This window comes from Candidatus Thermoplasmatota archaeon (genome assembly GCA_038884455.1).
GTDB lineage: Archaea > Thermoplasmatota > E2 > DHVEG-1 > DHVEG-1 > JAWABU01.
In genome coordinates this window covers 1-48,057 of record JAWABU010000009.1, presented here as the reverse complement: position 1 = coordinate 48,057, position 48,057 = coordinate 1, and the positions used below count along the sequence as shown (strand labels likewise).

The 48,057-nt window shown below is 38.1% G+C and carries 64 protein-coding genes and 2 tRNA genes; 18 read left to right on the top strand and 48 right to left on the bottom strand.

The features are described from left to right. From QXL17_02960 to QXL17_02905, 12 genes are all read right to left on the bottom strand, one after another. On the bottom strand, positions 1 to 389 hold a 389-nt coding region (locus QXL17_02960; protein MEM4258096.1), incomplete at its 3' end, for a hypothetical protein. Between the two features lie 240 nt (positions 390 to 629). Continuing rightward, positions 630 to 776: a hypothetical protein gene (locus QXL17_02955; GenBank protein MEM4258095.1), complete on the bottom strand. Its 147-nt coding sequence runs from the start codon at positions 774 to 776 to the stop codon at positions 630 to 632. A 794-nt stretch (positions 777 to 1,570) separates the two neighbouring features. Continuing rightward, entirely contained in the window at positions 1,571 to 1,804 is a 234-nt protein-coding gene (locus QXL17_02950; protein MEM4258094.1) for a hypothetical protein, read from the bottom strand. A 30-nt stretch (positions 1,805 to 1,834) separates the two neighbouring features. Then, positions 1,835 to 2,119 carry a hypothetical protein gene (locus QXL17_02945; protein MEM4258093.1) on the bottom strand — a complete coding sequence of 95 codons (285 nt, stop codon included), beginning with the start codon at positions 2,117 to 2,119 and terminating at the stop codon, positions 1,835 to 1,837. A 453-nt stretch (positions 2,120 to 2,572) separates the two neighbouring features. Continuing rightward, complete coding sequence (locus QXL17_02940; GenBank protein MEM4258092.1) at positions 2,573 to 2,851, bottom strand: hypothetical protein; 279 nt, start codon at positions 2,849 to 2,851, stop codon at positions 2,573 to 2,575. Between the two features lie 2 nt (positions 2,852 to 2,853). Further along, the gene (locus tag QXL17_02935; protein MEM4258091.1) at positions 2,854 to 3,180 is read right to left on the bottom strand and encodes a hypothetical protein; all 327 of its coding nucleotides are present in this window, start codon (positions 3,178 to 3,180) and stop codon (positions 2,854 to 2,856) included. Between the two features lie 603 nt (positions 3,181 to 3,783). Then, on the bottom strand, positions 3,784 to 4,020 hold the full coding sequence (locus QXL17_02930) for a hypothetical protein (GenBank protein MEM4258090.1): 237 nt from the start codon (positions 4,018 to 4,020) through the stop codon (positions 3,784 to 3,786). 19 nt (positions 4,021 to 4,039) lie between these two features. Next, a tRNA-Ile gene (locus QXL17_02925) sits at positions 4,040 to 4,116 on the bottom strand. 5 nt (positions 4,117 to 4,121) lie between these two features. Beyond that, the gene (locus QXL17_02920) at positions 4,122 to 4,520 is read right to left on the bottom strand and encodes a deaminase (GenBank protein ID MEM4258089.1); all 399 of its coding nucleotides are present in this window, start codon (positions 4,518 to 4,520) and stop codon (positions 4,122 to 4,124) included. Positions 4,521 to 5,057: 537 nt separating this feature from the next. Next, a complete protein-coding gene (locus tag QXL17_02915) occupies positions 5,058 to 6,062 on the bottom strand; it encodes a hypothetical protein (GenBank protein MEM4258088.1) in 1,005 nt (334 codons plus the stop codon). 148 nt (positions 6,063 to 6,210) lie between these two features. After that, positions 6,211 to 8,439, bottom strand: a complete 2,229-nt coding sequence (locus QXL17_02910) for a hypothetical protein (protein MEM4258087.1) — start codon at positions 8,437 to 8,439, stop codon at positions 6,211 to 6,213. A gap of 509 nt (positions 8,440 to 8,948) precedes the next feature. Continuing rightward, the gene (locus QXL17_02905; protein MEM4258086.1) at positions 8,949 to 9,707 is read right to left on the bottom strand and encodes a SprT-like domain-containing protein; all 759 of its coding nucleotides are present in this window, start codon (positions 9,705 to 9,707) and stop codon (positions 8,949 to 8,951) included. Between the two features lie 258 nt (positions 9,708 to 9,965). On the opposite strand from QXL17_02905, the gene QXL17_02900 reads away from it, so the two are divergent. The 11 genes from QXL17_02900 (at position 9,966) to QXL17_02850 (ending at position 16,859) form a co-directional block, all read left to right on the top strand. Next, positions 9,966 to 10,508 carry a hypothetical protein gene (locus QXL17_02900; GenBank protein MEM4258085.1) on the top strand — a complete coding sequence of 181 codons (543 nt, stop codon included), beginning with the start codon at positions 9,966 to 9,968 and terminating at the stop codon, positions 10,506 to 10,508. Between the two features lie 146 nt (positions 10,509 to 10,654). Beyond that, a complete protein-coding gene (locus QXL17_02895) occupies positions 10,655 to 10,954 on the top strand; it encodes a hypothetical protein (GenBank protein MEM4258084.1) in 300 nt (99 codons plus the stop codon). A 130-nt stretch (positions 10,955 to 11,084) separates the two neighbouring features. Beyond that, positions 11,085 to 11,717 (top strand): hypothetical protein, encoded by a 633-nt coding sequence (locus QXL17_02890; protein ID MEM4258083.1) that lies wholly within the window; start codon positions 11,085 to 11,087, stop codon positions 11,715 to 11,717. A gap of 40 nt (positions 11,718 to 11,757) precedes the next feature. Next, the gene (locus tag QXL17_02885) at positions 11,758 to 12,036 is read left to right on the top strand and encodes a hypothetical protein (protein MEM4258082.1); all 279 of its coding nucleotides are present in this window, start codon (positions 11,758 to 11,760) and stop codon (positions 12,034 to 12,036) included. A 190-nt stretch (positions 12,037 to 12,226) separates the two neighbouring features. Then, positions 12,227 to 12,694 (top strand): hypothetical protein, encoded by a 468-nt coding sequence (locus QXL17_02880; protein MEM4258081.1) that lies wholly within the window; start codon positions 12,227 to 12,229, stop codon positions 12,692 to 12,694. 180 nt (positions 12,695 to 12,874) lie between these two features. After that, positions 12,875 to 13,195 (top strand): hypothetical protein, encoded by a 321-nt coding sequence (locus QXL17_02875; protein MEM4258080.1) that lies wholly within the window; start codon positions 12,875 to 12,877, stop codon positions 13,193 to 13,195. Positions 13,196 to 13,736: 541 nt separating this feature from the next. Then, entirely contained in the window at positions 13,737 to 14,183 is a 447-nt protein-coding gene (locus QXL17_02870) for a hypothetical protein (GenBank protein MEM4258079.1), read from the top strand. A 308-nt stretch (positions 14,184 to 14,491) separates the two neighbouring features. Beyond that, complete coding sequence (locus QXL17_02865) at positions 14,492 to 14,626, top strand: hypothetical protein (protein MEM4258078.1); 135 nt, start codon at positions 14,492 to 14,494, stop codon at positions 14,624 to 14,626. 801 nt (positions 14,627 to 15,427) lie between these two features. Beyond that, positions 15,428 to 15,739 carry a hypothetical protein gene (locus QXL17_02860; GenBank protein ID MEM4258077.1) on the top strand — a complete coding sequence of 104 codons (312 nt, stop codon included), beginning with the start codon at positions 15,428 to 15,430 and terminating at the stop codon, positions 15,737 to 15,739. A 579-nt stretch (positions 15,740 to 16,318) separates the two neighbouring features. Next, a complete protein-coding gene (locus QXL17_02855; protein ID MEM4258076.1) occupies positions 16,319 to 16,684 on the top strand; it encodes an AAA family ATPase in 366 nt (121 codons plus the stop codon). 1 nt (position 16,685) lies between these two features. After that, the gene (locus tag QXL17_02850) at positions 16,686 to 16,859 is read left to right on the top strand and encodes a hypothetical protein (protein MEM4258075.1); all 174 of its coding nucleotides are present in this window, start codon (positions 16,686 to 16,688) and stop codon (positions 16,857 to 16,859) included. A gap of 164 nt (positions 16,860 to 17,023) precedes the next feature. Here the strand turns inward: QXL17_02850 and QXL17_02845 are convergent, their stop codons facing one another. Continuing rightward, positions 17,024 to 17,776 carry a hypothetical protein gene (locus QXL17_02845; GenBank protein MEM4258074.1) on the bottom strand — a complete coding sequence of 251 codons (753 nt, stop codon included), beginning with the start codon at positions 17,774 to 17,776 and terminating at the stop codon, positions 17,024 to 17,026. A 642-nt stretch (positions 17,777 to 18,418) separates the two neighbouring features. Here QXL17_02845 and QXL17_02840 point away from each other — a divergent pair. The 5 genes from QXL17_02840 (at position 18,419) to QXL17_02820 (ending at position 22,003) form a co-directional block, all read left to right on the top strand. Beyond that, positions 18,419 to 18,595: a hypothetical protein gene (locus tag QXL17_02840; protein MEM4258073.1), complete on the top strand. Its 177-nt coding sequence runs from the start codon at positions 18,419 to 18,421 to the stop codon at positions 18,593 to 18,595. 63 nt (positions 18,596 to 18,658) lie between these two features. Further along, positions 18,659 to 18,735: transfer RNA gene (locus QXL17_02835), tRNA-Leu, on the top strand. A 678-nt stretch (positions 18,736 to 19,413) separates the two neighbouring features. Beyond that, positions 19,414 to 20,358, top strand: a complete 945-nt coding sequence (locus tag QXL17_02830; protein MEM4258072.1) for a hypothetical protein — start codon at positions 19,414 to 19,416, stop codon at positions 20,356 to 20,358. A 329-nt stretch (positions 20,359 to 20,687) separates the two neighbouring features. Beyond that, positions 20,688 to 21,737: a hypothetical protein gene (locus QXL17_02825; protein MEM4258071.1), complete on the top strand. Its 1,050-nt coding sequence runs from the start codon at positions 20,688 to 20,690 to the stop codon at positions 21,735 to 21,737. Beyond that, positions 21,734 to 22,003, top strand: coding sequence for a hypothetical protein (locus QXL17_02820; GenBank protein ID MEM4258070.1), 270 nt, complete (start codon positions 21,734 to 21,736; stop codon positions 22,001 to 22,003). The genes QXL17_02825 and QXL17_02820 overlap by 4 nt, the downstream gene beginning before the upstream one ends. A 14-nt stretch (positions 22,004 to 22,017) precedes the next feature. On the opposite strand, the gene QXL17_02815 is transcribed toward QXL17_02820, so the two are convergent. Then, complete coding sequence (locus QXL17_02815) at positions 22,018 to 22,278, bottom strand: hypothetical protein (GenBank protein MEM4258069.1); 261 nt, start codon at positions 22,276 to 22,278, stop codon at positions 22,018 to 22,020. Between the two features lie 108 nt (positions 22,279 to 22,386). Between QXL17_02815 and QXL17_02810 the strand changes: the two genes are divergently transcribed. Then, a complete protein-coding gene (locus QXL17_02810; protein ID MEM4258068.1) occupies positions 22,387 to 23,106 on the top strand; it encodes a hypothetical protein in 720 nt (239 codons plus the stop codon). A gap of 186 nt (positions 23,107 to 23,292) precedes the next feature. On the opposite strand, the gene QXL17_02805 is transcribed toward QXL17_02810, so the two are convergent. From QXL17_02805 to QXL17_02665, 29 genes are all read right to left on the bottom strand, one after another. Further along, a complete protein-coding gene (locus QXL17_02805) occupies positions 23,293 to 23,481 on the bottom strand; it encodes a hypothetical protein (GenBank protein MEM4258067.1) in 189 nt (62 codons plus the stop codon). 88 nt (positions 23,482 to 23,569) lie between these two features. Next, positions 23,570 to 23,749 (bottom strand): hypothetical protein, encoded by a 180-nt coding sequence (locus tag QXL17_02800; GenBank protein ID MEM4258066.1) that lies wholly within the window; start codon positions 23,747 to 23,749, stop codon positions 23,570 to 23,572. Positions 23,750 to 23,791: 42 nt separating this feature from the next. Beyond that, on the bottom strand, positions 23,792 to 24,226 hold the full coding sequence (locus tag QXL17_02795) for a hypothetical protein (protein ID MEM4258065.1): 435 nt from the start codon (positions 24,224 to 24,226) through the stop codon (positions 23,792 to 23,794). A gap of 98 nt (positions 24,227 to 24,324) precedes the next feature. Next, on the bottom strand, positions 24,325 to 25,593 hold the full coding sequence (locus tag QXL17_02790) for a hypothetical protein (GenBank protein MEM4258064.1): 1,269 nt from the start codon (positions 25,591 to 25,593) through the stop codon (positions 24,325 to 24,327). Between the two features lie 57 nt (positions 25,594 to 25,650). Next, the gene (locus QXL17_02785) at positions 25,651 to 26,256 is read right to left on the bottom strand and encodes a hypothetical protein (protein ID MEM4258063.1); all 606 of its coding nucleotides are present in this window, start codon (positions 26,254 to 26,256) and stop codon (positions 25,651 to 25,653) included. 21 nt (positions 26,257 to 26,277) lie between these two features. Continuing rightward, positions 26,278 to 27,372 carry a hypothetical protein gene (locus tag QXL17_02780; GenBank protein MEM4258062.1) on the bottom strand — a complete coding sequence of 365 codons (1,095 nt, stop codon included), beginning with the start codon at positions 27,370 to 27,372 and terminating at the stop codon, positions 26,278 to 26,280. After that, positions 27,372 to 27,578 carry a hypothetical protein gene (locus QXL17_02775; protein MEM4258061.1) on the bottom strand — a complete coding sequence of 69 codons (207 nt, stop codon included), beginning with the start codon at positions 27,576 to 27,578 and terminating at the stop codon, positions 27,372 to 27,374. The genes QXL17_02780 and QXL17_02775 overlap by 1 nt, the downstream gene beginning before the upstream one ends. A gap of 39 nt (positions 27,579 to 27,617) precedes the next feature. Continuing rightward, a complete protein-coding gene (locus QXL17_02770; protein MEM4258060.1) occupies positions 27,618 to 28,646 on the bottom strand; it encodes a hypothetical protein in 1,029 nt (342 codons plus the stop codon). Positions 28,647 to 28,687: 41 nt separating this feature from the next. After that, entirely contained in the window at positions 28,688 to 29,314 is a 627-nt protein-coding gene (locus tag QXL17_02765) for a 6-carboxytetrahydropterin synthase (protein ID MEM4258059.1), read from the bottom strand. Positions 29,315 to 29,742: 428 nt separating this feature from the next. Further along, a complete protein-coding gene (locus QXL17_02760; protein MEM4258058.1) occupies positions 29,743 to 30,165 on the bottom strand; it encodes an NUDIX hydrolase in 423 nt (140 codons plus the stop codon). Positions 30,166 to 30,176: 11 nt separating this feature from the next. Continuing rightward, positions 30,177 to 31,298, bottom strand: a complete 1,122-nt coding sequence (gene ald, locus QXL17_02755) for an alanine dehydrogenase (GenBank protein ID MEM4258057.1) — start codon at positions 31,296 to 31,298, stop codon at positions 30,177 to 30,179. A gap of 154 nt (positions 31,299 to 31,452) precedes the next feature. Then, entirely contained in the window at positions 31,453 to 32,337 is an 885-nt protein-coding gene (locus QXL17_02750; GenBank protein ID MEM4258056.1) for a hypothetical protein, read from the bottom strand. Between the two features lie 180 nt (positions 32,338 to 32,517). Further along, a complete protein-coding gene (locus QXL17_02745; GenBank protein MEM4258055.1) occupies positions 32,518 to 33,000 on the bottom strand; it encodes a hypothetical protein in 483 nt (160 codons plus the stop codon). 92 nt (positions 33,001 to 33,092) lie between these two features. Continuing rightward, complete coding sequence (locus QXL17_02740) at positions 33,093 to 33,437, bottom strand: DUF3135 domain-containing protein (GenBank protein MEM4258054.1); 345 nt, start codon at positions 33,435 to 33,437, stop codon at positions 33,093 to 33,095. 289 nt (positions 33,438 to 33,726) lie between these two features. Continuing rightward, on the bottom strand, positions 33,727 to 34,182 hold the full coding sequence (locus QXL17_02735; protein MEM4258053.1) for a phosphoribosyltransferase family protein: 456 nt from the start codon (positions 34,180 to 34,182) through the stop codon (positions 33,727 to 33,729). Further along, complete coding sequence (locus tag QXL17_02730; protein ID MEM4258052.1) at positions 34,183 to 34,794, bottom strand: exonuclease domain-containing protein; 612 nt, start codon at positions 34,792 to 34,794, stop codon at positions 34,183 to 34,185. Further along, positions 34,784 to 34,987 carry a hypothetical protein gene (locus tag QXL17_02725; protein ID MEM4258051.1) on the bottom strand — a complete coding sequence of 68 codons (204 nt, stop codon included), beginning with the start codon at positions 34,985 to 34,987 and terminating at the stop codon, positions 34,784 to 34,786. The genes QXL17_02730 and QXL17_02725 overlap by 11 nt, the downstream gene beginning before the upstream one ends. Further along, on the bottom strand, positions 34,987 to 35,514 hold the full coding sequence (locus tag QXL17_02720; protein MEM4258050.1) for a hypothetical protein: 528 nt from the start codon (positions 35,512 to 35,514) through the stop codon (positions 34,987 to 34,989). Before QXL17_02720 ends, QXL17_02725 begins: the two co-directional genes overlap by 1 nt. Before the next feature lie 546 nt (positions 35,515 to 36,060). Further along, positions 36,061 to 36,744 carry a hypothetical protein gene (locus QXL17_02715; protein MEM4258049.1) on the bottom strand — a complete coding sequence of 228 codons (684 nt, stop codon included), beginning with the start codon at positions 36,742 to 36,744 and terminating at the stop codon, positions 36,061 to 36,063. A 155-nt stretch (positions 36,745 to 36,899) separates the two neighbouring features. Beyond that, on the bottom strand, positions 36,900 to 37,295 hold the full coding sequence (locus tag QXL17_02710; protein MEM4258048.1) for a hypothetical protein: 396 nt from the start codon (positions 37,293 to 37,295) through the stop codon (positions 36,900 to 36,902). Positions 37,296 to 37,441: 146 nt separating this feature from the next. Further along, positions 37,442 to 38,374 (bottom strand): hypothetical protein, encoded by a 933-nt coding sequence (locus QXL17_02705; GenBank protein ID MEM4258047.1) that lies wholly within the window; start codon positions 38,372 to 38,374, stop codon positions 37,442 to 37,444. Between the two features lie 224 nt (positions 38,375 to 38,598). Continuing rightward, a complete protein-coding gene (locus QXL17_02700; GenBank protein MEM4258046.1) occupies positions 38,599 to 39,219 on the bottom strand; it encodes a superoxide dismutase in 621 nt (206 codons plus the stop codon). 271 nt (positions 39,220 to 39,490) lie between these two features. Further along, positions 39,491 to 39,685 carry a hypothetical protein gene (locus QXL17_02695; protein MEM4258045.1) on the bottom strand — a complete coding sequence of 65 codons (195 nt, stop codon included), beginning with the start codon at positions 39,683 to 39,685 and terminating at the stop codon, positions 39,491 to 39,493. A gap of 4 nt (positions 39,686 to 39,689) precedes the next feature. Continuing rightward, positions 39,690 to 40,700 carry a GTP cyclohydrolase, FolE2/MptA family gene (locus QXL17_02690; GenBank protein MEM4258044.1) on the bottom strand — a complete coding sequence of 337 codons (1,011 nt, stop codon included), beginning with the start codon at positions 40,698 to 40,700 and terminating at the stop codon, positions 39,690 to 39,692. Positions 40,701 to 40,751: 51 nt separating this feature from the next. Further along, positions 40,752 to 41,345, bottom strand: coding sequence for an AAA family ATPase (locus tag QXL17_02685; GenBank protein ID MEM4258043.1), 594 nt, complete (start codon positions 41,343 to 41,345; stop codon positions 40,752 to 40,754). A 13-nt stretch (positions 41,346 to 41,358) separates the two neighbouring features. Then, positions 41,359 to 42,012 (bottom strand): hypothetical protein, encoded by a 654-nt coding sequence (locus tag QXL17_02680; GenBank protein MEM4258042.1) that lies wholly within the window; start codon positions 42,010 to 42,012, stop codon positions 41,359 to 41,361. An 87-nt stretch (positions 42,013 to 42,099) separates the two neighbouring features. Further along, a complete protein-coding gene (locus QXL17_02675) occupies positions 42,100 to 42,375 on the bottom strand; it encodes a hypothetical protein (GenBank protein ID MEM4258041.1) in 276 nt (91 codons plus the stop codon). Positions 42,376 to 42,379: 4 nt separating this feature from the next. After that, entirely contained in the window at positions 42,380 to 42,631 is a 252-nt protein-coding gene (locus QXL17_02670) for a hypothetical protein (GenBank protein ID MEM4258040.1), read from the bottom strand. A gap of 56 nt (positions 42,632 to 42,687) precedes the next feature. Next, a complete protein-coding gene (locus tag QXL17_02665) occupies positions 42,688 to 43,266 on the bottom strand; it encodes a hypothetical protein (GenBank protein ID MEM4258039.1) in 579 nt (192 codons plus the stop codon). 96 nt (positions 43,267 to 43,362) lie between these two features. Between QXL17_02665 and QXL17_02660 the strand changes: the two genes are divergently transcribed. After that, complete coding sequence (locus QXL17_02660; protein MEM4258038.1) at positions 43,363 to 43,833, top strand: hypothetical protein; 471 nt, start codon at positions 43,363 to 43,365, stop codon at positions 43,831 to 43,833. A 122-nt stretch (positions 43,834 to 43,955) separates the two neighbouring features. Here QXL17_02660 and QXL17_02655 read toward each other — a convergent pair whose 3' ends face one another. From QXL17_02655 to QXL17_02635, 5 genes are all read right to left on the bottom strand, one after another. Beyond that, positions 43,956 to 44,381 (bottom strand): hypothetical protein, encoded by a 426-nt coding sequence (locus QXL17_02655; GenBank protein MEM4258037.1) that lies wholly within the window; start codon positions 44,379 to 44,381, stop codon positions 43,956 to 43,958. 72 nt (positions 44,382 to 44,453) lie between these two features. After that, positions 44,454 to 45,026, bottom strand: a complete 573-nt coding sequence (locus QXL17_02650) for a hypothetical protein (protein MEM4258036.1) — start codon at positions 45,024 to 45,026, stop codon at positions 44,454 to 44,456. A gap of 328 nt (positions 45,027 to 45,354) precedes the next feature. Continuing rightward, the gene (locus QXL17_02645) at positions 45,355 to 45,741 is read right to left on the bottom strand and encodes a hypothetical protein (protein ID MEM4258035.1); all 387 of its coding nucleotides are present in this window, start codon (positions 45,739 to 45,741) and stop codon (positions 45,355 to 45,357) included. Then, entirely contained in the window at positions 45,742 to 47,736 is a 1,995-nt protein-coding gene (locus QXL17_02640) for a hypothetical protein (protein MEM4258034.1), read from the bottom strand. A 12-nt stretch (positions 47,737 to 47,748) separates the two neighbouring features. Continuing rightward, positions 47,749 to 48,057, bottom strand: a 309-nt coding sequence (locus QXL17_02635; GenBank protein MEM4258033.1) for a hypothetical protein, incomplete at its 5' end; no start/stop codon positions are given.

Genomic DNA, 48,057 nt, shown 5'->3' with positions numbered 1-48,057 from the left:
TCAATATCGAAAGTTTTACCGATACCAGGTGCACCATAAACAATCAGTGAACGAATTGTACCTGCAAGCATACCACCAACCATGCGATTCATAATTGAAAAGCGCTTTTCAATTCGAAGCGAAATTTGCTCGTCAGTGAGAGCTGCCTCTTCTGGCAAGACAGAAACAATAGTTTCCTGCATACCAATAAAAGGCGTGCGATTATTTACCTTCCATTCAGCATACACCTGACGGATCTTTTCAGAATGACCGTTTGGTACTATATCAGCGGCGGCGAGCTGATACATACGAGCTGGTGAAAGTCCAATAACACCAGCAAGCTCAGTCCGCCACTTTTTTTCACCAAACATTTCAGTACCAATTTGGTACAATTCATCTTTCGTTAGCATGCGAATTCTCGGTTGGTTATCAATATGTATAGTCTATTACATTAGGGTGATAAAATCAACATCTCTATATTCGTTTTTTAATCTGATACGACAATAATCGCACTTTGTTTCGCATTTGTTCGCTTTGTACACGTTCCTTTTCACTTGCAGGCTTGTACATCGCTTTGTTAAAAGGTATAACAAAACGTACAATAATCAACGGAAGCCAAAATAAAATTTTGAGGTAAATCACCAGAGACCTTAAACTTCGCGGTCAAAATGATTACGAAACTGACGATCAAACTCCTCATTGCTAAGGGGAAAGTTCTTTTCCTCCTCTACCTGCATCCACTCCTCCTCAATAATTTGCTGTTGTTCCCAACCTGGACCGTTATCGTCTTCATACATGATATTTCTCCTCTTCTGCAGTTAAACGATACCAATAATATTACCCTAATTGATAGAAAAAGTCAATCACGAAGTTGGTAATATAAAACCAACGTCACTACCGCAATCCATATTACAGCAAGTGGAGTATCACTACCACCCCTTAGAATTGCTTGAAGCGGCATTATATAGCCAAATATAACTATAAAAGTTATAAAAACAACAGCGGTTAAAATCAACAATCCTTGCATTATATCACCTCTTTAATCGCTCGAATCATACGATTCAGTATAATCACACTTTTTACACTTCAAGACATGATAAATTCCTTGTTGATGACATTCAGCTTGAGAAAGCTTAGTAAATATCGCAAACTTAAAAAACACTTGTTCTCAACGAAAAATCTCTTTTGATGGTATCTCACCAATCGCAATACCGTTTCCATCCTTGTAGATCAACATATTAAACGAGTACAAAACCCCATACTTTGGATGGTCAGTTATCATCCCTTTGTATAAGGTATACGAGGGAATATACTTTGTGTACTGATGAAAAACTCAGCAACAGAAATTTCCTCCAAGTTTGGAGGGCACTGATTTGAAGATCGATACTTTTTTTCAATCTTTGGATCGTTGCAGAATTTAAGTTTATACAGCATGGTTTCCCCTCAAATGGTAATAAGGTATCAAACATATAATACCCTAACTGAAGAAAATGTCAACAATGGAAGGAACCGGTCCCATTTGATTCTTTGTAAAATATTGTTCAGGGTACCCTTTCAAAAGGGGTGACAATATTAACCGATCCCATTTGATTTACTGGTCAACTTTTTCGAAAGATATTTTTGACATTTCTTTTTGAGAGAAGGAAGCACTAGCAAATTTTTCTGCATGATATTCAGTTGCAAAGAGTAATGCATACTTAACATCATGTGCCCACATTCTTTTGTTTGGGTCCACATTTTCAAGGTAAAACTTATCGTTTCCGTTAACGTATCGAACGATTGCCCACATATCTCCTTCTTTATAATCCTTCCAAACATTTATCATAGATAATTTTTCTTTGGTATTTGCTTATTTTTAAAGACTTCCATTCTTTAATAGCCCATACTCGAATATCGCTTTTTTATCGTCTGTCGTTGTTGATATTTTAACAGTAATTCCCTGATTTTCGATTTGAATTATTGCCTTACGTAAATCACTCCATACATCAACAGCATTACGTTCATATAACTTGGACAATAGATCAGAGACTAAATCAACCTGTTTACTTACGGTATTTACATAATTTTCAACACCAACATCAATCGCGTTTGTAATGATCCATAATGCTGTCTGAGTTATTGCCTTATTGTATTGTTGCATGTTTACGTTCTCTGTGTCTGTACCATTAAGGCACAAGTGTACTATTGTTAGACAACAGCTTCAAGGGTGACAAATGATCAATCGGGCAAATTTTGCGATCCCACCAACGGGCCAGCTTGTGTAATAGTAATTGTAATCAGTAATTGGTTGTAATTACTAGTAAAGGGGATCAGGAACACGATATGACCCTATGTCGCGTGTGAGAGAGCGTCGTATTTTGTACACACCTGCATTTTTACAACTTTATCGAGCTATTGGTCAAACAATACAATCCTACCCACGTTTTTCTTCTATGTGAGTAAAAAAGGGTCAAAATCAACAAGTTTTGGATGAAAATTTTTGTACAATTCAGCACAAGTTTACCGGGACCACCGATCTTGTCGGCCTTTGGCTTTCCTTCATGCCATGATGGAAAGGATACTACATTAGGGTAAAAGGTCAACTATTTTTTTCTCACCTCGAGCGTTCAACCGTTACACAACTTGGCTTCCAGATACATTGATCCCAAGTTGTTTTTTCCCAATTAGGTGGAATCTTTTTGCGGAGATATTCTTCGGGAATTAACCAAGGTGCTCCATAGGGACATGGATATCCCGAAATATCAATTTCATAAGCAACACGATTCTGAATTGAATCGTGTACTTTTGATAAGACTGTAACTTCAATTGGCAAATGGAGATTATGAGACGGATCTGCATATACCAATAATGCTTTTTCGCCTGGTTTAAACATCGTTAGTCCTCCGTGATTAAAACATTAACTTGTGCAACACACGAAAAACAAAAGTACTTATCCTTATCAATTGGAGCAAGGGTTGCTGTACATGTAGGGCAACGTTTTGTTTTATTTCCCAGCTCTCTTAAGAGATGAGCAGCATCCTGTAAGCGTTTGCGATTATATTCCACTTCCTCATCAATCTTTTTGAAGATATCGGATTGACGTCTCTTTTCCATCAAGGAATCAAGTTCCTTGATCTTGTGATCAATTTCAGCTTCTTTTGCCGTTTTTTCTTCTTGTTTTCGAATTCGGAAAGCGTTTAGATCTAAAATTTTTGCATTCATTATATACGCAAATCTCTATTTTGCGACCCACACAGTAAGTTGTTGCTTATTTACAAAGGGCTGTACAACCTTGTTAAAACCATCAAGGCTAAATTTATATTCCACTTCCTCATCATCTCGAAAAATCTAAAAATAATTTACCTTCGTACCATGGTGGGAAGTATAATACATATTATAAGAGAGTCAACAACGAATTCGCTTGTAAGATCCGCCCCCACACATTACGCGATCTTACTCTCTGCTCCAATATAAGCAGCCTTACCACTTAAACGATGCTCTAGTGTGTCACACAAACTCCCGGCCATTTAGTTCCGGTTACTTTAGTGCCTGCACCTTCCCTTTCGGGGTTACGTAAAGGGATTCGAACCCTCAGGCATATTGTTTGTGGTGCATCGTGTGCGTTTTTAAGGTCCTGTCCGCACCCCGACCCTGCTCTTCCCATCAACCGTGCTTCTTGGCAGCCGTCAAGCACCGTGTGCGTTTTTAAGGTCCTGTCCGCACCCCGACCCTGCTCTTCCCATCAACCGTGCTTCTTGGCAGCCGTCAAGCACCGTTACTTCTTTATTTACTTAATATAGACTAGCTCCCCCCAAATGTCAACAGCTATATCTTACTACGTGAAGCTGCATTTACAAGATCAACATATTCCTGGGCTGGCATGGAAATTCGCTTTGCTTCAGGAAAATATTTGTATTCACCAGCCATGACATAGGGTCCATCGAAGTTAAATTCGCTTTCGTAATCGTACCATGATTTTTCATCAAGAGAATCAACAACTTTATTCAATTCAGCATCGTCAACATCATTCTTTGTTGGATGAATAACAAGAACATCTTTCATGCTTCTCTCCTTAAATGTTTGGTGGGCCCGACAGGATTCGAACCTGTGACCAGCCGATTATGAGTCGGCAGCTCTAACCAACTGAGCTACAGGCCCCAAGACTAATCAACAAAAAGTACGGTAAGTTTACCTCCGCTTTCTGTATAAACAACCTCACGAATTCCAGCTTCATGGATCGCGCTAAAACAAATCGGACAAGGCTTTGCAAGTCCGATAATACCATCGCCACGCCAACGACCAACGTAAAGAGTATGGCCTTGTTCGCGACACTTAACAAGCGCTGCAATTTCCGCGTGAAGGTAGACCTTATTTGGTTGCTGAACTTTAACTGCATGCCGGTGCTGTAACGGGTGTGTTTTATGCATGTTTGTTGCTTCAGCAACAATCCGACCCCTACGATCAGTAATCACACAACCCATCTTCGTATCGTGAGTACTTGTCGTAGCAAGATTAAGTACGCGATCAACAATCTTCGGATCAATCTTAGTTTTATAGGTCATTTGTAGGTCATGTATGAGTGGTTTTTGATACTAGCTAGTATCAATTATTTTACCCAAATATCAACTAAAATGCAGGTTGGCATGGGAAATCGTGATAGACTTTAGGTAGTTTCATGGCTTCACTATTTGATGAGCCTCCAGACAATACAATTTCGAAACAAAAGTTTTATAAACAGTATTACCAAAACCGGTATCATCCTTTTCAAGACCAACCCAATCATTGATATACTGGGGATGAATTTGTTGGTTATACGCCGTACGAACCTTTACCTGGTATCCTAGGGCGCGCAACTTTTTTGCACGAGCATTCCGTTTTTTGAGGTTAAGATAAGATTCAAGAATCATGGAAGAAAGATTTTGTTAACAATCGAGCCAAGCATCAAATCGATTCCGCTCTGAGGATATGTTGAGAGCGTATATGTCCATACTGACGGAACGATCTCCAGAGTTTCTACATTGTTTCCTAGGAAAGTTCAGCCCGCCGATAACAAATAGCGCGCAAAAAAATCAAATCGTCTCCAAACGAGTGCTCATACGTTACGACTTCGGAACAGCACGCGACTTGTGACCGCGACCGTCTCTGTAACCAGCGACGTAGCCTTCTTCCCACTGCGTGGTGGGTTCGTCGTCTTCGGTCACAGCAGGCTCTTCCTTGTCACGACCATCGTCGTAGCCGTTCGTGTAGCCTTCGTTGTAGTTGTCGTCCGACGCTTCGAAGTCCTCGTCGCCGAACGGCTGATCGTCGAAATCACGATCGGCATCGTCGTAGTCGGGATCGTAATCGCCAACGACCGAACGGCCGTCCCACACGTTGTTGTCGAGAGCACGCTCGACTTCATCGGGCGAGAGTTCGCCAACCACTTCGTAGCGGCACGCACGACCTTTCGTGTCGTTGTAGTCCGCAGGGATCGACACGACGTCGCGCGGATTCACCTTCAGCACGACGACTTTGTCGCCGCTGAAGTTCTTCAGGTACTCGTGCGAGCAGAAGTGCAAGCCGTACGAGCAGGTCCGCTGCGAATTGTCATCGACCTTGTTGCGAGGCATTTCGACGACCTTGCCGATCGAGTTGTCGGTCTTGCCGTCATGCACCGACTTGTAATCGCTCCGCACACGCTTGTACGCGAGGAAGTGACCGTCGGGAGTGAGCGGCATCTTGCCGTGCTCGAGGAACTTGTACAGCTCGTCCACAGCACGCTTGGACGGGTTCTGCAGCAGGTTCTCGAGGAACTTGACGAGCGGATCGATGTTGAAACCTTCGTACATCATGCCGAGCAGACGGTCGGCAGCGTAGTTGTGCATCGGTTCGCCGCCGTACAGCACGATTCCAGCACCTTCATCGACTTCGATCTTGCCTTCCGAGAACTGACGAATCGCCTGCGGAATGTCCGCAAGCGAGGGGATCGCGTCGAAATCACCAGCCTTCGCCGCTTCCACACACGCCTTGAAGTTCGGGTGTGCGGCAGCGATTGTGTAGGGCTGGTTGTCGACGACAACCGTCAGTACCTCATTCGGCACGTAAATCATATTGCCGTTTGACATGGAAAACTCCTTGTGTGAGGTTCTGTCGGCCATTTCTGACCAACACGTACATCGTACCCTATTTCAATCCGTTTGGCAACAGGTCAGAAAATGGAGAGGGGGACTCGGCAGTCTGGCAGACTTAGCGGTCGAATCCCCCTCCCACCCCCTAACTCTTTTTCCTGCTCTTCTCGACGGTGTTGATGTAGTTGACCACCACCTTCGTGTTATGGCTTCCGATGTTGCTCCAGTTGATGAGATCAAACATCTCATACTGAGTTTTCACCGTCTTCCACTTTGCCATAACGTCATCAACGGTCTTGTTGACGAAGTCCAGCTCGGCTTGCATTTTCATGTGGGTGAGAAATCTCCTCACCACACCATGCTCGTGTTTGCTCGTTGCAAGCTCCAGTACGCCGTCGAGCAGTTTCTTGAAGTCGCAGTCGACAACATCGTCACGCAGCTTCTTCCACGGCACGATGATGTTCTGCGACATGCCACGACCGAGCTTCTCGACGATGTCGGCGAGAGCGATCACGTTCGACATCTCGTGCTGCTTGTTCACCTTCGCAAACTCCGCAGCGATGTGGTCGAACACGTTCGTCCACTCACCTTCGTCCTGTGCGTCGGCGAGCTCTTTCTCCGACATGCCAATCACTTCAACGTTCGCAGGGATCAGTCCAAGCGACGCCGCCGAGCTGAGGATCTCGTCGAAGTACAGCTGCTCCGCACCATTTCGCATGATCGCAAACTTCTTGGTTGGGACGTAGAAGCCGCCGTCCGAAAAATCCACTTCCTTCGTCGTCCAGCAGAGCTTCGAGAACGATCGACGAATCTGGTTCTTCTTGTAGCCGCCGTTCGACGCAAAGCCAGACCACTTGTACAGCATGTTCGCTGCACGCTTCTTGTAGTACGACTTCTTCGTGCGCTGATACGGCAGGGCACTGACCAACAGCGGAGTCGGACTGCCGAGCTGGTCGAGGATCGTGATGATCTCCTGCTTCGCTTCGGCTTCGACTTTGCGGGACAGCGGACGGAAGACGAGAGCGTACTTATCCTGCCAGCTGTTGCCAATCCGATCGTCCAGCCACTGACGGAGAATGTCGTTGCCGCCGTAGAGGTCGTCAATCAACACAGGCAGATTCGGACGGAGGTGAAGACCGAACTGGAACGTCTTTTGCTTGTCGTTGAAGTGCTTTTGCTTCGTACCAGGCTCGAAGACGGCCGAACGTTGCAGAGCTTTGTTCGACTTGGTCTTGTAGTAGAGAACGACTTCGATGTTCTCCAAAGAACCGACGTCCAGTTTTACCTCATCGCTCAGCGACTTGCCATTCCACTTGAACGGTTTGGTATTTTTCAGAGTGCGGAAAACGTCGCGAAGGTGCTCGTTTCCTTTCATCTCCGACTCGAACGCCACATACTTCATCCGAGCTTCCCACAACGTCGTGCAGTTGTCGAATTCCTTCTGCACGGTGGAATGCAGTTCGGCGGTGATCCGATCGAGACGAGCTTTGATGTTGGCAACGGTCTGCTTCGTGTACGACAGAGCCTCACGCGACGCAGCGACCTCCACTTCGCCGATCGGAACGACCAGATCGACGTGCAGGTTCAGCAGTTGCGAAGTGGTGTTCGACAGTCCGTTCTGACGCATCACGTTCGCGTCGATCGGATACGCGACGAAACCTTGCAGCACGTACGGACCAGACATCTGCGTCGTGTACTCGTCGGTCTCGCGCAGTTTCCAGTCGCCGCCGTTGACGGTGTGTTTCACCGAATGCGGTTTCCACTTTTCGCGGCCGAGAATGTTCGGCAGCGGATGGAAGTACATCAGCGCGTGCTTTGCTTCGGTCTCGAACTTCGTGCAGTCTTCACGCTTGACTTGCAGGGAGACGGTCAGGCCGTTCGGCTCAGCGGTTGCCTTCTCGGCGATCTTCGTGATCGCAGGGGTGCCTTGTTCGTTGATGAACGCAGTGTAGTGCCGCACCACACCGTTGTGGCGTGCTTCGACGTTGAACGAAGAGGTGTAGCTGAACGGCGACTTGCTGCCGAGACCGAGCGCACCGATGAAGTCGTTGCTGTCCTGCTTCGTCGACTCGAAGTACGTCGTGTACAGCTGCGTCACGCCGTCGTGGTCGAGGCCAGTGCCGAAGTCCTTCACGTAGAAAGTCGGCTCGAGTGCGGTCGGAAGCTTGATCTCGATCGGCGTATCTTTCTTGCCAGCAGCGACATGCGAGTCGTACGCATTGCAGGCAAGTTCGCGGATGATCGCACGGATCTTGTTGGTGTACAGACCACTCGACAGAATGGCGAACGCCTTGGCGGTGGCCTTGATTTTGAATTGCGTTTCGACCAGATCGCCACCGCGCTCGATCGGCCGGTCTTCATGCTGAAGTTTCACTGTCTGCCTCGTTGTTGAAGGGGGGTTAATCAAACAACAAGAACATTGTCCCTCATCTCGAGGTTTGGGTCAACTAGTTCGGTTTCTCGCCAGAACGCACACGACTGAGCCAGTCGTTGTACACTTGCGCAACAGCGTCCAATTCTTTCGGTGAGACTTCCTTCACTTCTTCCTCTTTGGGCTCTTCTTTGGGAGGATTGACTTCAAAGGCAGTCGCGTGTACGGAAAGGTAGGGCTCACCAGTTGAGAAGTGTTTCCTAGGAAAGTTCAGCCCGCCGATAACAAATAGCACGCAAAAAAATCAAATCGTCTCCAAATTCTGTTAGTCCCTCACCGATAGGCAACATCATAAATGCACCATGCAAATATGATGCTACACGTTCCCAAGAAATTGTATTCTCAGTAGCTATCCGCCACCACGTTGTAAGTGACAATTCTTGCACTGAATCCATATTCATTACCTCTTACAAAGTTTACTAGTACAAGTATAACTTATTTGACCTTAAATGTCAAGCTTCCAACCTCTTGAGCACAGTGTAGTAGTAGGTCTGTGCCATTGCCCGCGAACAGTTCAGCTCAAGAGCAATACCAGCGATCAAACTATTTCGACCGCAAATATCCTTGTTATTTTTGACAAAGAAGTACGCACGCTCAATCTTCGATCCAGCCTTCGGTGGTTTAGCTTGCACCGGTTTCGTGACCGCTAACTTCGCACTTTGATTGGCTTGCTGATACACGAGATTACCCCTATCCCTACCACACGAAGAACACCAGTAAATCGCTCCATTTTGAATTTTTTTGTGGCGTGTTGGACCAAGGCGAAATTCCTTTTTGCAACAAGGGCACTCATACATGAAACTAGATTTCCTTTGTACATTCGAGGTGTCATATGTATGACAACGAGCAGGATTTGCTCCAAGCAAACGCATCACGGCTCTCCACGTTGGACCGTGAATGGACCGCCGCTTTACACGATAACCAAATCCCTGAACATGCAGTTTATGCACTTCATAGTCAATGAGATGCGCGACCTCATGCGGCACAGTATTCTCAATGTAATCTTCTGTATTCTCAGCGATAAACACAGGATGAAAACGAAGGCGCCACTGAGTCGGGTAAGCAAGACCCCCGCACGTACCATGAAGATTGTACTCAACCTTTGGCATTTTGAACGGACACACCGGGTTATAGTGCTTGTTCGCAATCGCGAGACAGTCGTTGATTTTGTTCTCAATCCGCTTGCGGATCTCTGCAGAAACATTGACCATTTCATTGCTCCAACAGTTAATATAGGGTAAGTATATAGCGGAGGGTTAAAAAGTCAACCTGTTTTATATCAGTAAGTACTGATATAGTTTTTCTCAGCACAAGTTTACCGGGACCACCGATCTTGTCGGCCTTTGGCTTTCCTTCATGCCGTACAGGAAGCATATAATAAATTGACCCAAAAGTCAAGGAACATAGCAAGGTTGCCCTTTTAACCCTCTTGCATTACACTTACCTCATAAGTTCAACGAGGAAATCAAATGCATAACCCGATCACTGTACTTGAGAAGTATTGTGTCAATACGCAAGATTACACCCGTGCGGTGCAGGATGTGCGTGTGCTTTGGTCGACCGGCAAGCAGTATCGCGACGCGATTGTTGAGCTGGTAGGTGATGTTTCGGAAGTTGGTTCGTTTGACGATTTAACCGCCAAGTACTTCTACCTGTATCTTGTGCAGAACATTGTTCGCAACGAGCTTGATCCTTCGCTCATCGTAAATGAAGCGTTTCAGTCTGCTCTGAAAATGGTTGATCGCCTTCGCAATGGTGATATGCAGTATGCACTCGGTCTCGAAGATAATGCAATTCTCAATGGAGCTGTTGCGGTTAACGAAAACGGCGAAACGGTTTCGGTTCGTTCTGGTCGTAAGGGCGAGAAAAAAGATCGTGCTATCCAGTTGTATTCTGAGAACAAAGATAAACTCTCTCGCAACGAGATGATTGAGCTCTTCATGAAGGAACTCGATATGTCGAAGGCTGGTGCTACAACTTACGTGTATAACTGCAAGAAAGAAGTCAACTAATATTCAAACTCCCGAAGAATATGACGGCTAAATCTGTGCTTTTTTGCATCAAGTGTCAGTCAATGATGAAGTTGATTGTTGCTCGTTGACTTTTAGCCCCACTAAGCTATAGTTACCCTTTAGATAGGTAATTGGAGACCAAACACATGGTAAAAGAAATATGTGCTTGTGCAGTCTGCGGCAAAATGCTGATTGAAGGAGATCAGTTGGCTGATCTAAAAGTTTATGATTTCGATGGTGAACTAGATCATATTTTGCTTGCGCATCAGGATTGTGCTGCGCAAGCTGGTGGTGATTGGGAATGGGATACACGCGGGATCGAACCTGAAGAGTATGATCAGTTCCGTGATGACGTTGAAGCTGATGCTGACGCACTCCGTAGTGCTGGTTACGGTACGGACGAAGATTACGGATTCTTCGGGGACGACTACGACGATCCCTTTTGAACCTGACAAAGGATAAACATGATAAAAACAACTTATGTGAGTTTCGCAACCGAAAAGGATGCAGTACAGACTGCAAAGAAGGCTCACATGCGAATTCGTGCAAGCGTTTCAAAGGAGATTTGATATAGATATGTATATCGAGGATATCACACGCCTTAACGAAGAGCTAGTGTGCGTTAAGTGGGTTGGACAAAGCATCGACGAAAAAAAAATTCTTGATGCAGTTACTACTACCTTTCCTGGTATGTGGGAATTGGTTGATTTTTCACCTGGAGATGAAGAGGCTGATATTTGTGGTACAGCGTTTGTTAAACAACTTGTAGGAGATCGTAAAATGAATGAAGATATTCGTGAACTCGAAGCAGCTCAGATCAAACTTGCCAATGGGGGGATTGAACCAACGCCTGAAGTACTACCACCGGTTTCTCGTGTGCAGATGACGGATGAAGAAGTTGATGCTCTGATTGAATCTGCTGAGAAGGAGGAAGCTGAACTTTTGGCTGGTGCAGCTAAGGTTCAAGTTGAATCCTTTGAGGATAAGTTGGCTCGTGATGCTGCTAATGACCTTGAAGTTCCAACCAAGACCAAACGAGTGAAGAAGACCGAGGAAAAGAAGGTCAAGAAGATTGACGTTGCCCGTAAGATTTTTGCTTCGAACACGAAGCAGTCGCGCAAGGTTGTGATCGAGAAGATCATGGAGAAGACTGGCCTCAGTAAGGTTGCTGCGGCTACGTATTACCAGATTTGCAAGCGAGAGAGTTAACTTTCTGACCCTGTACTGTCGCAGATATCGATTACTGAAAATGACAATCATTATTCGCACACACGTACGCTCGTACGCAAAGAAACGTCCTGCACAGCAAGGCAAATTCAAAACGTTGCAAGTGTTTGATTTGACTCCACCTCGTGCGGGCTCAGACACAAAGAACATACCTTCCCTTGGTGATGGAATTGGTGTTGCTCTTCGCAAAGAATCACATACAACAGAAAAACAATATGTTATTGCACCTATCTGTAACAAGGGTGCTTACCAAGTGATTACAAATCCTGATGACATGAAAACAATGGGACGAAAGGTTTAATTAACTTTAGTTCTTTGTTGACTTTTAACCCTAATAATATATCCTTTTCTCATCACAACAAGGAAATTTAAAATATCTAAACATGTCTTAAGTCTGTGTTTTTTGGTATTTTTGTCATAAAATTGCTCGTTGACTTTTGACCCCACTGAGCTATGGTTACCCTTTAGATAGGTAATTGGAGACCAAACATATGGTGAGTAAGGCTGTTCATGACGTGAACAATCAGCTCCTGGACGTCAAAACACTAAAGCGTATTCATGCAGTTGCAAAGAAGACTCGGAAGTGGGCTGAAAGTTACTCCTTTAGGAGATTTCCTTCTGATTTAGGTGGTATGTGTGCGATTGCTGCTGCCGAACTTCATACACGTTTGAAGAAAATTGGCATTAACAGTACCATTGCAGTTATGGAGGACTGGTATAGTCATTGCTTTGTTCTGTATGGTGCTTACGTTATTGATGTTACTGCAACTCAATTTGGTATCACAACCCCAGTTCTTGTCGAAGAGCATAAGAAAATGGAGCATAAGAAAATACAACAAATCGAAACTTTTACAGATTACGGATTTCCGTGGAGGGTTTCTCGTAAATTTACGACTGTCGAAGGCCTAAAAAATTACCAAAAAAGAAGCGGTTGGCCACCGGACCAAATTGCGAATTGATACGTTGACTTTTTGACCCTACGGGTATATGCTAATCTTCAATATCGCCTTCCTCTCAGAGGAAAAGAACATACTTTCTGAACGAAATTCAGAAGATTCTTGAGAAAACACTGCCATCAAAGTGGTGTTGACTTTTAACCCTATTAGTCTATACTTGCCTTATCAATAGGAGAAAGCAACATGCAAATTACGCATCAGCAAGCAATTGAATTGATGAAGAACAGCAACACGTTTTTTACTGTGACTTTCGTCAAACGGACAAATGGTGAAGTGCGTAAGATGAACTGCCGCATTAATGTTCACAAATTCGATACTGGTGTTGGGATGAAGTATGATCCCGACAAGAAGAACCTGTTGAGTGTGTGGGAACGTCGCTACGATTCGACTGGTGCTGACAACTACCGCAATGTCAATCTCAACGAGTTGGTGGAACTTGTGATTAACAACAACAAGTATGAGGTAGTTCACAAACAGAAGAAGTCACGCAAGTCACGCAAGTAACGTTGACTTTTTTGACTCTACAGTGGTAAACTAATGTTGGTGATCGTGTGTTTCATGGCAACGGAAAGCAGAGCTGAGCTAGCAGTTCTGCCGTACGAACCAAACATTAAATGGAGAGAGCAGTGACAATCAAGGCTGTTAAAAACCGTAACTACGTCGCAAAGTACGCGCAGACTTCAGGTGCTGGCAAGCACGAGCAGAAGCGTGGCACTACTAATGTTTCGCGCGCCAAGCAAAAGAAGCAGTGGAGGCAGGAAGCACGTGAATTTATCAACTACTGATCGACTACTAATCACACTATCCGCGATAATTATCACGTACACGGTGTACCTTTTGAGTGTTGCTGTTGCGGGGAAACTAGGTTGACTTTAGGATTTAAAGATATGTTAAAAAAGACAGTCGTTGTACTCATATTGATAGCTGGTACTGTCGCCATATACGAGACGCTTGAGCGAGAACTTTGGTTCGGTTTCCAAACTGGTAGACCTCTCTACGCTCTTGAGCGAGTTTTCCTATGATAAACAAGGGTTGACTTTAAATTATGAAGCATATTACTCGAGTTTTGGTTGCAATTGCATTTACGCTTCCACTCTCCTCTGCTTTTGCAAATGAATGTTCACCTGTTGTGAACGCTCTATCGTACCATTTCGATCGTAAAACCGATTACAACGAGCACAACTTCGGTGTTGGTATTGAGTGCAGTATCGACCAAACTGCCTCCTGGCAAGTTGGTTTCTATCATAACTCCGAGTACACTCGCAGTGAGTACGTTTTCTTCTTAGCAAACGATCTTGCTCGTGTTGGTTCTATCAAACTTGGACTTACTGGTGGTTTGGTTCACGGTTATGATTATGCTACAATTCTGCCTGTTGCGGCGGGCGTCGTGCAGATTGGTGTGGTGCGAGTTCTTGTTCTTCCACCTATTGTGATCGATGGCAAGAATATTGGTGTAATTGGTACACAGATCGTGTTACCGTTTAGCCTCTAAGAGATTTCCATCAAAAACATAAGTGTAACTCAGTGTTGATTTTTTAACCTAATTGTAGGAATCTTCATAAGAACAGTCGTTATCAAGGTTAGTGCTGAAAATCGGTCAAAAGCTTGGGATATCTTGTTTGAGCGCCTGACCAAGGTCCGTGATGAGTATGTTAATATCGTGCCTGGTGATCTCGATGTAATAACTTTGTATTAGGATATTACAATGACAATTATCTATATTCTTGCAGGTTGGGTTGTGTTCAGTTTTATCGTAGCTGCAGTATTTGGTCGATTTGTAGCTATCGGTCGAGGTGAGTCATGAAAAACACAAAGGGGTTTTCGTTTGTTGATCTATTAATCATGCTTGTTTTACTTTGGGTGGCGTATACAATCGGTACCGTTGTTGCAACAGAAAAGTGTAGAAATATGCCTGCAAAGGTTCAAACACGATGATACATCTCTTATTTACAGCTGTATTCATGTTCTTTTTTAGTGTAGGGCTTATTGGTGTTCTGACAGCTCCAAGCAATACTTGTTCTGTTAAGCCTAAGGCAGAAAAAGAAGTGCCTATATCACTGCCTGGTCTTGTTCCTGGTAATCCAGGTAAGGCATGTCATACAGATAATCCCAACCCATCGAGGTGTAAATAATGGCAACCGTTGAACAAATTAGTGAGTTTGAAGATATGCTGGATGATTTAAGTGTCCAGCAACTTGTCCTTGTTATTGAGGAACAAAGAATCGTAATTTGATGGAGCAACAAACCTGCGGACACACAATTCGTGGGCTTGGGGTGATTGTTGACTTTTAGGTTCAAATAAAGTATATTACGAATATAGAAAAGAGCACTTAGTGCATGGTGGGAACATAGCGCAGAAAGCCGATAGGTTGTACCTCCAAGGCCGAAGGGTAAACAGAGGGCAGCTGAATGACCCGGAAATCCACGCGACTTCACGGAACCGTGACAGTATCACTGGGCTAAAAACGGTAAGCCTTGACCTTCTGAGAAGCTTCTCTCTTGGAATGGTGACGGATTATTCTGAGAAGACGTGTAGGGGATGGTCCTGTGAAATAGCAGGTAACCAAGTGCACCTACCGAGGCAATTCGGGACTATTATGATCTGCCCAAGAGATTGACCCTCTTGGGCTTTTTTTCAAATCCATCACAAGCCCCCTTTATTATGGGGTACCCGTCAGTTGATTTTTTTCTTTCCTCCCTTGGGTTAAGGTTGGTTCCTTAACGTAAGGAGGATATATGAAGAAAGTAATAACAATTTTATCACTTATTCTATGGATAGCTTCTGAAGGAACGAAGCACCAAACATTTACTGGGTATGCTCAATATTCGAGTGCATCAGCTTGTGCTCTTGCAAAAGAACAAGCTAATTCATGGCTGAACTCAATGGAACGAACTTCATGGGGTTATGAAGTAACTACATCTCGAAGTGACTGCAGTTGTAGCAAGTCAGACGATAAAGTTACCCCAACACCATATGGTTATAATCAGGTTGAAAAGCTTCCATATGTTTGCGCAGTCGATGCAACCGTAACAATGCGCAGGAAGTAACCACATGAAGAATGTGACAATTTTGGTCGTGCTTTTAATTTCTGGTTCTATTTTTGCCGGTGAACGCGAGTGGCGAAGGGAATTCGATGGTGTGAAAACAGAAAAACAATGTAACGAAGTAACGAAGTAAGAGAAAGAGAGATGTGGGATTGTGTGGGAATGTTTAACCGTCAAAACACAGGACCAATGAACCAGTGCCGGTATCAGATAAATTATTTTCATAAAAACTGTATCGATCGGATTGCAACCGAAGAGGAAGAAAGACAAGAAATTGCGCAAAGGGCAAAAGAGGAAAGACAAGAAGCTGCGCGAAGAAATCAAATGTTTACTTCTATTAACGGAAAGCAACCTGATATTGTGCTAACTTGCATCCGGAGATAAGTGGTGGCAATGACTCACAGTACCGTGGTTTCGAATGAGTGTTGATACAAAAGACGGTTTTAGGTATGCAACATATAGCTGTCAAAAAGTTTCAGCAGTCCAGAGAAAATTTTAGGAAAAGTTATCGTGAACATTGGTGTTGACTTTAGACCCTTTTTAATGTATAAATACTCAAATCGAGGGAATTAAAAAGATTAAATGGTACAACTGATCTTAATTCGTGGTTTGCCTGATAGCGGTAAATCAACCATGGTAAGAGAATATGTTAAGCAAGGTTATCTTCACTTCGAAGCTGATATGTATTTTGAACGTGATGGTAAGTATGAATTTAGACCTGCACTTTTGCCGAAAGCTCATGCATGGTGTCTTAGTCAAACTAAACGTGCTCTTGAAGAAGGCAAAGATGTTGTCGTTAGCAATACGTTTTCTCGGAAGTGGGAACTTCAACCGTACTTAGATCTTGGATATCCAACGAAGATTCTTACTGCAACTGGTAACTACAAGAATATTCATGGTGTGCCGGACGAAACGATTAAAAGAATGAAAGATCGATGGGAAGATTAACATGAGTGTACTTGCTCTTCAAGAATGTATTGAGATTGGTGATTTTGTTTGCCTTAAGGGCGACTCTGAATTTTTTAGAGTGATTGGAAAAAGTGACTTTCTCGTTCTCGAAAACGGCAGTTTGGTTTCATTTTCAAACGTTGAAAGGGTAAAACTTGAAAGTGAAATGATTTAAATCTTGATTAATTTATTAATCATACTATCAATTCTGCTGATTGTAGTTCCTCCTACTGAAGAGGGAATTTTAATAACAATCGTTCTTTTTACAATTATATTTATAGCAGCCGGAATTGTTGCACTTTATATCTTTGTAAGATCAAAACTTACTAATTATTAAGCTCATACTAGAGGATCAGTAATAACTAGTTGTAATCCGTATGGTGTTCTACGGAGCATTACGTTTTCTCTATGGATATCAACATAGGCCTTAGTTTTAGCTCTAACCTTTTTAATCAATGATATTGCGTTTTTAAGATACGGATCTTTAATTTGATTTAAATAATCAGCTGTATATTTTCCGTGCACTGCTTTTTCGATAATTTTTGTAATTTCTTCTCTTAATTCGTTTGGGCTTAATTGTTTCGTTGGTTCTGTTCCAAACATTTTTTGAAATAAAACTAATAATTCTTCTCTTGTTGCTTGACTAAATTCTACTAATGGTTCCATTTTAAAGACAATAAGTTTTGATAGAGGGTAACGAGCAAATGTTCGAGCAAATTTTTGAGCTACATCAGGATTTTTTTCATGGACGTTGTTAATAACAACATTATATTCACTTGGATTTATAGGTATTTCTGATATACGGTCAACTCGTGGAAAATAAGGATTTTCTTTTGCATACTTGGATAAAGTTAAAATATACTGTAGATAAGGAATTTTTCCGAGATTTTCTTTATTGCTTGTCATCACTTTGATAACGTTTGGATTATCTTCCAATCGATAAGCGGTACCTTCAATACCAGCTCCAAGTATCTCTATATTTTTACCCTTATATGTTAGTTTTTTGTCTTTTTCGTATGCCATGCCTTTAACAAAAGCACCAATGGGTGTTTCAATATCTTTTGCGGGTGTAATTAATTCCATTAATTTCATAGTCGTTAAATGCGCATTTTTATGTCTATTTATCTCCCTCCATTTTATAAATAATAAAAATGTTGACTTGAGGGTTATAATTATATATAATAACCATAACTGGTGATAAAACGAAGGATGACAAACATCTACTTTAGTCAGAAGGTAGGGAACAAATCATCGCTTGCTGACTTCAAGACGTCGGGAGATTATAAGAAATTCTCTCGACATCAGTTATAGAATTAGGGATTGCACGGAAAAGGTGCAGTGGCTGGGGGCGTTGGGTGGGGCTAACCAGAGAAGGGGCGCATTCAAGTTGAATAAACCTTAGTTTGTTCCTTGATATAAGTCGCAACTAATTAATAGTTGTAAAGGTTAAATCTTTTACAACGTAAAACGAGCGAGGGCAACGAGTTAACCACCGTTGTTAACGTAAAGGTAGCAAAAACTGGACCTATAGCTAGGGTGCTATCTATGCAGAAAACACAGTTAGTCCCAACAAGTAGGGTGGTTCGGGCCTTTGGAATTGGATTGAACAGCGTCAACTTAAAAAGGTTGGTATTTTTTCATTTGCTGTGTGGAACGACAAAGATCAAGAAGATTTTGTACAGCATGGTATCAAACAAGCAATTGAAATAGCAAGTGTTCTGGAAACATGGAACGATGATGGAGGTAACCGAGTTCACCACAATCTGGGGTAAACAACGTGCTTTCATTGATTGGGCCCTTCTTACACAAGAAGATCATGTCGTATTGATTGATGATGTTGTACAAAATCTAACGGTCATGGATCATGACCGTCCGTTGAGAATTGATCTGATTAACGTAAATAAGATGTAGTGAAAAAAACAAACTTAATCTTAGATGGAAAGAAGTTTAAGTTTCTTACTGGTGGAATAAAAAGCCCAAGTAGCGCAATCGGCAGAGGCACGTGACTTAAAATCACGACAGTGTGGGTTCGAGTCCCACCTTGGGCACCATTATGCTTACCTGAACATCTGTAGACACTTAAGCAAGTGTACGGTTCAGGATCAGTATTAAACCATGGTACTCACGATTTCCCACAAATCGATAACAATTTAAAGAACGATTAAGCAGCGTCTACTACAAATTTACGAAGTAAAACATATGCTTCTTCGATATGAGACTTGCGTTCAATATTTTGGAGTTTATTAATTTGTTCTAGATTAAGAAGATCATCAACCAATTTTGCATATTCTTCTTGTCGAAGGCATTTTAATGCTAAAGATTCATTTAATTCCTGCAAAACAAGAGCAGCATTTTAAATGATAGTATCCTCATTATCTAATAAATCTTTCAAGCTCATAACAACATTCTCAATAAAACATTAAGAATGTAATATATATAATTAGAGGGTAAAAGAAGAAATTTTTGTTTAAAACAAAGAAGTTACAATCTAAACCACATCTTCTTGAAGACGAGTGCAATGCTCGCTTATTTTTTTTTGGTTTAGCATAAATAAATATAAATAAGTATATCTCTCTTATAAGGAAAAAAGAATGCTAATTCATATACAACCATTTCAGTTATTGTTTGTTCAAACCGGTCTATTCATGGGTGGTTATAACGCTGTCACAGACAAATACGTTTATTCTCCTGAAACAGTCGTTTCGGGTACTGCACTTGGTGGTTTATAAATGTGTCTAATATTCTGCACACCCTTTTTTGTCGGAACCCTTAGTGAAAAGGGAATGTTTTTTGGTGGCAATAACGGATACAGTGGTGGTGGTTGGGTTAGTCCTTCTAATACAGTTGAATTATATAATTTAAGTAATGGTGTAGTAAGTTCAGGTACAACATTAACTTATATCCGTCCGGCTGGTGCTGGTACCAGTACATCAACAACGGCTTATCTTGTCGGCTCTGGTAGTGGAACTTCCAGCTTCCCAACAGAAAGATATCAATGGTCAAACAACACTGTAACTTCTTCAACAGGATTAACAAGCAATAGAGAATTATTAGCTGCAGCAAATAATAGTACTTTTGGAATATATACAGGTGGCCGAAGATATATACCATATTGGACTGTATCCGCAGTAACAGACAAATATACGTATTCAAATGATACAGTTGTTTCAACTTCTAGTTTAACACAAGGGTTAGCTGGTCTTGCAGGCGCTGGTAATACAACCAAAGCGATTTTTCATGGTGGTCAAAATAGTGTACTTAACGGTACAGGTAACCAAGTATATGACGGAAGTTCCACATCAGTAACACATAAGTTTTTATATTCTGGTGAAACGATGACAACTATAACATCGCTTGGTATTGCACGTAGAGACCATGGAGCATGCGGCGATTCAACAGTTGGTGTATTTGGTGGTGGTAATGACAACGGTGCCATGGGTTTTCCAACAAAAAAAATAACATATTCATCCGAAACAGCAGTAACCGGAACGACGTTGGTAGCAGCAACAACAGCAGCCGCCATTAGCGGAACAACGTTTGGTGTATATTGCTTTTCGGATCAAACAGGATCACAAAAATACACTTATGCGACTAACACTGTTGTTGCAGGAACAACATTAATTAAATCTAATTACTCAAGGGGTACAGCGTCAACTAACCACGGTGGTTTATAATTAGTCAGTGATAGATACACTTTGTAATTAAAATATATATTAACAGCGAAAAGTTGTATCATAAATATTAAAGTAATAGAATATTACCTATGACACAAAACGGAATTGCAAAAATTGACAAAAATTGAACGGAGTGTTTGTTGTAGTTGTAATCGTGTAATAATTTCAATTTTACTTGATTACAACAAATCACCTTTTACACTAACAGAAACGTTTAATTCAATAAGCGAAGCAGAAAAATTTCTTGAAAATAATTATCCTCATATATTAATTGTCGATAATAGCTATTTTGATATTCAAGCCAAAATCCGATATTCAACATTAGTCATATGAAAACAATAATTTTAATAGCCCTATTGATATTCCCCTGCATCACTTACGCAGATAAAATAGGAAGACAACAAACTGATGATATTCAAGTATCAAGTAGTATATCAGACGAGCAACTTAAAATTCTTAAACATGATATTAACTTTTTAATGACGTATATTGATCCGAAAAAGCAAGTTAAATTTTTAAATATTATTACTGAAACAAATAAAGTTACAAGTGAGGTATTATTTAAATGGCTTCACACTAGAATTAAAATATTAATACACGGAAGTCAACTTGAGGATAAAAAAATTTCTTTCGTTGTTGTTAATGAAAATGCCGTTGCAACAAATCCAACGTTACCATTTAATGAACAAATACCTTCCGAAGATCAGCAGACAAAATTACATTCACACGAAAAAGAAAGTAAATTGATGGCTTTCAATCTTGGAACACTTGTATATCAAACAGGGAAATTATCAAATATAATTCTGGGTATTAAAATAAACAATACTGTATACCCAGCAAATTCTCCTCGTGTTGGTGTAATTATTTTGAATGAAGACTTCTTCAACAATAACCCTTTTCCGCAAGATGTAGCATGGGATTCGCGCATTCGTACAATATATCGTATTGCTTTGCTTTTTCACGAAGCTAGACATAGTGATGGTAATGGGGAAACATTAGGTTTTATGCATGCAGTATGTCCAACAAAAGATCTTTCGTGTGATAGGAATATAAACGGGCCAAACATGATTGCCGCTGCAATTACAAAATTTTTATCGGAAAATTGCACTAATTGCACAACAAACGAAAAAGATAATTTAGAGAAACTTATTGCATTGTTTCTATCAAAAATCATAATATCAACACCCTTGAGTGAGTTAGAAGGACCAGAACATCTTAATTTTATGTGTAGGCGAATTGCTTTTCATAATAATCAAATTTTAACAGCACCAGTTTTTGGCATTCCAAGATCGTGTAATACTGAAATTGATGAGAATGAAAATATACCTTCCGTAATATGGGATGATAAGCCAGAATATCTTCAAAAGAGTAGACGATGAGGCAAATTAATTTAATTCGTAACGCATGGAATTGGCATGGACAAGAAGTACAATACGAAACTTTTCGATTGATTACTTTATTGATGGATGATGGGGATTATTATATGTTTGCGGGGTTTGCGCAAAATGGTGCAAGGCTATGGACTCTTGATAAAAGTAAAGCTGTTATCTTCGCTGACGATAGAGAAGCATGGAACTTTGTTGAAAAGTATATACCTAAAAAAGAACGCAACCGTTTATTAATCAGATTCGGAAGTATAAAGTAAACTACTTGTTTACCTTAATAAATCTCGTCCGGATCTGGGTCTCCATCTTCATAATAAACGTATTGAATTTTGTCTTCTTCGAGAATGGGATACTCAGTGGATTGAAGCATCCATCCAATAACTTTTTTGAGACTTTCAATAGAATTGCCACGCGGAGCAACAGCATGAACTGTTGTACCATGTATTGTACCATCTTCGTTGTAATAAACTTCACGTATCTCATAACAAGATTCGTATTCGGAAGGTATTTTGAATACTCTATGGTTCCAATACATTATTTTTACCTTTTAAGCAAAAGATTTTATAGTGTATAATAAAACTTCTTGAAATTTTTTGCAACATATTCTAGGTAACACCCAAATTAACATAAACTAAATAATAACATGCCAGCGCATAAAAAAGGTTTTCTTTCATTTGAAGAAGCAAAAGAATTAGTACAAGAAGAAATGATTTCCTCGGTTTCACTTTATAAAAAGTGGTGGGATACGTCGCGCCCAAATATTCCTAAATGGCCGTATCGTGTTTATAAAAAAGAATGGAAAGGGTGGAATGATTTTCTTGGTAATAAAAATACTTTTTTACATAATCCGAAAAAAAGACAATGTCGGCCGTACCACGAAGCGATGTTATGGGCTCATTCGTTAAAACTAAAAAATTCTATTGAATGGAAAAATTACTTTAAAAACAATAAAGATAAGATTCCATTAGATATTCCAAGTCGACCAGATTTAATCTCTGCATACAAAAAACAATGGGTAGATTGGCGTCATTGGTTAGGAAGCAAACCAATTGAAAGGACTAAAGCACAACAAGAGGCATATCGTGCCTCTGCTATCTTATTTTTAATACATGAAAAAAATTATCCTCTAAATGTTGTTAAAATTGGTGTTGAACCAAACGGTAAATCAGCGTTGAAAACAAGGTGGGAACGAGAGCGTTTTGATGTAATCAAAATTTTTAAATTCAAACCAGAAGCAAAAGAACTTATAATGCGTATTATCAATTATAGATCAACCCCTGTTTCTGGCAACCAAAGTATAAGAATTGTTCCAAATATCCCACAATTGCTATGGGAATTGGGGAATATTTTAGATATTGCCTAATGTATGACGCAGCAAATTCAAATTAAACACGAAATTTATATCAACAGACGGTGGAAAGAGGTCCCAGCTGAGTTGTTTCGTACCTGGAACGGAAAGCGGAAGATAAATGGTCAGCTTTATTTTGGTCCTGTCTATTACTTTAATTCTGATATTATACTTATTGATGGTATCACAAAAATCAAAGTTTTAGATATTTAACGAGGTATTTTTACACCAAAGAAGCTGCTGCACTTCGTCTTTTAACACTGCAATAAGATTATCATCATCTAAATCAATACTCAAATTATTTTTGATACAAACAATCGCATCTTTAACTGCTGACGGAAGTACTTTTTTTGCTAATAGTAGAGATGCTGTCGCCGCTGGGGGACTCATCTTCACTCATTATATATTAGAATCTACCATTACTTCTGGTATTATACCACTTTCCAGTCGATGTAACAAAATTTCAGACTCAAAGTTTTTAATCAAAAAATTTCAAAGTTTTTATCAAAACCCATTCTTCGGCAGCAGAACGAGTTACGAATTCTCGTGTTTCTTCTACGTTATTCAACGTTATAGTTGCTGTAACTGTTTCACCATCTATACATTGAACGCAGTACAAAAAACCATTGATTTTACCAGTTTGAATGAACTTTTTCATAAACCTTTCATCGGATTGTAATGAATTGTCGGACTAATTACTTCATATCAATAACAGCTTTTGGAATAAATTCCATTGTTCAATTATTCGACCAGACTTATTAAAGTATTCTTGACTAAGAACCGTTCCAGTACTTGGACAGTGCCCCTTAGATACGGGATACGTTGTACTCACAATACCATTAGCATACAGATTAATTGATTCGACTTCAACAAAATGAACATCCCAATATGTTACCTGCATTCCACCCCAATCATATGTTGGCATACCAAACAAACTTCCGTTTTGATGTGCGTACGTAGCAAGTGGGTCACCAATATGTGGTTGACCATACGGCTCTCGTAGGTTAACTCGTTTAATTCCCATCACGTTTAACTGATGAAGTGTTTTGTATAAATCACCAGAAGCAACTGTTTCAGGACAAAGAACAATGTTAATCTTTAGATCACTAAGGTTGTTTAACGTGTCAAGTGTCAAGAGCCATCATGTGTTGACCAATACAAAAGTAACAAGCACGGTTGCACGGTCCACTAAGGTGGATATTACCAAACCAATGGCTAAAATTTCCGGTTGAGTTAAGACAGCCCATCTGTCAACTCCTTAGTAACTTTAACACGCTTGAGCACAGTTTGTTTCCAGTTTTGATACTCATTATGTTCTTTAACTATACCCTTAATTTGATATTTCATTCCTTCTTTCATATTCGATTCGCTGTGTGCAAACCAAACAAGTGTGTGGCCTGAATCGTCGAGCATTTTGTGCAAACACACCGTTCCATAGAAACTATCAATATAAGACATACGAATAACTGTGACAGTTGTTTCTATTTTTTCATTGACTGTTCCAACATATTCGTTAATTTTGTTTTGCGTTTTGTTTAGACGAAGCTTTTCTGTTGCTCGCTGATATGCTGCTATAATGGAACAAGCATAACCAAACAACTTCATTGTTATTTGTCCTGCTTTAGCAATTGCGATAAGATTATGCATATACTCATTTGATGGTTTCTGTTGTTCAAGCCACGCAAGTGCTGCAGCAGTTTCAGCTTTATCTTCTTCTGGACGGAACTTGATTTTTTCACGAAGCGTTTGAATTCGATCATGATTATAACTGTTTGTTGGTGCAAAAAGGTCTGCAACTATATCTGCAGTCGCGGTTTTTCCTATTTCATCAGCTAAAGATCTAGAAATCCACCCATATGTACGGATCACAGCAACAGTATTTGCTAATACTTCTTTAAGATTAAAGCACCAATCTTGGCGATCACCACGATTCCAGAATTCGTTTTCCTCTTTTTCGAGATTTTCTGAAAGATCATTAAAAAATGAAAAATACGCAACAATACCGTTCGGGTCATAACCAAGAAAATCACGCAGGCAATTTCGTCCAACTTGCTTATATGTATGGTGATCATTTTCAAGTACAAAGGTGTCTTTACGAAAACGCTCCTTCCCGCAATGTTCACAAATTGGTGCTTTCTCGAAAAAGATTTTTGGAATAGTGTAACCAGGAGCCGTGTCTACAATCACGGACCCTGGTAGAGAATGATGATCGAGTTTACCGATAAAAGTCCAACCAGCAATTTTTGGAGCTTGACCCTTAATTGAGAGTTCAATATATTCAACTTTTGGGGCTTCGTTGTAGGAAATTGTACCAATATCTACTGCTTCCTGATATCCACGCACAACTTCTAGTTTACGTGAGTGTTCAACAAGCGTAACTGGAGGGAACCCAAGTTTTGCACCACGCTTATTCAGCTTATCTAAGCGATTTTGCAGCGAGCCAAGCAGTGACACTGGAATAAAGTAGGTTTGTTTGGTCTCGATAATTTGGTTTTGTTCCATAGCAATTCCCAGTTGTAATGAGAAAAGCATACCCCAGAACCGATAAAGGGTCAACAATTAGTACATATCTGATAGATCAACGTTTTTTGCAAGCAAATTAAGTTGTTCTGCAGATAGTCTAACCACACCGTTTTTTGCAAGCTTTTTGAAGTCAGACATTTTAAAAATAATCATACGTCTATCATCAATATCTACTATGTGTAGGTATTCTGCTGATCCAAGTAACCAATCCTTTTTAAGTTCGATTGTATTTCCTCTAAATTGACCTGTTTTAACTTGTATGCTTTGTTCTTTTCCAGTAGCGTCTTTTGTATAATAATCTATAGCCCGTTTAACGTTATCTTCATGCGAATCATGAACGTTCCTTACATACTGACAGCGGTGATAATCATACGCCATTGAAATTTGTTCTGAAATAAACCCTATAAGACTGTGCTTGTACCCATGACGAATATTAAAACGACTAAATTCCATATTCCGTAATGCAGCTTCGTTTTCCTTTTTAAATTTTCCAGCTGATTCGGCCCCATCAATATATTCAAAAAATTCTTTTATAGTTTCAAAATGTTCTTGGGGTAAACAATATTTTGATTTAAGAATTTTTGTTAAAATATAGACAACACGATTCCGATAACCAATATAGGTATTTTCTTCTACTCTCATTTTTCTCCCATTAAAGAATTTTTATTTTGCAAACTCGTCAATCATTTTATTTTCAGATGGTTGTTTCATTATACTTCCATCAGGAAATGTCACATTATGAAATGTAGTTGGAAAGCGATAAAATGGTTTGTGGTATTTTGAATAAGACATAACAACTTTATTATTAACGGTAAAACTTGAACCATCTTTAAATTCAAAGCTAAGTGTTCCTTCAACCGTGCCACGTGAAGAATCGGCACTGACAACTGTTGCGCTTTTCATGTTATTTTTCTTTGTAATAATTTCTGATAACTTACCTGTATTTTTATCGATGAAGTTGTTCATCATGTCATCTGTTATCTTTTTTGCTTCTTTGTCAAGTAATTCTTTGTAATTGCTTTTTGCTTTCATGTCAGAATCTAAAATAATAACTGCTATTTGGTAACCAATCGGATCTTTTACAAATAAGCGCATTTTTGATTCTTTAGGATTTTCTTTAATTTTGTTAAGCACATTTTCACCAACTCTATGTAACCACTTTTTATTGGCCTCCAACGCATCACTGTACACTTTTTGTGTAATCTGTGTTAATAGTTCTTTGATGCGTTTGACGTCATCATGGGAAGCAATTTTTTCTCTGTACTTAGTTTCTTTCTCTTCCCTTTTAACTTCATCACGAACCTTCTTAACAACTTTTGTTTTGAGGTAAGCCATTGCTGCCGCTAATGGCTTAGCGTGAACAATAAACTTTTTAATGGTATCAACAACGTCGTGTTTTGATTTAATTTTTGCTAGTTTCTTTTCAAGAGAGATAATTGTGTGGAGTTCGGGGTGAATGTACCACAGATGTTCTTTTATATCCCCCGGTAAAGACTCATATTTACCTGCATAAAAGAATGGTTCAGCAACCGTTCTTTTCATAGTCTCGTCAAGAACATCATTCAAAGTGCGTTTAAGCCACTGAAACTCAGGATTAATGATTTCGTCTGCTGCAAGAGCTTTGTTTAATTTTTCAATAGCATTTGAAAAATACATTCTTTTCCTTTCATCAAGATGTTTGGAAAAATAATCAATATCGTCTTGAGAAATAGACATTGGTGCTTCAATGATAATTTCTAAAATTTCTAGAATTTTCATTAAGCTGTTTTCCTAAGTTTAAGATGGAAGCGTTCAAAAATTGTGCAGGGAATAGGACAAATTTTATCTTTAATCTCTAATGTAGACAACTCTTTGATAAAGTAATCGTAAGTTAAAGGATGCAACTTGGCGCCGTTCGCCAAATAAAATTGAATTGTATCAACAGATACCTTCTTTTGAAAGGTACCATATTTTTGTACCTTCATACACTACATCCTTTAAGTATTTCATATTACTTATTCCTTTCACTTAACTTGATATTTTTTCTTATACATATCAACAAGTTCGTTTACAACTTTTGCTTTTTCTTTTAGAGAAGCAGTTTCAAAGCCAGCAACATCATCAAGTACTTGATGTGCTTTATCTGTAATATCATAACTTTTAACTTTTTCAAAATCTTTGAGTAAGTCGCGCATGACCTCAACAAGTTCGTGTTTTTGAGAAATTGTTAAATGTGTTTTTTGGTACCCTTCTCTAACGGGATAATCTTTTCTAAACTTTTTTTCATTAACATCTTTTTCGTGCTTCTTTTTAAATTCTTTTGCAGCCTGTTTAGGTAAAGTTGATTCGTCACCCATCATCTCTTCGGGACACTCTTCTTCGTCTTCTTCCCTTCTCATCTTTTTGAGAGGTTTCTTTTGTTTTGTCTCATGTTCTTCCATGTGCTCTTCAAATTCATCAACAGAAACTCGAGCCTTGCAAACTGGGCAGGAAAGTACACGTGTTTCTTCATCTTCTTCTTTTGGAAGAATCTCTTCAATTTCGCTCTCGTTGAAGCCCAGATTCTTAAGAGCCTTCTCTGCATCTTTGAAACTGATAAGACCTGCTTTGTGATCTTTTACAACCTTTCTACCTTTTTTGGCAGTAAGACCCATTGTATGCTCTTCGTTTTCTTCTTTCTTTTTCATCTTTGTTGGGCAACCATTCTTTTCTGTGATTGTTTTGTCAGCGGAAAATGTTTCGCCAAATTTTAGTGCTTCGTATGCTAGTTCGTTTGTTTCTTTAGCAACAGCCATATAATCATCTTTTGAAATACCAATTTCTTCAAAGAAAGATTCATTCCCAAGCCATTCCTTATCTTTATCGTATCCTAGCTTTTCAAATTTTTGAACAAGTACTTTACAACGTGGTGTATCTTTACGTTCAAAAAAATCACGAATTGCATCAATAGATGCATCAATACCTAGTTTTTTAAGCTTATTTTGAACCTTCGTGTATACTTTTCCATGACCAACGGCCATCTCATTAAGAAGTTTGATTAATTGAAATTCCATTGTGAATCTCCTGCTCTAGTGTAGGAGTATTTATATGTTAACTAAGCAAAATAGGAAGATCGACTTTTTGGTGTTTCAAACCAGTCTATGCGTGAAACTTGCACATTTATTAGTGACATTTTGGCTTGGGCACATTCAAACAGCCATTTGCAAAGGTTTTCTGAAGTAGGAACAAAATTTACAAGGAAAAATCCTTCGTAAAACTCTTTCTCCGGACCTTCCATATCTTTTGTGTCTAATGCGTAGCCAGTAAGATGGTTTGTTCCCGGTATCAACACTGGTATCGCGCTAATGAGTACAGCTTGGTAGTTAAGTTTGCTCTTTTGAGCAAGACCCAACAACGGTTTCTGTCCCTCTACGTCAAAAATTGGTTCCGCGTTAATAATGCTTGAAAAGTATGGGTCATTTAAGTCGAGAATGAACTTATGATCAACGTTGTTATCAAGAAAATCCTTGAGCCATCCAAGATGTTTGAAATCAGTGACCATACCTTGTTTATTTAATTCTGACGATTCAAGAAATACGTGAACAAGACCCTCATGACCGTGGAGGTGGCGACATTTTGTTTTGGTATCACCCTTAGCGCAAAATTCCTGTTCAAGTTTTTGAACCCACACACGGTGTCCATAACAAAAACTAAACTGTTTATCAATCATCCACTTGTTCATTTTTTTTTCTCCCTCGTGTATATCTTCATGTAATTATGATCTAATATTTTTTATTTCATTAGGCGGTTGACATGTACATTTATCATCATCACAATATACAAAACGAAATTTTGTTTGTTTTCAGTGACTTCTTTCATTGTAATAGCTACCATCGTTAACAAACGACATTAGTAACTCTCGCGTTTATTTCTTTTTTGTTGAAATTTGTGGATAATCACAACCGTGTTGCATAATGTTAATACTTTATTGCATAGTTAATACTTTTAACATACGTTGTAACATCAACACCATAAAAAGACATCTGCTTTCATAAGGCTACTCCAGTAAAACTAAAAGTTCATAATATTGATTATATTCAAGAATCCGTTCATCACCAAGATTGATATAAGCGTCAACAACAAGTTGAACAATTAATTCGCTGCTATTTTTCATGTCATCCCTTCTAACAATTCTATTAAATTCATTGCAGACATCACCACTGCCCTGTGGATATCTCTGCCTTTTCTCTGAAATTCCTCGCATGTCATCCAACGCGTTTCGGCTGTTTCAAAGTGAGGTGTATCAAATCGATTTTTATCAGCAACTTTTGCAAGAAAAAAAGTTGTTCTTCCGAGAAAAACACCAAAATTTACAAAAGATAATGTATTATCTGGTCTTAATCCTAATTCTTCGTACCCTTCACGAATTGCTGTTTGTTCGGCCGTTTCGTCGTCTTCAATTCTTCCCTTTGCTATTTGAAACGCATCACCACCATAAAAAGTATTTGATGGTTTCATAAAAAGCATCTTAACAACTCCATCTTCAATATAATATGGAATTACTGCAGCTCTAAAGATTAACTGTTTTGTCATATTTTTATTTTTTATACACAAAGTAATGAAATAGGATCTACATAAACACCATTTTCAAGCGTGGCGGCAATATACTTGTTTGTAGTATTTCCCTTAAATACATGAAGACCATTACAAACATCTTTATCTTCCTTACACGCTTGTACAATTCCTTTGTTGGCAATATCCAAAACGTACGGCAACAAAAAATTATTTAGTGCGTATGTTGATGTAAACGGAACATCACCAGGCATATTTGGTACACAGTAATGTATTACCCCGTGTTTAATAAATGTTGGTTCTGATAATGTTGTTACTCTTGATGTTTCAAAACAACCACCTTGGTCTATAGCAACATCAACAATAACAGAGCCTCTTTTCATTTTTTTAACCAATTCTTCGCTGACTACTTTGGTTGTTAAGGCACCAGCAACATGTGTTGCACCAATAGCTATATCAGCAGTTGTAAGTTCATACTCAAGTACTTCGTTTGTTAAAAACGAGATATCCACTCGATCTCCAAATTTAGATTTTACCCGTTTTAATGATTCTTCCCTGTTATCAATAATGATAACAGCTGCACCCATACCAACAGCAATTTCTGCAGCATTTGTTCCAACAGTACCACCACCAAGAACTACAACCTTTGCTGGTGGTACTATTCCCGGAACTCCTGAAATTAAAAGTCCCCTTCCCCCCTTAGAACATTGTAATAAATGTGCCCCAATTTGTGTTGCCATTCTTCCAGCAACAACTGACATTGGGCAAAGAAGCGGATTTCCGTTTTTGGAAGTAATCGTTTCAAATGCTACTCCAATAACTTTTTTATCAAGAAGTACTCTTGTCAATGCAGGGTTTGGAGCAAGATGCAAATAACAAAAAATAATTTGATTTTCTTTAAACAAAGATGCTTCTATAAGTGAAGGTTCTTTCACTTTAACAATCATATCTGATTCGGTTATAACCTCTTTTGCTGTGTCAACAACAATTGCACCTACTTTTTGGTATTGTTCTCCTGAGATACCCACGCCTTCACCTGCGTCATGTTGCACAAAGACAACATGACCAGCGTTAACTAATTGGTGCACACTTTCGGGTGTTAATCCTACTCTACGTTCTCCATTTTTTGTTTCTTTGAGTAAACCTATTCTCATGCGTTCCCCTCACCGTTGTTATAAATGGAACTGCACATATTCAGTGTGAGTTTTTATGTTTCATATCGTATACAAAACTACAAATAAATTCAACAAAAACTAACGGCTTTAATTAAAGGTCATTACAAAACACGTCGAGGTTGAAGAGTGTACTCTAAGTTCCAGGTCCGTTATTAAACACACTGTTTTGGACACGATGACAATAGATGTATCCACGATCAATGCACATTCTCGCAACTTGAGCTGCAATTTCTTTTTGTTGTTCTTCTAAACAAGCGACAGGCATAATATATACCTCAACGTCTTGCTTAATGCCCGCACTATAATATGCTTGCATAGCCTTTTCAACTTCATCAAAGTCACTTTCTGTTGGAGCACACACAAACTTGAAATACTGTTCAAAAATACCATTTCCACCATTAAACATCTGCATAGCGGCTATTTCAGGTCTAATTGCATCTTCCCATTTTTCGCCACTACGGCTTAATTTTGGACTATTGCTCCAAGTAACTTTTGCGTGACGAGAAAGAGCCCAATTAAAAAGTTGTTCAATGTATTTTTCTTTTAGAGGGACAGAACAATTTGTTTCAATAAGGACGTGTTTAACATTTTTAAATTGTTCTGTGTTAAGAAGTTCAGGCCAGAACTTGATACGTAGTGTTGGTTCACCTCCTGTTAAAGATAAAATCACGTGCTGGCCTGTTCTTGGATTTATCCAAGAATTATATGGTAATACTTTGATTACTTCGTTAGCAAGTTCATTTTCATTTCCGGTATGCCACAAGTGTGAGAATTTTTCATCCCAAGAATAAATGCTGTCACAGCCTGTATGAATTGGTGGAAGATTTTCGAGGGACCAAACTGTTCTTGGGTCAAAACCAAGAATTTTTGCACTTGTTGTATCAACGTTGTTTGGATTGTTAAATCCACGACATTGAAAATTACATCGCGAAAAACGAATATACACAGTAGGCCATCCAGTGTATTTCGCTTCGCCTTCAACACTCATAAAGGTTTCCGACCATTCATATCTTGCCATATTTTCTCCTAACGATTTTTTATAGTATTTTAATTCAAAATATTACAAACGAAAGGGGCCTATGTACATAGGCCCCTTTCTGAAACAACCGAGACGATACTCATATTTCTGCTATAGTGCACATCAAGAAATAGCTGTTGTATTGTTGTATTGTTGTATGGTTGTATGGTTGTTTGCTTTCTAGTTAGTTTCACGCCAAACCATTAGCGACTTCGTGGCCTTGTCCTTTTTTACCCGAACAACACCCAATCCCGTTTTATCAAAACGCTTACTTTGACGCAAAACGGCCATTGAAATATTATGTTGCTTTACAAACTGCTCTGCATGAACTGGTGAAGAAGGAATTGCTGTAAAAGCTTGTTGAATTTTGTCTCCCTTGCGCCCACGTTTTTTTGCAACTTGTGTACGCTTGTTTGCTGTTTCAGGACGTGTGTGGTGGGATACATTTGTACCATTTTTTTCAAAAATATTTGAATACTTCGCGAGATCAATGTCTTTTGATGGTGTTAGAGTACCAGCTTGGCGCATTTCTTGGGCTGTTTTAAGCTCAGCACTTGAAACACCAAACGCTGCACACACTTGTTCGTCTGTTGGGTTAAATTTATCAATGATGGCTAAGCGTTGATTCCAAGTTAATGATTCTACAGATTTTGATTTACTCATTTCGTTCTCCTTTAAGGTATTAGATTAATAATTTTATGAATTTAGGAGATATATCTCCAATCTGGGTACTATATCAAAAATATGTGCCTTAGTCAACAAGGGGGTTTAGCTTTGTTGAACTCTGATAGATTTATTACTTTTGCAGAATTACTAACGCTTTTATTATGCGAAATATTTCCGTGCAAACTTTCGTTAAAAATTTTAACTTGTTTCCAAAACATGACTTGTATTTGGTTAAATCGTTCCATATTATTTTTAATTCTATCGAGTCGCATATTAGCAGCGTTTATTTGTGCTAGGATTTTATGTGCCTTTTCATGATCATACGGGTACCATTGATTTACTGTGTTTTCCAATATTAAATTTCTTTGGCGCTCAAACTCTTTTGGATCCTTTTTGAACAGGTCAAGCCAATAATCAAATGAATATTCCAACATTATATTACCATTTATCCAATGGACAAGAAGTTTTTTTAAATGTAATTTTTAATTTAATTACACATCCGCACAATGTACATGTATTTAACATTTGGTTTTGATATTCACATTCGTTGCATACATTTTCACGATTTGTTTGTGTCTGTTTATCAGCAAGTTCAAGATTGCCTGAAATGGCATCCTTAATAACATCCGAAATACTATAATTATTGCTCATTTTTTTAAATAATTTCAACCATTTGACTGTAAAACAGATTTAGTTTTAATCCGCACGTTAATATTGCGCTGCTTATTGCTTTTCCCAAGGAAAGCAAATCCAACCTGTGTCTTCGTATATCATTTGCCAATACCAGTCAGGAGCAAACAAATGATTTGTTTTATGCTCTTTGTAGTATAGAACTGCGGTATGTATAACAACTTTTTTCAGTGTGTAATATTTAAAAATCTCTGCTAATGTTTTACCCGAATCAGCAATATCATCAACAAAAACATAACTCTTTCTTGGTGAGAGATCGGGTAAAATATTTTCATGATTTTTGTTATCACCAACACCTTCTTTAGAAGAATAGTGAACGGTTAACATAGGTACATTTAGAATGTGTGAAATTATAACCGCAGGAAACAGTCCACCTCTAGCCAGACCAATTATATAATCCACTTTTGGTAAGTTTTGTTTAATTTGATTTGAAAGATTAATACAACCGTCGTGTATTTGATCATACGTTGGATTAGTTAAAATTTCCATTTATTCTCCTAAAAATGAATTGCATAGTTTTCTCACGGTTTTAACAAAATCTAAAGACGCTTGAGCATCAGCTAAAGCATTGTGTTTATTACGTTTTATACCAATTAAGTCAAATGCATCGTCAGAATTAAAACAACCAAACGTTGCAAACGCAATGCTTGAAGTATCTATAAATCTATTGCCTGTTGGGAACATAATTCCAAATGGTTCAAGTAGATTACGCATAAACCAAATGTCAAACGTTGCTACATTATGTCCAAGACAACGAACGTTTCGTTGATAACTAAAATCACTTTTTGGATTCCAGTGTCTATATATTAAATTTCCGATTTCTGCTGCAGCCTCTTCCTTCGTTAATCCATTCTTTTCTAAATGATCTCGCGACAGACCGTGTATTTTTTCAGCTTCATCTGACCATTGACTTTTTCCGTCCCATTTAATTTCAACATACAGTTTTTCAATTGGTGTAAACGTTTCTGCGTCAGCAACGATTAATCCCCACGAAATTGACTGAAAACCAATAGATGGGTCAACGGTATTGTAATTCATACCGCTTGTTTCACAGTCTTTTGCCAGCACTTTATCAAAGTATCCGCGTGGTTTATCCACCATTTACGTTCTCTTCCATAATAAACATACGATTTTTGATAGTATGATTCAGAAGTAAATCCATACCCAATCGGTATGCTGCATCAATAATTTCTTGATCTTCTTTTTTATTTGAACTTGATTCAATAAATTTTTGATTAGCTAAGCAGTTAAGCAAGTGCTCAAAAAAATTAACATCAATTTCTATTGTTTTCATTATTTTTTCTCCATATAATGCGTTCCTTGGTTATGATTCCATCCGCCAGCATACCTTAGAGCATTTTCTGATTCTACAAAAATAACTTGTCCCACTCTTGTGCCCGGCGCAATGTAGGCTGCACCACTGCGATTATGAATAACAAAACCAATGTGTCCCCTAAAGCCACTATCATATAAACCAGACGTAATAAAAAGACCATTGCGGTTTAAAGTAGAGCGAACAACCAAGTAAGCAGCCACTCCGTCTGGAATTTCAACATACATATTAGACATTCCATCATACACAGAATTAGCTTCAAGTTTCCAGAAATCACCAACGAAAAAATTACTTGGATTGCTGATTATTAGTGCTTCTGTTCCGTTTCTCATTTCTTTACCAGATTCACTAATATAAAATTCTGCCCAATCATTAACTTTGTAAAGTTTATCAAGTGTAAAGTCAATAGCATTTGGTTGAATATTCTTTTGTTCTATATTGCCTTTAATCCAACCTTTTTCTATAGCAATTTTTGGATTTATAAACATAATTATTTTTCTCCTTATATTTGTCTGTCCAGCCAAGCGTTCTTTAAATTGTGATATTACATTTAATACATGTAGTGCGTTGATAATCAGTAAGTCCAAACGTATATGGTTTAGACCATACTGTCCATTTATGGTAACAACGATTAAATAAAAATCCTAATATTGATTTTATTATTAACATCTTATTTTTTCTATCTTATAAATTGACCATATTAGTGTGTTGTTCCTAAGACGGAAACAAAAATATCGTAGGAAATATTCTTGATACAATCAATACAATATTCCAACCAACGAAAAATCCCGACATATAAATCCAAGGCCTGTTTTTATTGCGAATTGAATCTAAAAGCCAAATTGAATTACCAGTAAAATACGCAATCCACGGTAAAGTAGATTTAGCAGCAATCGTAGGACTTAACATCATAACTGTTGCAGCAATATAACATCCATTTGCAGCCCATTTAACATTCTCCCACGCTCGTGGATCAGTATACACAAAAATACACAACTTTTTGACTACTTCTATGCTTCGTTTTATTATCTTAATTAATCTTGGGCATACCATGCTTTTGTATTCTGTTGTGTATTAAATAAATCGAGGGTCATTAACAAGTTGTTTCTGATGCGTTCGTGCGTTGCTTCGTCTTTCGAAAATTTAAGACCAAAATCAACGGACAACTTTAATTTCGAAACCATTTGATAACTATCTGCTTCTTTCGTGTAAGCATGTCCTAAAATGGCAGCCCATACAGGACCTGACGAATCGACTGTATCTAAAGCACCCATACGAATTAGTGTCGGAATTTCAAGTGCAGGACCCGCATTTAAACCGAGATAGTGATGATGTTTATCAAAATTAAAAATACCTAAGTCAATAAGAATCTGCGTTATTACAACACGCGCATATGCTGGATTACAATACGGAATAGCATTTGGTATTCCAAGAATGGACATACCAATAATATCGATATCAGGATTTGTTGCAGCCCATTTATATGTTTCAATGTAGTCTTTTAAATCTCCTTCTTTAGATTGTGGTACAAAAAAAGTTTTAAATCCAAAATCTCTAAATTGGGGAATAAATTTAATTGCTGCATCAATAGTTTTTTGTCCTGGTTGAAACGGATAGTCAGGAAGAACTATTGCGTGAGCACCACACTTTTGTCCCAATTCAATTAACTTATTTGGAGCATATGGTTCTTTCAACTCATACGCGCTATTATCCATCATTATTAGGTCTCCGAATAAAGAGCGCTGTTTATAAAACTCAGCATATTTCTCGTTATGATCAACTAAATGAGCTAACACAAGGTGTGTTTTGGACCATGCTGCGTAGTCGAGATATGATACGGGTGTAATGAAACAAAAAGATGGATTGCTAAATTTCATTTCGATGTCCTATTGTTAAATACAAAATCTGTTCTAATTAGCATCATGTTCATAATTTTTTGTTTTTTATCGGTTGTATATGATATGACTGGGCTTAATCTTAAATTCTCAATATTTTTAATAACTTCTTGTCCTTCAGGTGTTGAAAGTATACTAACCTCAGCCATTAAATGATTTCCCTCAAGGAATATACTATCTGTTGTGTGTGAAATTGAATTAAGAGGCATATCTACACTATATGTTGCTAAATTCTTAACATATAAGCCATATCTTTTATGTAATGGTGTACTATTATATTGTTTAACCATTTTAAGTACTTCCTCATACGGATAAATTTTTCCGGTATATGGCGAAGTTTTGTCACATATCAATAATGGTTCGGTTAATTTCATAAAATTCTCCAATATTTTATCTGACTTATGGTGGTGTTCTGTGGATCTGTGTGGGCTACTATATGATGAGCAAAAAACGGTCATTGTGGTCTATAGCGGCTAGACCACGTTTTTACACTCTCCTATAAATTCACTCAAATCCATAGTTATTCGTAATTTTTAACAATTGCGCCACCTTCACCATCTTCGTTTACTTCACATTCGTATAATTTAAATCTAGTAACGATTTCATCAGCTAACATTTCACAACTTTTATCATTAAAAAATAAACATTTGTATTGCTCATTATAGTAGTTATCATATAAATATTGCCGGATATCGTGAGCCGCTTGGATAAATTCTATATCTCTATCCGAATGTGTTACATATGCTTTTCCAATCACGTTGAATATGTGGCGATGGTATTGCCTTAGATATGATACTTCTTCTATAGGACACTCAGCCCATCGGTGTATTCCTTCGACTGAAAGGCGAATGATTACTCTTGTTCGTGGTTCAGGTTTTCTCTGTTTACTAATTAATTCACACAAATCTACAAATTCTTCTTGATTGTAAGAGTTTTTCATTAAATTAACTTTTTTGTGAAGCCACTGGACATTCCCCTCTATATACCCAAGGTTGTTATCAATCCTGTCCAAAGATGCTGTTTGTGTTACAGATTTTTCGTCTTGTCTATAATGAGTACTGTATTGTGGATCAAGGGTAATATCCATGCCACTAAGAGCACATTTGCGGTTTTGATCATTATAAAGAGCCCAAAGATATTCTAACGATACATTAAATTCTAAATTTCTTTCCCTTGCACCAAGTTGAACGGAGTTGACATAAGATGCTGAAAGATCTCCTATTCCTTTATACTTCTGTTCACCACCACACTGCACACAACCTTTTGTGTCGCCCCTACATAGAGCAGAAATTGTTCTTCCAGCAATAACTCCATGAGGACATCGTACTAATACTCCTTTACAATACCGTGTAGGAGTAGTAGATGTTGGATAAATATATCTAATGGTGTTATCTATTACTTCCCAGTCACCAAACTTATCACCTATATTTGGTAAGTTGTATTTAACTTCCATAGTATTCTCCTGCTTTTAAGTAGTTTACATAATGAAGATAAACAAGACAAGGGTTATATTTCATTTTTGACTTTATGGACATCTAGAAAGTCATGGTATACAAAACAAGGTACCCATTCTCTTAAGTCAGAACGAGTGTATCTGTTGATACAATTTGCGCATCCAGGCGAAATTTCGGTTGTACCGAGTTGATAATTAGCACATCGTTTTGTAAAGCCAGTGATTTAATTGCCGTGTATTGTTAGGTTATTCTCGTAATTTTCGGATGCAAACTTCCAATTTGCTATGAACCAGAAGTTTTTAAGGTATTCAGTACGGTTATGTTGGTATGTTGGATAATATGCATGTTCCCAAACATCGCAAACCAATAAAGGAACATAAGAATAATGCACAATCGGTGTATCAGCATCGTGTGTTGTTTGTATACTTAGCGTTTTCTTTTCTTTGTGCATAACCAACCAGACCCATCCTGAACCAAAGTGATTAATTCCAGCTTCTTCAAATTGTTCCTTTAAATCCTTCAGTGATTTAAAACTTTTTTCAATTTGGCGTTGAAACCGAAACGAAGGTTTCGTTTCATTGGGGGTCATACTCTTCCAAAAAAATTCATGGTTCCAGACTTGCGCAGCCATATTGAATACCGCTGTATCACCAATTGCTGCATTTGCTGATGAATCTTTAACCAACCTTTCTAACGAACTGTATTTGTCGATCCGTTTTGCTAGTTCGTTTAGTTTCTTAATATATCCTTTGTAATGTTTTGAATAATGAAGATCTAAATTTGCTGAACTTATTGTTGGCTCAAGCGCATTGAATGCATAGGGTAGTTTTATTGGTTTAAACATACTGAATCCTTTGTTTGTGGCAAGGCAATTTTTTGTAGCACTTCTTCCATATACTTATGGTAAAATTCTTTTGCTACCTTTTTTGTGGTGGTTATTGTATCATTATATTTTTTGCAAATATAAACTCTGTGCTTAAAAATAATTCCGCTAAACTCTGTTGAATAACAATCGTCGTATATTACCCACATGGGTTTGAATAAAATTCCTGAAATATGACATTTTTTGCAACCGCAGTGTTTAAAAACAGGAAAGTGTGTGTTTACAATAGTATTCATGTAATACCAAGTTCCTTTTTTAGCTGTTCCACAAGTTCCTTTTTTCCTAAACTTTCGTAATAGCTCATCTGATCTTCTTTATACTGTATCACGTATTCTATAGCTTCTATGCGTGTAATACCGAATTGATTTATTAAAGCTTTGATGAACTCCTCTTCACCAAGAGTAAATGTTACTTTACCCTTATTCATTTAATTACCTCAATCCCCCAGGAACTCCCTTTGAAACTACAGCTGTCGCGGACCAAGGATGGAGGGATTCAAGATGTTCTGTCACGATGCTAAAATCTAAAATCTTACCCTCATTAAACCAGTTATCAAGACCCTCATATAAGAGGCGAGCTGCATCCTCAGTGAAGAGGAGATTTGATCCGTTTAATTCAGCAAACGCTTGCTCGTCTCTGCGTTTGCAAATAACAACGACTTCAGTTGGTACTTGTTTACGACACAGTTCAACAACGTCTTCAATATAAACCACATTTTTTGGGTCAAATTGAACTGTAATACGACCGATGCTACGCTGTGAATGTCCGTTTGCAGCCTTACCGCGCTTTTGCATAGCGTCTTGTGCTAATTCAAAAGAACAAGGACACGTTGAAGAATATATGTATTCTACCGTTAGAAAAAACTTATACTGATCACCATGTTTCTGACCTTCAAGAATGCAATCATAAAAAATAAAACCTTTCATTTTTTCATGACTTAGTTTTACACCTTCTACAACTTTAAAAACTTCACTTTCGGGTGCATTAACTGGTAATTCTTCACGAGTACGAAGTGCTTCTTGAGTCCAAGGGTACTTGAATCTCATTTTGCAATAAAGATGTGTTGAGCCTTGTTTTTGTTGTAATTTATCAAGAATGTTTGTCAAACCTTCGATTGACATGTGGTTTGCAATTTCTTCATGCATCGCAATAGGAAAACGTGACAAGTTTAATCCTTTCGCGTTTGGATTATCTAATGATCCATAGAGAGAAACTTTCGTATGTAACTTCTCGATAGTTCCATCTCGCCGAATAAATTTAACAGGTAAATCAACACCTGTAACACCTACTTTATCGAGTTTAACTGCAGCACCTGGAATGAACGGATCAATTTGTGGATCTGGCAAATCTTTGTCGTCAGGATAAAATTCTTGATCATATTTAAAATCAAGATGTGGCATGTGTTCTGAATAATCATTATGTCTGAACTTGTTTTCTGGCATTGGCTTTCCTTACTTTTTTGTACTATTACTTTTATACTATTATATTATATTTTATTTGGAAGAATGTGTCAATATAAGATTATGATTTAATTTGTCAAAAATTATATTAACCCTATCTTCAATCGTTGGAGTATCAATTACGGTTAAATGATAAGGTTCAATATTTTCTTTGTAAAAAGAGAGCATTGTTGTATCGACTAATTTGCTATAATATTTACTATGTCCTCTTACTCCGTCTTTTTCTATTTGAAAATGTCCAGCTTTTATAAAAAAATTATGGATATAACTGCCTTTGGTGCGGGCCAAACAACGAGAACAATACTCATCAAGCCATTCAGCATATTCATTGTGCTTTCCAAACGTAATAATGGCATAAACCATGAGATCAATGTATGTGCGTTCGGTAAAACAAATTTCTTTGTTATCGTAGTATGTTAATTCATCATACCATTTACGTTTTAAAATTTCTTCTTGAAATTTGACAGCAAGAGCCAGATCTGTGTTTACTTCTTCAAGGGTCACGTTCCAATCTTGCAAAATAGATCGTGACGTTTTACGTTCAACAACAGGAAAACCACGTTGCTTTAATTCATTAATTATAGTTGTTTTTCCTGCTCCTTGGGAACCAGAAATAGATATTAGCATATTTAATATTTCTCTATCTATTTAACTTGTTTATAAAATTAATAGTTTTAGAACTTAAATATTGTTCCAAGTGTGGTGCAACACAAATCTTAAATTCAGGATATTTAAACTTTATCGTTTTCAGATGCCTATATACCGTTTTTTGAAAATCATACTTAGACAGCTGACCACATATCGTTAACGTTTTATTATTATAGTCATTTAAAAACTCGTGCGTTAACCGAACTTTTATTCCATCAAAATAACACATGCACAATCCAATATCAAAAAATTTTGTGACATACTCAATTGGTGGTACTTTAACTGTAATTAATTGAATTATGTCAAAATCCTTTTCAATTGTCCACACATCCGTTATCATGTTTGTAACCGTGTTTGTAGCTGTGTTTCTAGTTGTGTTTGTGTAATTATACGTGGTCGCATCGTTTTGTTTCAAAGTAAATTCTTCATTATGTGGGATTATGCCCATTTTTTTAATAGTTTCACTAATATTTGCTGAAACATAAGGTGTTTCATTTGAAATTTTGGGATCAAAAAGAAAAATATCAACATCTTTATACTTTTTCTTACAAAAAGTGTCTCGAATTATACCACCAGCTATCACCGCCGATTTCCACCCAGCGTTGTGAATATTTTTCAGTAATTCAATGTGTTGCTTTTTAAGCATATTAGTGTTTGTTAATAAAATATATTTCGTTTACTTTAAAAGTTATTGGTTGCCCAAATTCATATCGTTGCTGTGTGCTGTAACATTTTATTTTGTTTTTTTAGTTAAACGGTTAAATGCAACCAATAATTCGAGTAATTTATCGTTGTTACGGCAGAGCTTTTTATAATACAAATCTTTTTTTGGTTTTGTTTTTGCATCTTTAATTTTTTGTTGCAGATCTTTTGATATTTTCACAATTTCGTTAATTTCCTGACCAAGGATGTCTTTCAAAGTTAATTTTTTAGAATCTTCTTGTTCTAAGTTCAAACTATTCGACTCTGTGTTGTCTGTGGTTATTTCCATTTCAGTATTTTTTATCATTGGTTTATCTATTTTTCTTAGGATCATTTTCTTTATTTTTAATGTAAAAGTAAAGCTGATTTATTCCTCGTTGAAGTTGATTAACTAAAGGTAAATTTTTAATTTCGTTAGCGGTATTTAACCGTTCTTGGAGAACTCTCATTTGTTCATAAAGTTGATGAATTGACATTGACTTCCACGTATTGGCGTCTATCATCAATATCTTTTTTTCAGATATTGGCGTAACGTTATCTCGAACGTCAATTGGTTTTTTCATAATTTTTTCCTTAAAGTAATTATAAGGAAAAGAACTATAAAGTCAACAAGTAAAGATTATTGTGGAAGACCAGTTACTTTTAATAATTGAGCATTTCCAAGTGTTGTTATTTCGTAGTATTGACTACCATCTGCGGATTTTGTTTTATTCGGAGGTATGTCGGTTCCCGCAAGAATATCCTTACGTATCTTAACTTCATCTTGTAAACTATTACCTGTGTTATAAATCCATAATTCTTCAAATGTTCCTTCTGGTGTTCTTCGCTTGTACACTAATTTGGCTTTTTTCACTTGTCTTAAAATACCCTGTTTGTTTGGATCTTCTTCTGTAGGTTCCTTTTCTACCTTTGTAACAATTGTTTGTTTGTCTGACGTTTCTTTTTTGTTTTGATTAAAAGGATTTGGTGTTTTTTCACCAGCACCCTTAATATCTACGATTTCTTCGCTTTCTTCTTTTGAGAGAAAAGATTCGCCGACACCATTAGCGTCACCACCATCTGTTGTTTCTGTGTTTTGGTACATTAACCCACCGTAAAAGCGACCTTTGTGTGTCTTTTTGTTGAGACGTTTGCGTGTTTTTGATGACATTTCATCATCTAAGTACTTGACGTAATCTTTAAACGAAAGAGGTTTCATGCTTTGATTCCCTTCTTATTTGATATATTTATATTGGTTTGATGTTATTTTTTGCTAATAAATAACCATGAAATAAATTTTGTAGATAATTATTATATGGTAACCAAGAAAAGAACAAAACAACCAACAAAGAAAAACAAAATTTCTCCACTAATTATAGAATCACACCCAAAAGATTATAACGGGTACCCATTTATTACACTTATTCAATACAGAAAACAGCATGTTTTAGCAATTATTGATAATATTGATAATAAATGTATTAAAGCATATGTTCTTGATATGTGTGGCCCCGAGAATATCAACGAAACAGAAATAATTACGCTGGTAGAACAGTGGTATAAAAATAACAGTAAACAATACCCGCTTTCAATTGAATTTTCTAAATGTGGATTAACACAACAGATGTCAAAAATCTACAAAAGCTTTAACATTGAATACGTATCAAGAGTTATAGGTCCAGTTTTCAAGTTTCCTATGAACCACATTAAAAGTATAAAGCGTCGCCGCAGAAAATCAATACCTACGGGTATTAAAGTTGTGTACAACAATACTGTTATTTCTTAATCCAATCTTCGAGGTTTCCGCCAAACCAATAAGCCAATGTAGCAGCAATGACCATTTCGTCTGTCTTAGGCTCTGTTGTTCTAACATATGTACGAAGAACAACTTCTTTTCATCGCCACTATCTAGTGCTGAAGTTTATTACTAACTTCACTAGAAAGTATACGATCAGCCAATTCTTGTGATTTGATCGCAAGGTCTTTCTTTTTGCCTTCATAAAGAGCAAGTTTTCTTAAAAGTGAAAAAGATTCTGTTTTCTCTTTATCTCCAAAGGCTAATTTTTCACCATCAGGCGTTAAAGAACCTGTATCGTCAATAATATTTTCTTCTTTCGCTACTACTTTACCTTCGTCGGTAAGTTCTGCTGACTTGTCTTCTTGAAAAGAAATTAATCCCATGTTAACCAACATATCACGAGCTGCAACAAGGTTACGACCTTCAGAAATGTCTTCTGCGGCAATCTTAGCTGTTGGAGCTGCTACAATTTTTGCCATAACTTGTTTTTGTGTGTCAGTCAAACGAATATTTTTAATAAATTTTTCCCTTAACATTAATATCTCCCATTTTGTACATTTTATTAAAATACTGTGTTACTTATAATATTTATTAAAATACAGTGTTACTTATAAAATTCCGCCTTTAAACAAATGAAGTTGTAATACTATTGTCATTGCATAAGCTATAGAATGGCTTTTTTTAAACCAAATAACAGATTCTTTTGGTTTCATATATAGCTCTTTTCGAGCAAACTCTCTGTTTTTAATATAAATTGGAAGCAGGTAACGTTTTCCGGGTCTAATTAACGCAATACAATCAGCAAGTTCTTGAATAGAACGTGGTTTGATTTGACTAATTATGTCAAAATGTTTGTGTAACTGAAAGAGTTGTTCCACAACCTCTCGTTTCTCAAGAAGAGACCAATCAGGGTCAGTCTTGAGTAATGTTCGAATTTCATTTTTATTTTTGAAATAATCTAAAAGCGACAAATGAAGAAAATCTATCTTGAAATAACCCAGTTTTTCTGCTTCTTCGTAAGGAATTGCAGCAAGTTGTGTAATCTTATCTTTTGAAATATTCTGGAAATACACGCCACATGGGTGTTTGACTAGCTCCCCATTTTTGAGCATAGAAGCCTGAACAACATCAAAGTGGCTGTTCGGATCGAAATTGGTTGGGAGATCTAGATCAATATCCATACAGGAACTTTAGAACAAAAAGAAAACCGATTCAACAAGAAAGACACTGGGAAAGATGCGAACCTCTCCAACGTTCATCATAGCTAGGGTTCTTATCATTACTTGTCTCGCTCGTTTATAGTAAGCGTACCAAGTTGCTTGCGCTTGAGTGGTTGTCTACGTTTTAACCCACTCTCCCTCAATGATTACCCTGTTTGTGACTAATTGTACTCCCCAACGTAGCTTATATGGGAATGCCATTGGGAATGCCATGGCCCCGAAGAACGGGCCTTATCGTGCCACAGTGACAAAGATAAAAGCTTTCAAGTAGTATTATACACTTCGACAACTATAGAGAGTTAAGAGCCTCGGTGTAATATTGTTTAATTGTGTTTACGTCTTTAATGTTACTTGTTTTTCGAATTTCACTTTTACCCTTTAATCGAACTCTCTCGATTTTGACCATGTGCTTTATCCATTCGCTTCGTTGTTGGAGTATGTTGTTAGCAACATCGCGCGGGTGCATACCTGTAGCATCAACTTCTGCAGCAATAAAGGGATAAAAAGTTAAATCAATTGGACAATTATCAATAACGTAATCAAGAGCTTCATTTGCTTTTTCGATATAAACCTGTTCTTGACCGTATACTTCAGTTATATATTTGAGCCGTATAGTGCCAGCAGTTATATCGATTTCGGCTAGGGCTCGGTGTTTGGCTTCTTCTAAAGGAGTCATTTATCCACAAAGATATATGCAAGCAATCTGTTTAAAGGAATTGTCATTTGCTGACCAATTTACACTTTCTCGGGCGCGTGCTACTGTATAGTTATGGTATACATCATCAGGTTGCTTCATACCTTTACCGGGTACAGATGAGGTACATATATAATCGCCTATTTCTATATTACCACCTTCTTTACATACATTAATTTGCCCTTCACCAATAGCGTTAAAAGTAATTAGTTTATATTGTGACATTAATTCTTCATAATTATCAATAGGCATAAAAGTGAGACTTCCTTCAAGCCAAATTGTTTTGTTGGTCAAAGCAGATGGTATATTCATTTCAGTTAAATCTCTAATTGAAACCAACACACCAACAGCTCTTTTATCTTTTGAACTGGTGCTTATTTGATTTTCAAAAATACAATTTGAAATATTTGATTTATGAACAACGTTTGTGTCAATGACAATATCACCTGGGACACCATTAAAATCTGAAGTTACAAGGCCGTCGTGAGCCCCTGTAAAGGGACCATAGTTTGTACCGCCGCCACTAGCATAAAAATCATACGAAGCACCTGCTCCTTCGATAGCAATTGAAATTCCGCTTGATCCGTACACACATCGACTAGTAGCGCTGGAACTATAGAAACTGTGAGCGGTTGAGCCCGATGCAATAGCTAAATTGCACGAACGCGACCCTCCCCCTCCAAGAGCGTATAATGCTGAACCAGCGGATCCACCATTAAATGCAGACACACCATATAAACCATAAGTTGACCCCGAGACGCCAACACCTGTGTTTGATTGACCATGTACACCGTATCCACTAGCAGACATACCAACCACGCCTTGTCCAGAACCAGCACAGTAACCAAACACACCATTACCGGTACCACCAGGATCAGTATTATATCCTAAAATACTCGTTCCTGTTCCTGACGCTTCAGCAAATATAGCATCACCGGCACCAGAATGATTTCGAACGTACATAGTATAACCCGTGGAAGTGTTATTGAAGGATGTTAGAAAACCTGTATAATTTCCGGAAATCCCCAATGCCGAAGTTCCGCTAGTGTTGATGGATAACATTCCCGACATACTGTCACCAGCTTTATTAACAGGTGTGTATCCAAGATTGTTTTGTTTTGTTGCCAATCCAGTATCTACATATTGTTTTGTAGCAGCATGCAACGCAGTTGTTGGATTTGCATTTAAAGTTAAAAACCCGGTCATTGTATCACCGGAAATGTTAACATAGCGATTATCTGTATATGCTAAATCTAACGAGACAAGGTCAGCGGCAACAGAAATACCTGTGCCAGCTCCTACGTTTAACGTATTTCCACTATATGAAAGACCGTTACCTGCATTAACTGCACCAGGTCCTGAAACTTCATACCATACGTCAGTTCCTGCATTGTATAAATACGTATGACTATTATGATTTGAGTTTGACGCACTACACAAAACGGTAATACCTGTACCTACAGGATCACCTTCAGGTGTACTCCAGCTTCCAGCCAGTGTAGGATTACCGCCTGTATATTGAAGTAGATCATTTTTTTGAAATCCCATTCCGGTTATTGTTCCGTCGGGTGTTCCGTGTTCACCAGCTATTATAAATCTATCACCAACTGTCAAATTTTTAATTAAAATCCAATCTGTTCCAGCATTATTACGTGTTAAAATATCACCTGAAACTACGCCACTCACACTACCCCAAATTTGAGGATATGAACCACCATAAGCAATGTAAACTGTGTCAGCGGCCGGAGATCCAGGAACCGATGGAGCAATACCGACCAAATCAGGATCTACAATCGGGTTTCTCCATGTTGTGCTTGAAGTAACTAACGCATCAACATATGCTTTGTTTGTTGCATCTGTGGCAACCGTTGGTGGAACAGCACCAATAGGTAATTTTCCACTTTCATCAAAAACTGGAATTTTTCCGGTGGTAGTACCTGTATCAATTTGTACCGATGTTATTTTTTCCTGTGCCATTTTATCCTCTCATTACTTCATGTGATAGACTTCAACCTGGGTATTTAAAGCCAAACCAGGTGAAAATGTGATTGATGTTGAGCTTGTCTCAGTATAATTACCATTAGGTGGATATACTTGTTTAACACCATTAACAAATACCATTAATCTGTAAGAACCTGGTGTGTACGTTATTGTTGTTAAGTTGAAAACTGTTTGTCCAGCCCCTGAAGAAAAATATTCATAGTCGGGCGACACACCATTGTCCACATATTGTTTTGTTGCAGCGTGTAATGCATTTGTCGGATCTGCATTTAAAGTTAAAAAGCCAGTCATTGTATC

Coding starts and splice junctions, on each gene's coding strand:
- QXL17_02955 (MEM4258095.1), bottom strand. CDS start 776: ATGTATGAAGACGATAACGGTCCAGGTTGGGAACAACAGCAAATTATT.
- QXL17_02950 (MEM4258094.1), bottom strand. CDS start 1,804: ATGATAAATGTTTGGAAGGATTATAAAGAAGGAGATATGTGGGCAATC.
- QXL17_02945 (MEM4258093.1), bottom strand. CDS start 2,119: ATGCAACAATACAATAAGGCAATAACTCAGACAGCATTATGGATCATT.
- QXL17_02940 (MEM4258092.1), bottom strand. CDS start 2,851: ATGTTTAAACCAGGCGAAAAAGCATTATTGGTATATGCAGATCCGTCT.
- QXL17_02935 (MEM4258091.1), bottom strand. CDS start 3,180: ATGAATGCAAAAATTTTAGATCTAAACGCTTTCCGAATTCGAAAACAA.
- QXL17_02930 (MEM4258090.1), bottom strand. CDS start 4,020: ATGAAAGATGTTCTTGTTATTCATCCAACAAAGAATGATGTTGACGAT.
- QXL17_02920 (MEM4258089.1), bottom strand. CDS start 4,520: ATGACCTATAAAACTAAGATTGATCCGAAGATTGTTGATCGCGTACTT.
- QXL17_02915 (MEM4258088.1), bottom strand. CDS start 6,062: ATGTCAAACGGCAATATGATTTACGTGCCGAATGAGGTACTGACGGTT.
- QXL17_02905 (MEM4258086.1), bottom strand. CDS start 9,707: ATGGTCAATGTTTCTGCAGAGATCCGCAAGCGGATTGAGAACAAAATC.
- QXL17_02900 (MEM4258085.1), top strand. CDS start 9,966: ATGCATAACCCGATCACTGTACTTGAGAAGTATTGTGTCAATACGCAA.
- QXL17_02895 (MEM4258084.1), top strand. CDS start 10,655: ATGGTAAAAGAAATATGTGCTTGTGCAGTCTGCGGCAAAATGCTGATT.
- QXL17_02890 (MEM4258083.1), top strand. CDS start 11,085: ATGTATATCGAGGATATCACACGCCTTAACGAAGAGCTAGTGTGCGTT.
- QXL17_02885 (MEM4258082.1), top strand. CDS start 11,758: ATGACAATCATTATTCGCACACACGTACGCTCGTACGCAAAGAAACGT.
- QXL17_02880 (MEM4258081.1), top strand. CDS start 12,227: ATGGTGAGTAAGGCTGTTCATGACGTGAACAATCAGCTCCTGGACGTC.
- QXL17_02875 (MEM4258080.1), top strand. CDS start 12,875: ATGCAAATTACGCATCAGCAAGCAATTGAATTGATGAAGAACAGCAAC.
- QXL17_02870 (MEM4258079.1), top strand. CDS start 13,737: ATGAAGCATATTACTCGAGTTTTGGTTGCAATTGCATTTACGCTTCCA.
- QXL17_02865 (MEM4258078.1), top strand. CDS start 14,492: ATGAAAAACACAAAGGGGTTTTCGTTTGTTGATCTATTAATCATGCTT.
- QXL17_02860 (MEM4258077.1), top strand. CDS start 15,428: ATGAAGAAAGTAATAACAATTTTATCACTTATTCTATGGATAGCTTCT.
- QXL17_02855 (MEM4258076.1), top strand. CDS start 16,319: ATGGTACAACTGATCTTAATTCGTGGTTTGCCTGATAGCGGTAAATCA.
- QXL17_02850 (MEM4258075.1), top strand. CDS start 16,686: ATGAGTGTACTTGCTCTTCAAGAATGTATTGAGATTGGTGATTTTGTT.
- QXL17_02845 (MEM4258074.1), bottom strand. CDS start 17,776: ATGAAATTAATGGAATTAATTACACCCGCAAAAGATATTGAAACACCC.
- QXL17_02840 (MEM4258073.1), top strand. CDS start 18,419: ATGATGGAGGTAACCGAGTTCACCACAATCTGGGGTAAACAACGTGCT.
- QXL17_02830 (MEM4258072.1), top strand. CDS start 19,414: ATGTGTCTAATATTCTGCACACCCTTTTTTGTCGGAACCCTTAGTGAA.
- QXL17_02825 (MEM4258071.1), top strand. CDS start 20,688: ATGAAAACAATAATTTTAATAGCCCTATTGATATTCCCCTGCATCACT.
- QXL17_02820 (MEM4258070.1), top strand. CDS start 21,734: ATGAGGCAAATTAATTTAATTCGTAACGCATGGAATTGGCATGGACAA.
- QXL17_02815 (MEM4258069.1), bottom strand. CDS start 22,278: ATGTATTGGAACCATAGAGTATTCAAAATACCTTCCGAATACGAATCT.
- QXL17_02810 (MEM4258068.1), top strand. CDS start 22,387: ATGCCAGCGCATAAAAAAGGTTTTCTTTCATTTGAAGAAGCAAAAGAA.
- QXL17_02805 (MEM4258067.1), bottom strand. CDS start 23,481: ATGAGTCCCCCAGCGGCGACAGCATCTCTACTATTAGCAAAAAAAGTA.
- QXL17_02800 (MEM4258066.1), bottom strand. CDS start 23,749: ATGAAAAAGTTCATTCAAACTGGTAAAATCAATGGTTTTTTGTACTGC.
- QXL17_02790 (MEM4258064.1), bottom strand. CDS start 25,593: ATGGAACAAAACCAAATTATCGAGACCAAACAAACCTACTTTATTCCA.
- QXL17_02785 (MEM4258063.1), bottom strand. CDS start 26,256: ATGAGAGTAGAAGAAAATACCTATATTGGTTATCGGAATCGTGTTGTC.
- QXL17_02780 (MEM4258062.1), bottom strand. CDS start 27,372: ATGAAAATTCTAGAAATTTTAGAAATTATCATTGAAGCACCAATGTCT.
- QXL17_02775 (MEM4258061.1), bottom strand. CDS start 27,578: ATGAAGGTACAAAAATATGGTACCTTTCAAAAGAAGGTATCTGTTGAT.
- QXL17_02770 (MEM4258060.1), bottom strand. CDS start 28,646: ATGGAATTTCAATTAATCAAACTTCTTAATGAGATGGCCGTTGGTCAT.
- QXL17_02765 (MEM4258059.1), bottom strand. CDS start 29,314: ATGAACAAGTGGATGATTGATAAACAGTTTAGTTTTTGTTATGGACAC.
- QXL17_02760 (MEM4258058.1), bottom strand. CDS start 30,165: ATGACAAAACAGTTAATCTTTAGAGCTGCAGTAATTCCATATTATATT.
- ald (MEM4258057.1), bottom strand. CDS start 31,298: ATGAGAATAGGTTTACTCAAAGAAACAAAAAATGGAGAACGTAGAGTA.
- QXL17_02750 (MEM4258056.1), bottom strand. CDS start 32,337: ATGGCAAGATATGAATGGTCGGAAACCTTTATGAGTGTTGAAGGCGAA.
- QXL17_02745 (MEM4258055.1), bottom strand. CDS start 33,000: ATGAGTAAATCAAAATCTGTAGAATCATTAACTTGGAATCAACGCTTA.
- QXL17_02740 (MEM4258054.1), bottom strand. CDS start 33,437: ATGTTGGAATATTCATTTGATTATTGGCTTGACCTGTTCAAAAAGGAT.
- QXL17_02735 (MEM4258053.1), bottom strand. CDS start 34,182: ATGGAAATTTTAACTAATCCAACGTATGATCAAATACACGACGGTTGT.
- QXL17_02730 (MEM4258052.1), bottom strand. CDS start 34,794: ATGGTGGATAAACCACGCGGATACTTTGATAAAGTGCTGGCAAAAGAC.
- QXL17_02725 (MEM4258051.1), bottom strand. CDS start 34,987: ATGAAAACAATAGAAATTGATGTTAATTTTTTTGAGCACTTGCTTAAC.
- QXL17_02720 (MEM4258050.1), bottom strand. CDS start 35,514: ATGTTTATAAATCCAAAAATTGCTATAGAAAAAGGTTGGATTAAAGGC.
- QXL17_02715 (MEM4258049.1), bottom strand. CDS start 36,744: ATGATGGATAATAGCGCGTATGAGTTGAAAGAACCATATGCTCCAAAT.
- QXL17_02710 (MEM4258048.1), bottom strand. CDS start 37,295: ATGAAATTAACCGAACCATTATTGATATGTGACAAAACTTCGCCATAT.
- QXL17_02705 (MEM4258047.1), bottom strand. CDS start 38,374: ATGGAAGTTAAATACAACTTACCAAATATAGGTGATAAGTTTGGTGAC.
- QXL17_02700 (MEM4258046.1), bottom strand. CDS start 39,219: ATGTTTAAACCAATAAAACTACCCTATGCATTCAATGCGCTTGAGCCA.
- QXL17_02695 (MEM4258045.1), bottom strand. CDS start 39,685: ATGAATAAGGGTAAAGTAACATTTACTCTTGGTGAAGAGGAGTTCATC.
- QXL17_02690 (MEM4258044.1), bottom strand. CDS start 40,700: ATGCCAGAAAACAAGTTCAGACATAATGATTATTCAGAACACATGCCA.
- QXL17_02685 (MEM4258043.1), bottom strand. CDS start 41,345: ATGCTAATATCTATTTCTGGTTCCCAAGGAGCAGGAAAAACAACTATA.
- QXL17_02680 (MEM4258042.1), bottom strand. CDS start 42,012: ATGCTTAAAAAGCAACACATTGAATTACTGAAAAATATTCACAACGCT.
- QXL17_02675 (MEM4258041.1), bottom strand. CDS start 42,375: ATGATAAAAAATACTGAAATGGAAATAACCACAGACAACACAGAGTCG.
- QXL17_02670 (MEM4258040.1), bottom strand. CDS start 42,631: ATGAAAAAACCAATTGACGTTCGAGATAACGTTACGCCAATATCTGAA.
- QXL17_02665 (MEM4258039.1), bottom strand. CDS start 43,266: ATGAAACCTCTTTCGTTTAAAGATTACGTCAAGTACTTAGATGATGAA.
- QXL17_02660 (MEM4258038.1), top strand. CDS start 43,363: ATGGTAACCAAGAAAAGAACAAAACAACCAACAAAGAAAAACAAAATT.
- QXL17_02655 (MEM4258037.1), bottom strand. CDS start 44,381: ATGTTAAGGGAAAAATTTATTAAAAATATTCGTTTGACTGACACACAA.
- QXL17_02650 (MEM4258036.1), bottom strand. CDS start 45,026: ATGGATATTGATCTAGATCTCCCAACCAATTTCGATCCGAACAGCCAC.
- QXL17_02645 (MEM4258035.1), bottom strand. CDS start 45,741: ATGACTCCTTTAGAAGAAGCCAAACACCGAGCCCTAGCCGAAATCGAT.
- QXL17_02640 (MEM4258034.1), bottom strand. CDS start 47,736: ATGGCACAGGAAAAAATAACATCGGTACAAATTGATACAGGTACTACC.